At 69.7% G+C, this 57,671-nt stretch carries 45 protein-coding genes and 3 tRNA genes (1 of these 48 running past the window's edge); 29 read left to right on the forward strand and 19 right to left on the reverse strand.

Annotation, left to right across the window (positions count from 1 at the left end; translation table 11 throughout):
- Nucleotides 1-34 precede the first annotated feature (34 nt).
- A complete protein-coding gene (locus tag IZR01_RS12355; protein ID WP_194923888.1) occupies nt 35-1,501 on the reverse strand; it encodes an AAA family ATPase in 1,467 nt (488 codons plus the stop codon).
- A 106-nt stretch (nt 1,502-1,607) separates the two neighbouring features.
- Nucleotides 1,608-3,512, reverse strand: a complete 1,905-nt coding sequence (locus tag IZR01_RS12360) for a hypothetical protein (RefSeq protein ID WP_194923889.1) — start codon at nt 3,510-3,512, stop codon at nt 1,608-1,610.
- 99 nt (nt 3,513-3,611) lie between these two features.
- Between IZR01_RS12360 and IZR01_RS12365 the strand changes: the two genes are divergently transcribed.
- Together IZR01_RS12365 and IZR01_RS12370 are read left to right on the forward strand one after the other, a co-directional pair.
- Entirely contained in the window at nt 3,612-4,445 is an 834-nt protein-coding gene (locus tag IZR01_RS12365) for an ATP-grasp domain-containing protein (protein WP_194923890.1), read from the forward strand.
- Nucleotides 4,446-4,495: 50 nt separating this feature from the next.
- A complete protein-coding gene (locus tag IZR01_RS12370; protein WP_194898957.1) occupies nt 4,496-5,212 on the forward strand; it encodes a RibD family protein in 717 nt (238 codons plus the stop codon).
- An 11-nt stretch (nt 5,213-5,223) separates the two neighbouring features.
- Here IZR01_RS12370 and IZR01_RS12375 read toward each other — a convergent pair whose 3' ends face one another.
- Together IZR01_RS12375 and IZR01_RS12380 are read right to left on the reverse strand one after the other, a co-directional pair.
- Nucleotides 5,224-5,994 carry a YqjF family protein gene (locus tag IZR01_RS12375; protein WP_194923891.1) on the reverse strand — a complete coding sequence of 257 codons (771 nt, stop codon included), beginning with the start codon at nt 5,992-5,994 and terminating at the stop codon, nt 5,224-5,226.
- A 6-nt stretch (nt 5,995-6,000) separates the two neighbouring features.
- A complete protein-coding gene (locus IZR01_RS12380; protein WP_194898959.1) occupies nt 6,001-6,417 on the reverse strand; it encodes a PPOX class F420-dependent oxidoreductase in 417 nt (138 codons plus the stop codon).
- 90 nt (nt 6,418-6,507) lie between these two features.
- On the opposite strand from IZR01_RS12380, the gene IZR01_RS12385 reads away from it, so the two are divergent.
- From IZR01_RS12385 to IZR01_RS12405, 5 genes are all read left to right on the forward strand, one after another.
- On the forward strand, nt 6,508-8,103 hold the full coding sequence (locus tag IZR01_RS12385; protein WP_228559297.1) for an alpha/beta hydrolase: 1,596 nt from the start codon (nt 6,508-6,510) through the stop codon (nt 8,101-8,103).
- Between the two features lie 89 nt (nt 8,104-8,192).
- Nucleotides 8,193-8,864 (forward strand): hypothetical protein, encoded by a 672-nt coding sequence (locus IZR01_RS12390; RefSeq protein ID WP_194923893.1) that lies wholly within the window; start codon nt 8,193-8,195, stop codon nt 8,862-8,864.
- Nucleotides 8,865-9,233: 369 nt separating this feature from the next.
- Nucleotides 9,234-12,656, forward strand: coding sequence for a S8 family serine peptidase (locus IZR01_RS12395; protein ID WP_194923894.1), 3,423 nt, complete (start codon nt 9,234-9,236; stop codon nt 12,654-12,656).
- A 151-nt stretch (nt 12,657-12,807) separates the two neighbouring features.
- Nucleotides 12,808-14,328: an SDR family NAD(P)-dependent oxidoreductase gene (locus IZR01_RS12400; protein WP_323746203.1), complete on the forward strand. Its 1,521-nt coding sequence runs from the start codon at nt 12,808-12,810 to the stop codon at nt 14,326-14,328.
- Nucleotides 14,329-14,419: 91 nt separating this feature from the next.
- A complete protein-coding gene (locus IZR01_RS12405) occupies nt 14,420-14,659 on the forward strand; it encodes a hypothetical protein (protein WP_194923896.1) in 240 nt (79 codons plus the stop codon).
- An 80-nt stretch (nt 14,660-14,739) separates the two neighbouring features.
- Here IZR01_RS12405 and IZR01_RS12410 read toward each other — a convergent pair whose 3' ends face one another.
- The 7 genes from IZR01_RS12410 to IZR01_RS12440 all read right to left on the reverse strand — a co-directional run bounded on the left by IZR01_RS12410 (nt 14,740) and on the right by IZR01_RS12440 (nt 24,860).
- A complete protein-coding gene (locus IZR01_RS12410; protein WP_194923897.1) occupies nt 14,740-15,801 on the reverse strand; it encodes a WD40 repeat domain-containing protein in 1,062 nt (353 codons plus the stop codon).
- 154 nt (nt 15,802-15,955) lie between these two features.
- Nucleotides 15,956-17,530: a right-handed parallel beta-helix repeat-containing protein gene (locus IZR01_RS12415; protein ID WP_194923898.1), complete on the reverse strand. Its 1,575-nt coding sequence runs from the start codon at nt 17,528-17,530 to the stop codon at nt 15,956-15,958.
- 14 nt (nt 17,531-17,544) lie between these two features.
- Nucleotides 17,545-19,449: a DUF5107 domain-containing protein gene (locus IZR01_RS12420; RefSeq protein WP_194923899.1), complete on the reverse strand. Its 1,905-nt coding sequence runs from the start codon at nt 19,447-19,449 to the stop codon at nt 17,545-17,547.
- Nucleotides 19,446-20,291, reverse strand: coding sequence for a carbohydrate ABC transporter permease (locus tag IZR01_RS12425; RefSeq protein ID WP_228554187.1), 846 nt, complete (start codon nt 20,289-20,291; stop codon nt 19,446-19,448). Before IZR01_RS12425 ends, IZR01_RS12420 begins: the two co-directional genes overlap by 4 nt.
- A gap of 31 nt (nt 20,292-20,322) precedes the next feature.
- Complete coding sequence (locus IZR01_RS12430) at nt 20,323-21,291, reverse strand: carbohydrate ABC transporter permease (RefSeq protein WP_194892868.1); 969 nt, start codon at nt 21,289-21,291, stop codon at nt 20,323-20,325.
- Between the two features lie 3 nt (nt 21,292-21,294).
- Complete coding sequence (locus tag IZR01_RS12435; protein ID WP_194892869.1) at nt 21,295-22,608, reverse strand: ABC transporter substrate-binding protein; 1,314 nt, start codon at nt 22,606-22,608, stop codon at nt 21,295-21,297.
- A 257-nt stretch (nt 22,609-22,865) separates the two neighbouring features.
- Nucleotides 22,866-24,860: a DUF5107 domain-containing protein gene (locus tag IZR01_RS12440; RefSeq protein WP_194923900.1), complete on the reverse strand. Its 1,995-nt coding sequence runs from the start codon at nt 24,858-24,860 to the stop codon at nt 22,866-22,868.
- A 147-nt stretch (nt 24,861-25,007) separates the two neighbouring features.
- On the opposite strand from IZR01_RS12440, the gene IZR01_RS12445 reads away from it, so the two are divergent.
- A complete protein-coding gene (locus IZR01_RS12445; RefSeq protein WP_194892871.1) occupies nt 25,008-25,793 on the forward strand; it encodes a DeoR/GlpR family DNA-binding transcription regulator in 786 nt (261 codons plus the stop codon).
- A gap of 99 nt (nt 25,794-25,892) precedes the next feature.
- Nucleotides 25,893-26,702, forward strand: coding sequence for an SIMPL domain-containing protein (locus tag IZR01_RS12450; RefSeq protein WP_194923901.1), 810 nt, complete (start codon nt 25,893-25,895; stop codon nt 26,700-26,702).
- A 137-nt stretch (nt 26,703-26,839) separates the two neighbouring features.
- On the opposite strand, the gene IZR01_RS12455 is transcribed toward IZR01_RS12450, so the two are convergent.
- Nucleotides 26,840-27,463 (reverse strand): NUDIX hydrolase, encoded by a 624-nt coding sequence (locus IZR01_RS12455; RefSeq protein WP_228559292.1) that lies wholly within the window; start codon nt 27,461-27,463, stop codon nt 26,840-26,842.
- 91 nt (nt 27,464-27,554) lie between these two features.
- Between IZR01_RS12455 and IZR01_RS12460 the strand changes: the two genes are divergently transcribed.
- From IZR01_RS12460 to IZR01_RS12485, 6 genes are all read left to right on the forward strand, one after another.
- Nucleotides 27,555-27,627: transfer RNA gene (locus IZR01_RS12460), tRNA-Thr, on the forward strand.
- A 78-nt stretch (nt 27,628-27,705) separates the two neighbouring features.
- Nucleotides 27,706-27,779: transfer RNA gene (locus IZR01_RS12465), tRNA-Met, on the forward strand.
- Between the two features lie 127 nt (nt 27,780-27,906).
- Nucleotides 27,907-28,071 carry a 50S ribosomal protein L33 gene (gene rpmG, locus IZR01_RS12470; protein ID WP_194892873.1) on the forward strand — a complete coding sequence of 55 codons (165 nt, stop codon included), beginning with the start codon at nt 27,907-27,909 and terminating at the stop codon, nt 28,069-28,071.
- A 138-nt stretch (nt 28,072-28,209) separates the two neighbouring features.
- The gene (locus IZR01_RS12475) at nt 28,210-28,671 is read left to right on the forward strand and encodes a MaoC family dehydratase N-terminal domain-containing protein (protein ID WP_194892874.1); all 462 of its coding nucleotides are present in this window, start codon (nt 28,210-28,212) and stop codon (nt 28,669-28,671) included.
- Nucleotides 28,668-29,117 (forward strand): MaoC family dehydratase, encoded by a 450-nt coding sequence (locus tag IZR01_RS12480; RefSeq protein WP_194892875.1) that lies wholly within the window; start codon nt 28,668-28,670, stop codon nt 29,115-29,117. The genes IZR01_RS12475 and IZR01_RS12480 overlap by 4 nt, the downstream gene beginning before the upstream one ends.
- Nucleotides 29,118-29,330: 213 nt before the next feature.
- Entirely contained in the window at nt 29,331-30,395 is a 1,065-nt protein-coding gene (locus tag IZR01_RS12485) for a UDP-N-acetylmuramate dehydrogenase (RefSeq protein ID WP_194923902.1), read from the forward strand.
- Nucleotides 30,396-30,728: 333 nt separating this feature from the next.
- On the opposite strand, the gene IZR01_RS52305 is transcribed toward IZR01_RS12485, so the two are convergent.
- From IZR01_RS52305 to IZR01_RS12505, 4 genes are all read right to left on the reverse strand, one after another.
- Nucleotides 30,729-33,377, reverse strand: coding sequence for an ArnT family glycosyltransferase (locus tag IZR01_RS52305; RefSeq protein ID WP_194923903.1), 2,649 nt, complete (start codon nt 33,375-33,377; stop codon nt 30,729-30,731).
- Nucleotides 33,374-34,660, reverse strand: coding sequence for a bifunctional glycosyltransferase family 2/GtrA family protein (locus IZR01_RS12495; RefSeq protein ID WP_194892878.1), 1,287 nt, complete (start codon nt 34,658-34,660; stop codon nt 33,374-33,376). The genes IZR01_RS52305 and IZR01_RS12495 overlap by 4 nt, the downstream gene beginning before the upstream one ends.
- Before the next feature lie 240 nt (nt 34,661-34,900).
- On the reverse strand, nt 34,901-36,322 hold the full coding sequence (locus tag IZR01_RS12500) for a HAMP domain-containing sensor histidine kinase (protein ID WP_194892879.1): 1,422 nt from the start codon (nt 36,320-36,322) through the stop codon (nt 34,901-34,903).
- A gap of 8 nt (nt 36,323-36,330) precedes the next feature.
- On the reverse strand, nt 36,331-37,116 hold the full coding sequence (locus IZR01_RS12505; protein ID WP_438939696.1) for a response regulator transcription factor: 786 nt from the start codon (nt 37,114-37,116) through the stop codon (nt 36,331-36,333).
- A gap of 134 nt (nt 37,117-37,250) precedes the next feature.
- Here IZR01_RS12505 and IZR01_RS12510 point away from each other — a divergent pair, with 134 nt between their 5' ends.
- The 4 genes from IZR01_RS12510 (at nt 37,251) to IZR01_RS12525 (ending at nt 41,033) form a co-directional block, all read left to right on the forward strand.
- The gene (locus IZR01_RS12510) at nt 37,251-37,886 is read left to right on the forward strand and encodes a TetR/AcrR family transcriptional regulator (RefSeq protein WP_194923904.1); all 636 of its coding nucleotides are present in this window, start codon (nt 37,251-37,253) and stop codon (nt 37,884-37,886) included.
- A 202-nt stretch (nt 37,887-38,088) separates the two neighbouring features.
- On the forward strand, nt 38,089-38,316 hold the full coding sequence (locus tag IZR01_RS12515) for a hypothetical protein (protein ID WP_194923905.1): 228 nt from the start codon (nt 38,089-38,091) through the stop codon (nt 38,314-38,316).
- Between the two features lie 92 nt (nt 38,317-38,408).
- Nucleotides 38,409-39,275, forward strand: coding sequence for a TetR/AcrR family transcriptional regulator (locus IZR01_RS50415; protein WP_228559294.1), 867 nt, complete (start codon nt 38,409-38,411; stop codon nt 39,273-39,275).
- A 195-nt stretch (nt 39,276-39,470) separates the two neighbouring features.
- Nucleotides 39,471-41,033, forward strand: coding sequence for a DHA2 family efflux MFS transporter permease subunit (locus IZR01_RS12525; protein ID WP_194892884.1), 1,563 nt, complete (start codon nt 39,471-39,473; stop codon nt 41,031-41,033).
- Here IZR01_RS12525 and IZR01_RS12530 read toward each other — a convergent pair.
- From IZR01_RS12530 to IZR01_RS12540, 3 genes are all read right to left on the reverse strand, one after another.
- On the reverse strand, nt 40,920-41,687 hold the full coding sequence (locus tag IZR01_RS12530; protein WP_228554189.1) for a CPBP family intramembrane glutamic endopeptidase: 768 nt from the start codon (nt 41,685-41,687) through the stop codon (nt 40,920-40,922). The two genes, IZR01_RS12525 and IZR01_RS12530, sit on opposite strands and share 114 nt — an antisense overlap.
- Nucleotides 41,684-43,468 carry an alpha/beta hydrolase gene (locus IZR01_RS12535; RefSeq protein WP_194923906.1) on the reverse strand — a complete coding sequence of 595 codons (1,785 nt, stop codon included), beginning with the start codon at nt 43,466-43,468 and terminating at the stop codon, nt 41,684-41,686. Before IZR01_RS12535 ends, IZR01_RS12530 begins: the two co-directional genes overlap by 4 nt.
- Before the next feature lie 118 nt (nt 43,469-43,586).
- A complete protein-coding gene (locus IZR01_RS12540; RefSeq protein WP_194892886.1) occupies nt 43,587-44,819 on the reverse strand; it encodes a pyridoxal phosphate-dependent aminotransferase in 1,233 nt (410 codons plus the stop codon).
- Nucleotides 44,820-45,041: 222 nt separating this feature from the next.
- Here IZR01_RS12540 and IZR01_RS12545 point away from each other — a divergent pair.
- The 10 genes from IZR01_RS12545 to IZR01_RS12590 form a co-directional block, all read left to right on the forward strand.
- Nucleotides 45,042-45,114: transfer RNA gene (locus IZR01_RS12545), tRNA-Trp, on the forward strand.
- A 109-nt stretch (nt 45,115-45,223) separates the two neighbouring features.
- Entirely contained in the window at nt 45,224-45,493 is a 270-nt protein-coding gene (gene secE / locus IZR01_RS53185) for a preprotein translocase subunit SecE (protein ID WP_194892887.1), read from the forward strand.
- Between the two features lie 47 nt (nt 45,494-45,540).
- Nucleotides 45,541-46,347: a transcription termination/antitermination protein NusG gene (gene nusG / locus IZR01_RS12555; RefSeq protein ID WP_194923907.1), complete on the forward strand. Its 807-nt coding sequence runs from the start codon at nt 45,541-45,543 to the stop codon at nt 46,345-46,347.
- Nucleotides 46,348-46,497: 150 nt separating this feature from the next.
- The gene (locus IZR01_RS12560) at nt 46,498-48,621 is read left to right on the forward strand and encodes a cell wall-binding repeat-containing protein (protein ID WP_194892889.1); all 2,124 of its coding nucleotides are present in this window, start codon (nt 46,498-46,500) and stop codon (nt 48,619-48,621) included.
- A gap of 255 nt (nt 48,622-48,876) precedes the next feature.
- Nucleotides 48,877-49,311 carry a 50S ribosomal protein L11 gene (rplK, locus tag IZR01_RS12565; RefSeq protein WP_194892900.1) on the forward strand — a complete coding sequence of 145 codons (435 nt, stop codon included), beginning with the start codon at nt 48,877-48,879 and terminating at the stop codon, nt 49,309-49,311.
- 134 nt (nt 49,312-49,445) lie between these two features.
- On the forward strand, nt 49,446-50,159 hold the full coding sequence (gene rplA, locus IZR01_RS12570; RefSeq protein ID WP_194892890.1) for a 50S ribosomal protein L1: 714 nt from the start codon (nt 49,446-49,448) through the stop codon (nt 50,157-50,159).
- A 330-nt stretch (nt 50,160-50,489) separates the two neighbouring features.
- Nucleotides 50,490-51,014 (forward strand): 50S ribosomal protein L10, encoded by a 525-nt coding sequence (gene rplJ / locus IZR01_RS12575; RefSeq protein ID WP_194892891.1) that lies wholly within the window; start codon nt 50,490-50,492, stop codon nt 51,012-51,014.
- Between the two features lie 52 nt (nt 51,015-51,066).
- Nucleotides 51,067-51,450, forward strand: a complete 384-nt coding sequence (gene rplL, locus IZR01_RS12580) for a 50S ribosomal protein L7/L12 (protein WP_194892892.1) — start codon at nt 51,067-51,069, stop codon at nt 51,448-51,450.
- Nucleotides 51,451-52,069: 619 nt separating this feature from the next.
- Complete coding sequence (rpoB, locus tag IZR01_RS12585; RefSeq protein WP_194892893.1) at nt 52,070-55,546, forward strand: DNA-directed RNA polymerase subunit beta; 3,477 nt, start codon at nt 52,070-52,072, stop codon at nt 55,544-55,546.
- 32 nt (nt 55,547-55,578) lie between these two features.
- Nucleotides 55,579-57,671 carry the 5' portion of a DNA-directed RNA polymerase subunit beta' gene (locus IZR01_RS12590; RefSeq protein ID WP_194892894.1) on the forward strand. The gene runs 1,783 nt beyond the window's last position, so only the first 2,093 of its 3,876 coding nucleotides appear in the window; its start codon is at nt 55,579-55,581; the stop codon falls past the right edge of the window.

The following is a 57,671-nucleotide window of genomic DNA, read 5'->3' on the forward strand; positions in this document are numbered from 1 at the left end:
GGGCGGGTGGGCGGTTGGTGGTGCGCCGTTGCTGTTAGTCCGTCATGGTTTCGGGGGCGCCCAGGAGTCGTCGCGTCAGTGCGTGGCGGGAGCCGGTCAGGACGGCTAGGGCCGCGTCCAGGTGGTCGGCGCTGACTCGGAGTGCGGTGGTTGGGATCTCGGCGGAGCCTGTTGCCAGTTGGTCCTGCTTGTCCAGGGAGATCAGTGTGGCTCGGCGTATCAGTTCTTTGATGAAGGAGGCTGTGACTCCGGCTGTTCGCTCGATCAGGCTGTCGGCGGTGCTGAGGTCCAGGTCCAGGCCGCCTCGGTAGAGTTCCAGGAGGCGGGCGCGGCCGGTGGCGTCGGGGAGCGGGACCTCGACTGCGTGGTCGACGCGGCCCGGGCGCATTGCCAGCGCCGGTTCCAGGACGTCTACGCGGTTGGTGGTGAGTAGGAAGGTGACGTCAGCGTCGCCGTCGAGGCCGTCCATCTCGTTGAGTAGTTGGAACAGGAGCGGGGTGGCGTTCATGTGGTTCGAGCGGTCCTGGGCGATCAGGTCGACGTCCTCGACCACCACCAGTGCCGGCTGGAGGGCGCGGGCGATCTCGCAGGCCTGGCCGATCAGCCGCAGGGCGTTGGCGGTGAGGACCACGACTGTGGTCTCGGGGAGCCGGCTCATCAGGTACCTGACGGTGTGGGTCTTGCCGGTTCCGGGCGGGCCGAAGAGCAGGACGCCGCGCTTGAGGTGCTGGCCGTGGGCCAGGAGTGCGGCCCGGTGCCGGTTCACGCCCAGGATCTGCGCCTCGATGCCCTCCAGCATGCCGGGCGGCAGGATCAGCTCCTCGCGGGTCATCACCGGGCGCTCGTGGAAGGACAGGACGCTCTGGTGCGGGCCGAAGACCTCGGCGCCGAACTCGATGACGTGGCCGCGATAGACGCTGAACTCGACGGCCAGGCGGCGGATCTCGGCGGCGGCCTTCCGGGCCAGGGCGCGGTCGGAGCAGGCGATCTCCAGGCTGACGTCCGGCTGCGGGCCGCGCTGTTCGGTGCCGCGCAACAGCAGTACCAGCGGCGGGCGCGGGTCCTCGGTGCGGTCGCCGTCGTCGGGGCCGTCCACGCCGTCCACGAGATACAGCCCGGCCTGGACGCAGGTCCGGGTCTGCTCGCCGGGGCCGATGGGCTGGTCGGTCACCGACACGCCGCCGACCGCCATGCCCTGCGCGCCGGAGGCGTGGAAGAGGTCTGACAGACCGAACATGCGGTGCCGGAAGCCGGCGATGCCGACCAGGCGGAACGGCGCGCCGTTGCGGGCCAGCCAGCGGTCCACGGCGCCCTGGACGTTGACGTGCTCGTAGGGCGCCCAGGTCACCGTGGTGACGGGCATGAGCGCGGCCTCAGGACCGAGGTGCGCGGTGAGGACTTCGGTGAGTCCCGGGGCGGCGTCCGGATCGGCATCGGCGTCGGGCTTGCCGACGATGACTGTGGCGACCTGGGAGCCGGACGACATCGGCAGTGATGACATGGGATCCACCATGCCAGTGGATCAGGATGCTGAACCAGAGGCGGCGGGAGGCTTACGGCTGGTCGACGGCTGACGGGCGGTTGACGGTCTACGCGCGGTCGACCGCTTACGCGCGGTTGACAGCCCGCGCGACGCCGGCGGCGATGGTGGTGGCGAGGATCCAGCCCGCGGCGGTGAGGAGGTAGGCGAGCCACTGATAGCCGCCGGTGGCGGTGTAGGCGTGGCCCTGGCCGAAGTTGATGACCGGCAGCAGCAGGTCCAGGGAGTAGATCAGGGCATTGAAAGGCGGAGCCTTGTCCGGGCCGAGGGGTACCGGATGGTGCACGCCGAACACGACGCAGCCGGTGATCAGCAACGCGGCCAGCCAGCCGAGGGCACGTTCGGGACGGTAGCCGTAGCCGACCGTGGCGTCCTGCACGAAGCCCCACGGACGAGCCGCCAGCGAGAGGGTACGGCGCCGGGCCCGCTGCTTGGCGAGCAGGACGCGGCGCGCTTCGCCGTCCAGACCCTGGCGCCGATAGACGGTGGCGAGTTGCTCGTAAGGGCCGGGACGGTAGCCGCCGGACTCGCGGGCCAGCCAGGCGATGCGCGCCGTGACCGGGCCGGGCTCGGTGATGCGGTCGTAGACGAAGCCGTCGAGGCAGAAGTGCGGGGCCCAGGCGGCGGGGTCGTCGTTGAGGACGCCGACTTGGGCGTTGGCGAGATGGATGCCGCCGGCGGGCGGGGCGGCGAAGCGGAGGGAGAGTTCGCCGGCACGGAGGTTGCCGAGGAGGAGGAGATCGGCGGCGGCACCAGGACTACCAGAACCAGAACTAGCTATAGAGCCAGAGCCAGAGCCAGAACCAGCTATAGAGCCAGAACCAGGTACAGAGCCAGCGCTGCCGCCAGCAGCACCAGCCGTAATACCAGCAGCGCCGGAACCCGTGCCCGTGCCCGCGCCGCCACCCGGCAGCGTCACCACCGCCTCGCGAAAGTCCACATCGTTCGCCACCCGCGCGTTCGTGAACCGCACTTCACCGGCGGCGCGCATGCCCTGACAGCGCATCGAGCCGCCTATCTCGGCGTACTGCGCGTCCAGCGCGGCCTTGCCGTCGCCGTGCAGCGTCGCGGCGTCGAATCGTGCGTGGCCCTCGATGCGGGCGCCGGTGACGCGGACCAGCCCGTCGGCCTCGAAGCCGCGGTAGAACTGCACGTCGGCTCCGATCTTCGCCTGGTACGCCTCCAGTGCGGTGTCGCCGGGGTTGTTCAGTTTCGCGTTCGCCAGGCGTAGCAGGCCTTTGATGTCCGAGCCGGAGAAGCGGATCTTGCCCTCGGCGTGCAGGTCGTCGCCGATCAGGTCGCTGCCGACCTGTAAGCGGGCCGCGTCCAGGGCCATGCCGCCGGGGTTGCTGAGGGTGGCGCGCTCCAGGCTCATGATGCCGACCGCCTTGGCGTCGCGCAGGACCGCGGCGCCCTCGATCGTCGTGCCCCACAGCATCAGGTCGCCGCCGACGCGGACGCGCTCGGCGCGCAGGGCGACCTCGCCGGGGTTGCTCAGGACCGCGTCGGTGATCAGCAGCTCGCCGCCGATCTCGGCGTGGTCCAGTCGTACCCGGCCCTGGATCCGGGTCTTGTGCAGCACCATCGTGGCCTCGACGCGCGCCAGCGAGGCGTTCAGGCCGGCTAGTCGGGTGCCGCGCAGGTTGAGCCGGCGCAGCCGGGTGTCGTGCAGGTCGAGGTCGTCCTCGAAGTAGCAGCTCGCGAAGCTCAGGGAATAGCCCAGCTCCAGGTACTCCAGGTCCAGCGGCCCTGCCACCCGCGCGCCGACCACCCGCAGCGGCGCGCGCCGGTCGCCGGCCTCGTCGATCAGCCTTCTGATTAACTCGGCACGCAGCGTCCGCTCCGGGCCCCAGGTCGCCCCCGCCGCCGGATCATCGACTGCCGGGTCCCCGACAGCGAACGACGTGCGGCCGCCGGCCAGGAAGTCCGTCCGGACTTGCTTTTCGCTGGCGGTGAGTCCGGTGGGGCGCATGTGACGTTTCTATCGCGGCTCGGCCGGCTTGATCGAGTCCTGAGAGGCGTTCCCTTGTGTTTGACTCGCTGCTTCACCGGAAACGCCAGGGGGCCCACCATGTCTGTCGGCATCACGTCCGTCGACACCACGTCCGTCGAACTGCCGCGCACGCTCGTCTTCTCCCCACGCGCCAACGACACCTCGCACGTGCTGGCCTCGGTCGCGCAGCGTCGGGGACTGCTCACCGAGCACCTGACCGGCTGGCGCGTGCCGGAAGGGTTCCTGGTCGGTGGCCCCGCGCACTTGTACGCCGGCCCGCTGTTCGCCGACGCGGTCGCCGCCGAGCTCGGCATCGCGCTGCTGGAGCCGCCGGACGACTGGCTGACCCGGCTTCCGTACGAGGCGCTGCGCCGGGAGATCAGGATGCTGACGATGGCCCAGGCGTGGACGCTGCGCACGCCCGCGTTCCTGAAACCGCCTAACGACAAGAGTTTCCCGGCCCGTGTCTACCTCGATGGCACACAGCTGCCCGGGGCCGACGCCGTCGACGCAGACACCCCGGTGCTCGCCAGCGACCCGGTGACGTTCACGGTCGAGTTCCGGCTCTACGTCCTCGACGGCGAGATCGTCACCGGTGCGCAGTACGCGATCGACGGGGATCTGGACATCGAACCGCTGGACGGGCACGAGTCGGAGCAGCGGGTGCTCGGCTTCGCGAAGGACGTGTTGCGTGAGGCCGTCGACACGCTGCCCAGTGGTGTGGTGATGGATGTCGGGCTGATCGGCGGGGAGCCGGCGGTGATCGAGGCGAACGCGGCGTGGGCGTCCGGGCACTACGCGGCCGATCCCGAGCGGGTGCTGGACGTCGTGCTTCGCGCCGCGGGGCCGAGTGCCGAAGCCGGTGAGCGGGATCGACAGTTCGTCAGACCGGCCGCCGAGCGAGTTGATTGACCGCGCGTCGTACCCGGCGGCCGCCCCGCCCCCGATGCGACGATGACTGCATGCCCGAGCGCCCCCACGTCATCCTCAGCGCCGCCATGTCCCTGGACGGCCACCTCGACGACACCACCCCCGACCGGCTCATGCTCTCCGACGACGCGGACTTCGACCGGGTGGACGCGCTGCGGGCGGCGTCGGACGCGATCATGGTCGGCGCCGAGACCATCCGGCGCGACGACCCGCGGCTCCTGATCCGCGACCCGGAACGCCGGGCCGACCGGGTGCGGCGCGGCCTTGCGGAGCACCCGGTCAAGGTGACGGTGACCGGCGCCGGCGCGTTGGACCCCGCGGCACGCTTCTTCACGACCGGCGGCCACAAGCTGGTCTACTGCGCCGATGCCGCGGTGCCGGCGCAGGCCGATCGGCTGGCCGCCGTGGAAGATACCGAGGTCGTCGCGGCGGGGGCGCTCGTCGATTTCCCCGGCATCCTCGCGGATCTGAGGGAACGCGGCGTCGAGCGGCTGATGGTCGAGGGCGGCAGTTCACTGCACACCCGGTTCCTCGCCGAAGACCTCGCCGACGAGATCCACCTGGCGATCGCCCCGTTCTTCGTCGGCGACGACCGGGCCCCGCGCTTCGTCCGGGCCGCCGAGTTCCCGCAGAACGCGCGGCACCGCATGACGCTGGCGGAGACCCGGCCGATCGGCGATCTGGTCTTTGTGCGCTACCTGATCAGCCACGTCAGCCAGGTCGGTCAAGTCAGCCAGGTCGGCGACTGACGCCACCGCTGTCAGCCACGACTGACGGCGCGCGGCCGTCCGAACCGGACCGGAACGCCCGGTGAGAACAGCACGCTGTCCGGCGGCCGGGCGGCGACGCCCGGCAAGCCCGCAGCGGCGACCAGATCCTCCTCGCACGCCAGCAGTTCCGCCTCGTACAGCGGCCAGCGGGGATGCGCGTTCGGCATGTGCACCGTCCGGCCGCCGAGCGTGAAGTGCAGTCGCCAGCGGGCGGTCAGGAAGTGGTCCAGGGCGGTCGGTGCCTCGACGGCGGCACCGACCCGCACGCCGATCAGGCTCTTCGACGGCGGCAGGCCGGGCTCGCGGCGTCGGGAGGCGTACCAGTAGACGTCGTCGTGGTTGTAAGCGGACATGCGGGCCCAGCGGTACGGCAGGCGGAAGGCCGAGCGCGCGGTGGCGACCGGCAGCATCCGGGACGCTTCCAGCGAGCGGAAGACGACGCCGCGGCGGCCCGCCGAGTCGACGGTGTACAGGCGCACGTTGGTCTCGGGGAACGTGCCGAGATAGGGCATCCCGGGCAGCGGCCACCAGCCGATCCGGTGCATGCGGAAGGCGATGAGGCCGACGTAGGTGACGCCGTCGATGAGGTCGGGCAGCACGCCGGCCGGCAGCAACGGGGCCACGGCTTCCGGATCGACGGCCCAGTGGAGAAAGGTCGCGTCGAGCCAGGACTGGGTCATCAGCGGCCGGCCGGGCAGCGGGGGCGGATCCGGCGTGACCGGTTCGGGCTCGCCTATTGGTACCGCCCCCGCCTCAGCCATCCCGCCTCAGACCCCCATGCCGTAAGCGTGCGTGACCCGGATCCGCAGCACCAACCGCTTGTCGGCGACCATCGCGGCCCGGTACTCGTCCCAGTCCGGGTGCTCCTTGCCGGACGCCGCCCGGTACAGCGCCACCAACTCCTCGACCGCCGCGTCGTCCGGTGACTGCGCGACCGCGGACAGTTCCGCTTCGCCGTCGTACACCGCGTACTGGTAGGTGTCCGGCTGCACCATCAGCGACACGCGCGGGTCGCGGCGCAGATTGTGGGTCTTGGCCCGGCCGTCGGTGATCGAGACGCGGACCACCTGCTCGGCGGGGTCGTACGCGTAGTTGATCACCGACAGCTGGGGCCGCCCGTCCTTCTTGATAGTCGCGAGGGTGGCTTGGCCACGTTCCTTAAGGAGTTCCAAGAAGGCATCCATATCGTGATTCTAGGGTCAGGAAGAGGTGATACACATGAGCGCATGAAGTCACTCGGGGCACCTCGGGGCCGGACCATATCCGTCGTGGCGATGCTGCTCGGCGCCACCCTGGTGGCCGGATGTACTTCCAGCGGCTCGGTCGGCGGCAGCGGCGGCTCTTCCGGCGGTTCGGGCGGTTCGGGCAGCGCCGGCAAGGCGGGCGCGTTGCCCAGCGGCAAGTTCAGCACGGTGCAGGCCTTCGACGCCCAGCAGATCTCCTGGGGCAAGTGCACCAGCGAGCCGTCCGACGACCCGACCGCGGACCTGAGCGCCTTCCAGTGCGGCACCGTCGACGTCCCCTTGGACTACACCAAGCCGTCGGGCAAGTACGTGGCGCTCGCCCTGGTGAAGTGGCCGGCCGCGAACCCGGCGACCAAGGTCGGCTCGCTGCTCACCAACCCCGGCGGCCCCGGCGCCTCCGGCGTGGACTTCGTCGAGGAGTCCAAGCAGGAGTTCGACGGCGCGCTGCACGCGCACTACGACATCATCGGGTTCGACCCGCGCGGTCTGGGCCGCAGCGACCCGATCGTCTGTCAGAGCGACAAGACCCAGGACGCGCTCGCCGAGCAGGATCCGCCGAAGGACCCGACGCAGCGTGCCGCCAAGGCCGAGCAGGACAGCAAGAACCTGGCCGCGGCCTGCGAGAAGAACTCCGGCGACCTGCTGCCCTACGTCGGCTCCAACTACGTCGCGCAGGACATGGACCTGATGCGCCAGGTCCTCGGCGACAAGAAGCTGAACTACCTCGGCATCTCCTACGGCACCTACATCGGTTCCGTCTACGCCGAGGAGTTCCCGGCCAACGTCGGCCGCATGGTGCTGGACGGGGCCGTCGACCCGAACGCCGATCAGCTCCAGGCCAACGTCCAGCAGCAGCTCGGCTTCGAGCAGTCGCTGGAGAAGTTCGCCGGCGACTGCGTCACCAACTACGCCTCCTCGTGCCCGCTGTCCGGCACCCCGACGGCCGCCGCGCAGCAGCTCGGCCATTTCATCGACGGCCTTCAGGACCACCCGCTGCCGACCGACGACCCGAGCCGGCCGCTGGACCAGACGCTCGGCTGGACCGGCGTCATCATCGGGCTGTACGGCGACGTCGGCTCGGACTGGTGGAAGTACCTGCGCGAGGCGCTGACCAAGGCGATGAAGAGCGGCGACGGTTCGGACCTGTTGGCCGGGGCCGACCAGTACGACGGCCGGGACCAGTCAGGCCACTACAGCACCGAGCAGAACGGCTTGATAGCGGTGCGCTGCGCCGACTTCACCACCCCGACGCCCAGTGCCGCCGAAGTGCAGAGCGCGTACAACCAGCTCAAAACCGGGGCGTCGATCCTCAACTCCAATCTGGCCCCCGGGGACCTGGCGCAGCCGATGTGCGCGGACTGGCCCTTCCAGACCCAGGAGAAGCCCCACGTGATCAAGGCTCAGGGGTCGGACACGATCCTGGTCGTGGGCACCACCGCGGACCCGGCCACGCCCTACCAGAACGCTGTGAACCTGGCCAACGGCTTCGCCGACGCGCGGCTGCTGACCCGGGTCGGCACCGGGCACGCCGCGTTCGGCAGCGGCAACCAGTGCGCGCAGTCGGCGATGGAGGCGTACCTGGTGAGCGGTACGTTGCCGCCGGTGGGGGAGCGTTGCACGGCGTGAGCCGGTCGTGAGAGAGATCGCACGCGGGAACCCATTTTCGCCGTGACCCGTTTAGGATCGCGGAAGGTTCAACGATATGGGGGACACCCGTGATCTGCTTCTTCGATCCGGCGCACGGCCAGGCGTCAGTGAACGTCAGTTGGCAGCCACAGTGGGGCGTGGCGCGACCTGTCGAGGTCTGCCAGTACTGTGCGCAGCGCATCCAGACCACCCAGCCGCCGTACTACCAGCCGGTCCAACAGCAGGGGTATCCACAGCAGGGCTACCCCCAGGCCGGCTATCCGCAGCAGGGCTACCCAGCCCAACAGCCGGGCTACCCGCAGCAGGCGCAGTACCAGCAGCCGCAGTATCAGCAGCCGCCGCAGCGGCAGGGCCACAGCACCGGCGCGGTGATCGGTGCGGGGGCGGCCGGCCTGGTCGGCGGGATGCTGCTCGGCGAGATGCTCGAGGGCGATGAGAAAAAGCACGAGGAGCAGGCGTACGAGCGCGGCTTCGAGGAGCGCGGTCAGGACGACCAGCGCGGCGAGTACCAGCAGGAGCAGTTCCAGCAGGAGCAGTTCCAGCAGCAGGAGCAATACCAGCCGGAGCAGTATCAGCAGCCGGAGCAGTATCAGCAGCCGGACCAGTACCAGCAGCCGGACCAGTACCAGCAGCCGGACCAGTACCAGCAGAGCGATTTCAACAGCGGCGGCTTCGATGGCGGCGGCTTTGACGGCGGCGACTACAACAACGACGGCGGGAACGACGACGGTTTCTTCTAAACCGCGCAGCTCCGGCCCAACCGCCGCTTAATATAAAAGTGCTAATACGCCGTCGGGGTGGGGATCTCGGATCCCCGCCCCGACGGTATTTCTCCCCGCGCACCCCTTGCCCGCCCCTTACCGCGTAGACGGATTCCCGTCCGCATATCACGAGGTGAGCGCAAGTCCAGGCGTGTCGCAACGTAGAAGCGTCTACGTCTTTCTGAGGTTCCTGACACCCTCTACTGTGACGAGTATCGATCATCGCAATGCCGTAGATGTATTGCTATTCCCCGCAGCTCGTTGCACGACCCCGTAAGGCATCACCGGAGGTTTTATCTCAAAGGGGGCGCGTGGCGGCGTGGCCGCGCGCCGGGAGAAAGGCACACTATGCAGTTTGCCCGCAGGCACCGCATCGCGGTCGTCGCGGTCACGGCGCTGGGACTGGGAGTCGGCACCTCCGCCGCCGCCCTGGCCAGTCCGGCGCCCGCCCGGCCCAGTGCGGCCCAACAATTGGCCGCGCTGTCCACCGGCGCGAAGCACCCCGTGATCGTGCTCCTGAAGAACCAGCACCCCGAACTGTCGGTCAAGACCGCCAAGACCAAGCGCCTCGCGACCACCGCCGCCGACCAGGCCCCCCTGGTCAGCAGCGCCCAGGCGACCGGCGCCCAGGACATCAAGAAGTACTCGGTGATCAACGGCTTCTCGGCCAAGATGACCGACGCCGAGGCCGCGAACCTGCGGCAGAACCCGGACGTCGAGGCGGTCGTCAGCGACCAGCAGCGCGTCGTGGACAACCTGAACGACGCGCAGAAGGCGGCCATCGCCGACGCCGCCGGCGGTACCGCGGCGACCGGCGCCGACGGCCAGACCCCGGCGGACAAGGTGCTGCCGGGCACCTGCCCGACCGACCCCGGCAAGCCGCTGCTGGAGCCGGAGGCGTTGCAGACCACGAACACCGCCTTCCTGAACAAGAGCCAGCCGCAGGCCCAGAACCTGGTCGACGGCAAGGGCGTGAAGGTCGCGTGGATCGCCGACGGGTTGGACATCAACAACCCGGACTTCACCCGGGCCGACGGCACCCCGGTGTTCAGCGACTACCAGGACTTCTCCGGCACCGACCCGAACGGCAACGAGAGCGGTGACGAGGCCTACGGCGACGCCAGCGCGATCGCGGCGCAGGGTCTGCACAGCTACGACCTGTCCAAGTACGTCATGCCCGGCCACGCCCTGCCGGCCGGCTGCGACATCACCGTGCGCGGCATCGCCCCCGGCGCCTCGCTGGTCGGCCTGAACGTGTTCGGCGCGGCCAACCTGGTCTTCGACTCCACGATCGTGCAGGCCATCGACTACGCGGTGAACGTGGACAACGTCGACGTCATCAACGAGTCGCTGGGCAGCAACGCGCAGCCCACCGAGGGGCTGGACGTCACCAGCCTGGCCGACGACGCGGCGGTGGCCGCCGGTGTCACGGTCGTCACCTCCACCGGCGACGGCGGCGTGACCAACACCGAGGGCCAGCCGGCCGTGAACCCGGACGTGATCAGCGTCGGCGCCACGACCACCTTCCGGGACCAGGCGCAGACCGGCAGCGGCGGTGCCCGGAACCTGGCCAGCAGCTGGGCCTCGAACAACACCGCCGCGCTGTCCTCCTCCGGCACCAACGTCCGGGACCGGGTCCCGGATCTGGTCGCGCCGGGCCAGGGCGGCTGGGCGCTGTGCAGCCCCGAGGCGCGGTTCAGCGCCTGTGTGGACTACAACGGCAACCCGGCCTCGCTGGAGGACTTCGGCGGCACCAGCATGGCCTCGCCGCTGGTCGCCGGCGGCGCCGCGCTGGTCATCGAGGCGTATGAGAACACCCACGGCGGGGTGCGCCCGACGCCGGCCCTGGTGAAGCAGATCCTCACCTCCTCGGCCAGCGACCTGGGCCTGCCGGCCGACCAGCAGGGCGCCGGTGAGCTGAACACCTACCGCGCGGTCCGGATGGCGATGTCGGTCAAGGACGGCGACGGCTCGCCGAAGGCGCAGGGCGACGGCCTGCTGGCCACCACCGGCGCCGGCGACACCCAGGTCTCGCTGATCGGCAACGGCGGCTCGAAGCAGTCCGCGACGGTCACGCTGACCAACACCAGCCCGAACACCCAGACCGTGGCGGCGAACGTCCGCGAGCTGGACACCACGGTCGGGGACGTGCGCGGCACCAAGGCCGTGGACTTCACCGACCCGAACTCGCCCTGGTTCTACGAGGGCTACACCCTGGGCACCACCGGCCTGAAGCGGCACTGGTTCAGCACCACGTTCACCGTGCCGGCCGGCGCCGACCACCTGACCGGCACGGCCACCTGCGCCTGCGCCGGGACCAGCACGCTGCTGCGGCTGGTGCTGATCGGCCCGAACGGCGAGTACGAGAACTGGAACAGCCCGCAGGGCACGACCAACTACGCGCAGGTCGACCAGGCGAACCCGCCGGCCGGGAAGTGGACGGCGTACTTCTACGCCAACGCCAACGCCACCGGGTTCAAGGGCAACGTCAGCTACGACTTCGCGGCCACCAAGTACAAGGACGTCGGCTCGGTGAGCCCGGCGAACGCCGTACTGAAGCCGGGGCAGTCGCAGAAGTTCACGGTGAAGCAGACGCTGGGCCAGAACCCCGGCGACGTCTCGGCGGCGCTGGCGTTCACCACCGGGTTCCACCAGAGCACCACGGTGCCGGTGACCAAGCGGACGCTGATCTCCACCAACAACGACGGCGGTGCCTTCACCGGCACGCTGACCGGCGGCAACGGCCGGGCGAACACGCCGTCGCAGACCGAGTCGTACTACTTCGACGTGCCGCGTGGCAAGAAGAACCTGGCGATGAACCTGACGTTCACCGGCAGCCACGCGGTCTCGGCGTTCCTGGAGTCCCCGGACCACCAGGTGGTGTCGCTGAGCACGAACCTCGCGGTGGACGCGCAGGGCAACCAGAGCCTGCTGCCCTCGCTGACCGGCTACGTCAACACCCCGGCCGCCGGCCGCTGGGTGCTGTTCCTGGACGACAACAACCCGGCGATCCTGTCCGGCGACCTGGCTGACGCCTTCAATGGCCAGCTCCACTACAACACGGTGGACGCCAGCGCCAAGGGCCTGCCCGCGGGCTCGCTGGCGGCGGGCAAGGCGGTGACCGCCACGGTGACGATCAAGAACACCGGCGCGGCCCCGCTGACGGTGTTCGCCGACCCGCGGCTCGACAGCCGCGCCGACTACGACCTGCCGGCGCAGCAGCCGCTGGGTGCCACGGTGGCCCTGCCGTTCGCCACCACCGGCCCGCAGCCCTCGTTCCAGATCCCGACGCACACCACGGAGCTGCGCGCGTCGCAGTCCTCGACGATCCCGGCGGACTTCTCCACCAGCGGCCCGTCCGGCCAGCCCGAGGTCTACGGCGTCTCCAAGGGTCTGACCGCCGCGGTCACCGTGGACTCGCCGTGGCTCACCCAGGGTGTCTGGGGCCAGGACCCGACCCCGCTGGGCCCGACGAACGCCGCGGTCTCCGGCAGCGCGACCGAGGCCGAGAGCGTCACCACGCTGGCCTTCGACCGCACGGCCGTGGCCGGTACCGGCGACCTGTGGCTGGCCGGCGTCGACCCCACCGCCCCGGCGCTGGCGCCGGTGACCATCCAGCCCGGCCAGACCGGCACGGTCACCGTCACCTTCACGCCGACCGGCAAGAGCGGCAGCAAGGTGAGCGGCGAGCTGTACGTGGACACGTACAACGCGGCTTACGGCACCGCCGACGAGCTGACGGGGATCCCGTACAGCTACACGGTGAAGTAGCACTGCCGCACCACTGACGCGGGCGCCCGGACCTCGGCGGTTCGGGCGCCCGCTGGTTTTCCGGTGGCCGGAGCAGACCCGCACGCCAGGTAGATTTGTGCGGGTGATCGAGCAGGGCGATGTCGCGGGCAGGCTATCCAACGGGGCCACTGTGGCTGATGAATCAGATGAGGCTCCGGGACCCGGCATCGCGCCAGAGCGCCTGGCGCTGCTGCTCGACATCCTGGCCGAGGTGGAGCAGCTGCCGGTCGAGCATCCCGACGCGGTGACGGTGCGGCGCGCGACGGCCGGCGTCTACAAGAGCGTCAAGGTGCGTCGGCGGACTGAGCGGCAGGCCCGGGCACAGGCCGCGGACCGGGCCGTGACCGCCAAGACCGCCACCGGCGCGCCGAGCCGCCTCGACGACGAGACCCAGGGCCTGCCCCTGAGCTCGGAGACCGCCGAGTCCGGAAACATCGTGGCCGGAACGTTGCTCCGCGACCGCGGTTGCTACATCTGCAAGACGCGCTATCGCGAGGTGCACGCCTTCTACCACAACCTGTGCCCCGACTGCGCCGCCGAGAACTGGAAGCGCCGGGACGCCCACGCCGATCTGACTGGTAAACGTGCGCTGCTCACCGGCGGCCGCGCCAAGATCGGCATGTACATCGCCTTGCGCCTGTTGCGCGACGGTGCGCACCTGACCATCACCACCCGCTTCCCGAACGACGCCGCCCGCCGCTTCGCCGCCATGCCCGACAGCGACGAGTGGCTGCACCGCCTGCGGGTCGTCGGCATCGACTTGCGGGACGTGGCACAAGTCGTGGCGCTCGCCGACTCCGTCGCGGCCGAAGGCCCCCTCGACATCATGGTCAACAACGCGGCGCAGACCGTACGGCGCTCGCCCGCCGCATACGAGCCGCTGATCCGGGCCGAGGCACAGCCCCTGCCCGACGGGCCGCTGCCGGAACTGGTCTCCTTCGGACGCTTCACCGGCTCCGGCCTCATCGCCCTGCCGGGGCAGACCCGCTCATCGGAGTCGATCGCGGCCGACCTCGTCGGGGTCGGAGCCGGCGGCGTGGTCGGGGCCACGAGCGCCGGCGCCACCGACCTGGTGGCCCTGGCCCTCACCGCCGGCTCGGCCGCCCCGGACCGCATCGCGGCCGGCACCGCCATCGACGCCGGCGGCCTGGTCCCGGACCTGGCCGACACCAACTCATGGGTGCAGACGGTCCAGGACGTGGACCCGATCGAGCTGCTGGAAGTCCAGCTCTGCAACTCGACGGCACCGTTCATCCTCATCAGCAGGCTGCGAAACGCGATGAAGGCCTCCCCGGCCACGCGAAAGCACATCGTCAACGTCTCGGCCATGGAGGGCGTCTTCAGCCGCGGCTACAAGGGCGCCGGGCACCCGCACACCAACATGGCCAAGGCCGCTCTCAACATGCTGACCCGCACCAGCGCCAAGGAGATGTTCCAGAGCGACAGCATCCTGATGAACAGCGTCGACACCGGCTGGATCACCGACGAACGCCCCCACCCGGACCGCCTCCGCCTGGCCGACATCGGCTTCCACGCCCCGCTGGACCTCGTCGACGGCGCGGCTCGGGTGTATGACCCGATCGTGCGCGGCGAGCAGGGGGAGGATTTGTATGGCTGCTTCTTGAAGGACTACGCCAACGCGGGTTGGTAGGTCCCTACCGTCCCAGCCGCAGCGCCCGAGGCGAAGCCCCGAAAGCCCTCCGGCACGCCTTATTGAACGCCTGCAAGTCCGCACGTTCTACGTGTTCTGCTACGACCCGCCGCGCGACCCGGTGACCATCAAGGGCCTGACAAGCTGGGTCAAGCGGGTGACGGCCCTGGCCACCGGCGAGGAGCTGACGCACCGCCGGTACGGGGGCTTCGCCGAGATCCCAGGAGTACTGGCGATCGACGTGCCGAGTGTGGCCGATCCGGTGGTGACGGTGCTGGCGATCGAGCTGGATGGGGAGATCGAGTTGTACCGCGGGGAGGGGCGGAGCTGAGCTGAGCTACAGGGCGAGGCAGAGGCGGGGCTGTGTTGCGGCTGAGCAGCACACAGCAGGTGCAGCGGAGCAGGCGACTATCAGACACTCCATAGCTGGACACTGTTCGCGTCGGTGCTGAAGGCAGCCACAGTCCTACCGTTCGGGCTGAGCACCATTGGACGACCGATGGCAGTGAAAACGGAAGTGAGAGTGTTCTGTCTGGTGGCCACGTCCCACAGCGTGACCGTGTCGTACACGCTGCCAGCGGCCAGGGTCTTGCCATCTGGGCTGAATGCCACCGACGCGACGCCCTGGTGGGTGTCACCGATCAAGCCGGTGATGAACTGCCCGGTGGTCACATCCCACAGAAAGGCTCCGCCGTTGGCCACAGCCAGGGTTCTACCGTCCGGACTGAATGCCACCGAGCAGGCCGCCCGACTGCGGTCTCCGGCGAGGGTGACGGCCGTCTTCCCGGTGGCCACGTTCCATAGCGTGACTCCGCTGCTGCCGCCGACGGCCAAGGTCCTACCGTCCGGGCTGAATGCCACCGATTGGAGTGATGGGTAGACGTCGGCCAGGGGGAGTGTGGCGGTGCCGTGGCCAGTTGCCACATCCCAAAACTGGACCTGGGTGTCGCTGTCACCGGCAGCTAGAGTCTTGCCGTCCGGACTGAACGCCACCGACATGATGAGGGCGCCGTGGTTCGCGGCGGTGAAGGTGGCAACGCTGTGGCCGGTGCTCAGTTCCCACAACTGGACGGCGCCGTTTTCGCCGCCTGCGGCCAGGGTCTTGCCATCCGGGCCGAACGCGATCGAGTTGAGGCTGCGGGGCGTGTAGCCGATGAGGGTACTGACGGGACGGCCGGTGGCCGTATCCCACAGCCGAACGGTGCCGTCGTCGTTGTCGCTGGTGGTCGCCACGGTCTTGCCGTCCGGACTGAACGCGACCGACAGGATCTCGGCGGTACCGTCGAGGGTGGCGAGGAGCACTCCCTTTTTGATGTCGGCGGCCGGGCTCTTCCGGCTTGTCGAGGGTGTGCCGTGGGAGGTGTCCGATGCGAGGACCGCTGCGGGAACGCCGACCAAGACCGCTGCACCCAGACCGCCGAGGATGACAGTGCGGCGGTGGATGTCTCCTTGATCGGACCTCGGCGATTTCACAGTTCAGAGGCTAGGCGCCTGCGCTCAGGACCGGTCCTGGAAGGTTCCAGGATCGGCAGCGGCGGTGAGTCCCCACAGGACAGACGGAAACAGCGCGCAGCGGCTCCCCTCCGGATGCCGCTGCACGCTGTGTTCGGTCGCTCAGCCACTCAGCTCATGTGCCGCAGCCGTGAACTCCTGCTCCCGCATAAGCACCCCGATCCGGAGCGCCAGCCCGAATCGCATTCCCGAAGTAGTCCCGACCGCCGTTGCCCGCGACCGCGATCCCGCTGGCCAGTGCCGGCGACCCGGCGCACAGCCGGTAGCCGTTCGCGTGGGCCCCGATACCTGTCGCCGTCCCGCCGGCGGCCAGCAACGGGTTCGTGGTGAGCGTCCCGGTGCCCGGCGCCGTCGCCGTGTTGAAGAACGTGTTGTCCGTCAGCTGGTAGCTCGTCGTCGCCGACAGCCCGAACGTCGCGTCGCTCGGCGCGCCCGCGTTCACCACCACGTTGTTCGTGAACTGCACGTCGCGCGCCGTGCTGTCGTTGTTCTCCCGCAGCACCTGCATGCCGGCGCCGGGCTTCACGTAGATCGTGTTGTTGTAGACCTGGACCGGGCCGGAGGGGCCGGAGCAGTTCTCGACGCCGCGGTAGGAGTCGTCCTGGCTGATGTTGTAGCGGATCACCGAGTTGCGGACGTAGCCGTCGGCGGTGCCGCAGATCAGGGCGAAGCCGCCGTCGTTGTCGTGGCTGTAGTTGTACTGGTAGACGATGGTGTCGGTGAAGTCGTCGATGTCGTAGGCCATCGAGTCCATGTGGCCGTGGCCGCCGGAGACGTCGTTGTACTGGAACGTCACGTGGTCGGAGTCCCAGGGCCAGATGCCCGCGTTGTAGCCCTGCGAGGCGACGTTGAAGCCGGCCAGCGTGTTGTGGTCGACCAGGGCGCCGGAGACCTGCTCGACCACGATGCCGTCGCCGCCGGTGCGGGCCAGGTCGTTGCCCTGGATCAGGACGTGGGTGAAGGGGTGCTCCTGGAATCCGTTGTACTGGGCCCAGGAGGAGGCCGTGACGATCCCCTCGCGGTTCACCTGAGTCAGCGTGTTACCGGTGATCTGTACGTCGTCGAACCAGGTCGGGACGGTCGTGCCGTGCACGCTGACGTCGATCCCGTCGCTGCCGTCGGCGTCCTTGGTGTCATCGCCCAGGATGTCGTGCACGTTCACCCCGGAGATGACGATGTGCGACAGCTTGCCGACGTCCTGCGCGTCCACGTGGATGCCACGGTGCTTGGTGCCCGGGTCGGCGGCGTTGGTCACGTCGAGGTGGTGGATCTCGAAGTACTGCTGGTTGTGCAGGGAGACGGTCTCCAGCGCGCCGTTCCCGTCGATGCGCGGCAGGGGCAGCGCACCCGAGCCGTACGCGTCCACCACGATGTCCGCGCCCGCGACCCCCGAGCCCTGCGGCGCGAGCGTGCCGACGCACGTGGAGCCGCGGGCGAACAGGATGTGCGCGCCGGGGGCGAAGACCGGCTTGTTCACGTCGGCCAGTGAGTTCCAGGGCTGGGCGGCGGTGCCGTTGCCGTCGTGGGAGCGGGAGCAGTCGACGTAGTAGGCGGTGCTGGAGCGGTGGCCGGAGTCGTGCCCGGAGTCGTGCCCGGAGTCATGGGCATAGGCGGGTGCGGCGGTGCCGAGGGCCAAGCTGGCGGCCGCGGCGGTCCAGACGACGCCACGGCGGGCAGGGAGGTGTGCCATGCGTTCCTCTCGGATCAGCTTCCGGACATCCGGAAGTCGTATTCGGGCGGGACTGGCTGATCGGGATGCGCGGCGTGCCACAGCAGGTCCAGGGAGGCCTCGCCTTCCCGGAGGTTGTCGACCGTGATGCCCTCGTCGAGGAGCAGGCGGACCTGGTCGATGTCGCCGGCCGCGAGGGCGGCCTGCGCGTTGTGGAGGCGGATGCGGCCGTGCGCGCGGTCCTCGGGTGACAGGGTGCTGATGACGTCCAGCGCGTCGGCCGCGCGGTCGGCGGCGAGCAGGACCTTGAGTGTCTCGATGGTCAGCTCGCGCAGGCCGGGGAGAAGACGGTGCGCGGCCAGGGTCAGGTCGGCGGCCTCGGAGGAGGAGTCCGCGAGGTGGGCCAAGGCGCGCTGGGCCCACGCGTTCGGCTGCTCGGCGAGCGAGCGGGTCCACGCTTCGCGGGCTCCGGCTCGGTCATCCTCGGCGAGCCGGAGGAGGCCGAGGTGGTAGAGCGCGTGCCAGTCGTCGGCCGACGCTTCGAGGAGCGCGCGCCACTTCGGGCCGGTGACCGGGGACGCCGGCGGGTCGCTGATCGGCAAGCGGTTGGTCCGCAGAAGATCAAGCCACGGCTGCTGCTCGACATCGCAGGACCCGAATGGATGAAGCGCGTCGGCGGGCAGAGAACCAGCAGCTACTTCAAGCGCGCCCCAACCAGAGCCCTGATGGAGGTGTTCCGCCTCCTCGGCAGCGGCCCCGAATTGCCGCGTCTGGACGAGCGCCGCTTCCAGCGCTGTCCGCGGCAGCAACCGCTCCAGCGCACCCGCCACCGCGTCGCGCGCCTCGTCCCACGTCCCGTGCACCGCCGCCGGATCCGCTTCCAGCAGCCCGTACGCCTCGACCCACTCCCACGTGGTCTCGCCGGGCAGCTCCAGGTGCTCCAGCTGCGTTCGCGCCAGCCCGGCCTGGATCTCGATGTACTCCGAGTCCGGCCCGGACAGCCACTCCTGCCACCGCTGTCCGCCCGCGGCCACGCCCCACTGGAACAGCTTCCGGCCGATCAGCCGGTCGGTCGAGGTCTGCACCAGACCCGATCCGTTCTTGTCCAGGGCACTGATCCAGTGGCGCTCGCCGACCGGGATGTCCATGAAGAAGTCCGCCGCCGCCGGGAAACGCGCGGGGTAGCTGTGGTCGCCGTCGGTCCGGTTGCGGTCCCCGAAGTCGACCAGCTTGAGCTGTGCGCTGTAGTCGAAGTGGAACGCCCGCTCGGCCGGGGTCACCACGCGCACATCAGGGCTCTGCGGTACCGCGATGTTGGACCACCAGTAGACCGGGATCGGGGTCTGGGCCGGATTGTGCAGCGCGACGTGGATCATCAGCGTCGGCGAGCCCGGCGGCAGCCAGGCGTCGACGGTGGTCACCACCCGGCGCAGCCGCTCGAACTCGTACATGCGCAGCACCGGCGTGCCGTCCGGTGCGCTCAGGCGCACCGCGTGCAGCGGTTCGCAGGTGAGCGGCCAGTGGCCGGTGGCGCCGAAGTTCCACTCCACACCGCCGGCCAGCCAGGCGTCGCGCAGCGCGAGGTTCGCCGGTTGCAGGATCGGGTTGCGGTGCAGGAGTTCGCGGTTGGTCGGCTTGTGCACCAGCGACCACAGCCGGCCGCCCTGGTCCGGCAGGAACGTGGCGGTCAGCACCTCGTTCTCCAGCACCAGGGTCGCAAGCTCTCGCGAAGAGCGCTCCCGCGTGTAAGAGTCCTGCATCGTGTACGGCAGCAGCGTGGTGGGCCGGCCGTACTCCAGGTTCCGGGCCATGTCCGGGTAGGGGGCCACGGCCGAGTCGAAGGCGGGCCGGGTGATCCCGTGCAGGATCGGGAGCCGGCCCGAGGCCGGGTCGGCGACGCCCTCGATGGGCAGGACGTCGCGTCGCAGTTCCGTGCTCACTTGCCAATCCCCACTGTCATACCTTGGATGATGCGGCTGCCGAGCCAGCTGAACAACGCGATCATCGGGGCCAGCACCACGCACACCCCGGCGAACATCGCGCCCCAGTCCAGGCCGTTCAGCTGGGCCTCCTGGACGAAGTCGGACAGCGCCACCGGCAGTGTCACCTTGTCCTGGCTGTGGGTCAGCACGATCGCGAACAGCGTCTCGTTCCAGGCCGAGATGAACTGGAGCAGGAACGCGGTGACCAGGCCGCCGCGCGCCACCGGCAGGATGACGCGGGTGAAGGTGCGCACCGCTCCGGCGCCGTCCAGCACCGCCGCCTCCTCCAAGACCTGCGGGATGCCGGAGAAGAAGCCGGTCAGCAGGTAGACGGTGAAAGGCATCGCCAGACCCAGATACACCAGGATCAGGCCGGGCTGGGAGTCGTCGAGGTTCACCTTGGCCATGCCGATGAACAGCGGCACCACCATGACCTGCCCCGGCACTCCCAGGCCCATGGCGAAGGTCATGCTCATCGCGCCGGAGACCCGGTTGCGGCGGCGGGCCAGCGCGTAGGCGCACGGCGCCGCGACCGCGACGGCCAGCACCGAGGACAGGACGGCGACCAGCACGCTGTTCAGCGCGGCCTGGCCGAAGCCGCCGTCGGAGAACACCTTGCTGTAGTTGGAGAACTTCGGGTGCGTGGGCACGCCGAAGGGATGGTTCAAGATGTCGGTGCCGCTGCGCAGCGAGGTGAGCAGGATCCAGCCGACCAGCACGATGTCGGCGGCCACCACCACCCACACCACGCCGGTGGCGATCCGCATCGGCAGGCTCCGGGCCTTGCGCCTGGGCGTCATGGGCTCGTCTTCCTTTCCCGGGGCGCCCGGATCAGTACTCGATGGGGTCGCGGCGCAGCAGCCGGCGCAGCACGACGGTGAAGATGATGACCATGAACAGGCTCACCAGCGCGGCGGCCGTGGCCAGGCCCAGCTGCGGGGTCGAGGCGGTCGGGAAGGCCTCGGTGTAGACGTACATGGCGGTGTTCCAGGAACCGGCCGGCGGCTGGGAGCCGCTGCTGCCGCCGTACATCAGGATCAGCTCGAAGATCTTCACCGAGCTCACCGTCCACAGCACCGCGCAGACCGAGATGACGTCCCAGCACATCGGCAGCGTGACGTGCCGGAAGCGCTGGAAGGCGTTGGCGCCGTCGAGCTCGGCCGCCTCGTAGAGGTATTCGGGGATCTGGTCCACCGCGGCCATCAGGATCGCGCTGTAGTAGCCGGTGGCCGTCCAGATCAGCGTGCCCAGGATCATCGTCGACAGGTGCTGGGTGGCCAGCCACTGCGGCGGATGGCTCCAGCCGAGCGCTTCGAGGATCTTGTCCACCGGGCCGGTGGGGGAGAACAGGATGCCCGCGGCGATGCCGAAGACCATCGCGTTCACCAGGCACGGGAAGAACAGGACCGAGCGGGCGAACAGCTTGCGGTTCATCTCGCGCAGGATCAGCATCAGCGCGAAGGCGAACGCGAAGGTGAGCACGCCGCCGACGACCAGGATCTTCAGCGTGTTGGTCAGCGAGTGCCGGAAGGTCGGGTCCTGCCACAGGGTCTGGTAGTTCTTCAGGCCCTTCCACTTCTTCGGGCCGATGCCGTCCCACTTGTACAGGCTGGTCCAGGCCGCGTAACCGACCGGAACCAGGAACAGCACGAAATAGACCAGGACGGCCGGGGCGGTGAAGGCCCAGAACATGCGGCGCCGCGAGCGTTCCAGCGGCGCGGCGCCGACCGGCGGGCGCGGGGCGGACCCGCCCCGGGAGCGGCGCGCCCGAGACGAGTCCTGGATGGTTGCGGTGCTCATGCCTTAGCTCTGGCTCTTCCAGAACGAGACCTGCGCGCTCTTCATCTTCGAGATGAACGTCGCGGCGTCGATCTGGCCGTGCCAGAAGTCCAGGTAGTTCTGGTTCCAGACCTTGGTGGTCCAGTCACCGGCCACGCCGTCGAAGGTGAGGCGCAGCTTGGGCGCGTCCAGGGTCTTCTGCACGGTGGCCAACTCCGGCGGCGCCGGGATGTCGGTGCGCGGGGTGATGTTGTCGGCCTGGGTGGAGATCCCCGACAGCGTCTTCTTCTGCAGGAAGTAGGCCATGAACTGCTCGGCCTGGCTGACGTGCTTCGCGTTCTTGGTCAGCGCGAAGCCGAAGATCATCGAGTCCGGCTGGGTGGCGCCCGGCGGGAGCATGAAGCCGTACTTCCAGGTCGACGGGATCTGCTTGGCGACCTCGGCGGTGACCCAGTTGCCGTTCATCAGGAAGCCGGCCTTGCCGCCGGCCCAGTTGGTCTGCTGCGCCGGGTACTTCGTCTGGGTGTAGGTCGGGATGATGTAGCCGCCCTTGACCAGCTGCTCGACCTGCTGCGCGGCCTTCAGCACGGCCGGGTTGTCCCAGGCGGCGCCGGTCTTGTCACTGGCCAGGTCGTTGAAATTCACGCCCGCGGCGTTGAGCAGGTAGTCGAACCACAGGCCGTTGGTCCAGGAGTCCTCGCCCTCGGAGGCCAGACAGGGCTCGTTCTTCGCCTTCAGCGCCTGGCAGACGTTGATGAAGTCGTCCCAGGTGGCCGGCTGCGACGCCATCGCGGCCGAGACGCCGGGGTCGGCGGTGTTGTAGAAGATGCCCGCGGTGCTGGCCTCGTACGGCACGATCCAGTGCTGGCCGCCGCTGGGGTCCTTCGGCAGCGAGTCCCAGTACTTCGACGGGATCGCGTCGGAGACCTTCTCGTTGTCGTTCGGGATGGTCATGTCCAGGACCGCCGAGAGGTCCTTGGCGTTGCCGTTCTGCGCGGCGGCGCCGTAGACGACGTCCTCGCCCTCGTCCCACATGTCCGGCGCCTTGCCGGCCGCCATCGCCGGGCCGATCTTCTTGGCCACGTCCCGGCCGGTCCACTGGACGTCGACCTTGATGCCGGTGTCCGCGGTGAACTGGGTGATCGCCGCCTGGATCACCTTGGCCTGCGGCTCGTCCTGACGCCACATCGACCAGTAGGTGAAGCTGCCGCCGGACTTGCCGGAGCCGCCGGACGCGGACGAGCTCTTGCTGCTGGAACACGCGCTGACGCCGACCGCGAGGACGGCGGCGGTGGCTATCGCGAGAAGCCGGGGGCCCCGGCCGGTGCTGCTGCCCATATTCGATTCCTTCCGAAGGCTGTTTCGCCAAAGAGCCGGAACAGATGACGATCACTCGGGGTGCTGGGAGCAGACAGTAGGACGCCCGTCAGGTGAACTACAAGCATTCTTTGCAAGATTTCTTTCACCGATGCGATATTGAGATCTCTGATAGCATTGGCTCGCATTAAGTTGCAGAACTTGCAAGAAGCGCTGGCATGAGCCGACCACGGCCCTGTGAGCTGCGGTGGAGCCGGGTGTTGTGAGGAAGGAGGCTGTTACAGCTGTCGGATGCTGTAGTCGTAGCTGCACGGAAGCGGGTGCTCTTCGCGCAGCCGCTGTGACACGACCGGACCGAGCCCGCCGGCCTGCCGGGAGTGGAACTCCCACCACATGTCCGACAGCGGGTCCTCGCCCTCGCGGATGTCCTCCACGACCAGTCCGGTCTCCAGGATCCGCCGGGCCCGCACCAGATCGCCGGTGTCCAGCGCGGCGCGGCATTCGAGCATCAGGATCCGGCCGGCGAAGCGGTCGGGTTCCTTGAGCCGGTCGACGATGTCCAGGGCCGCCTGTGGCCGCTCGGCGGTGATCAGGGCACGCAGGGTCTCGATGGTGAGCGGCCGCAGCCGTGGTGAGAGCTGCCAGGCCCGCAGGTAGCGGTCGGCGGCCTCGCCGGGCCGGCCCTCGGACTCATCGAGGATCGCCAGATTCCGGTGCGCCCACGCGGTTTCGGCCTGCGCTATCGACCGCTCCCAGGCTTCGCGGGCACCGACCAGGTCGCCGCCGTGGTAGCGGTTCACGCCCAGGTGCAGCCAGGTGAACCAGGTCGCGTGCGCGGGATCGGCGGTCGCCTTCTCCAGCAGCGCGGTCCAGACCGGGCCGACCGCGTAGGACGACGGCGGCAGCGCCGGGGCCGGGGTCGGCATCTGGCCCTTGCGGACCAGCGAGAGCCAGGACTGCTGGTCGCGGCCGATCGTGGCGTCCGGAAAAGGCGTGCCGGGCAGGTTCAGGGCGCGGTTGCGGCCCAGCGCGCGGCGTTCCAGGGCGCCCCAGCCGGTGCCGGCGTGCAGGACCTCCTCCGGCGGCTTCTCGGCCAGCGCGGTCATCGTCGCCAGCTCTTCGTCCAGGCGCCGCGCCGGGATCAGCTCGGCGAGCGCGGCGGCCCCGGCGTCGGTGGCGTCCGGCCATTTCGCGCCGTGCACGTTTGCGGGATCGGTCTGGAGCAGGCCGTACGCCTCGACCCAGGACCAGCTCTGCCGCCCGGGAAGCCGCAGGTGTTCCAGCTGGGTGCGGGCCAGACCGGCCTGGATCTCGAAGTACTCCTGGCGCGGGCCGGACAGCCAGTCCTGCCAGTTCCGGCCGCCGGAGCCGGTGCCCCAGTGGAAGAGCTTGCGGCCGCGCATCCGGTCGGTCGAGGTCTGGAACAGGCCCGCCCCGGCGGCGTCCACGGCGGCGATCCAGCGGCGCTCGCCGTCCGGGATCTCGGCGAAGTAGTCGGCGCCGTAGTCGACGCGGCCGGGGTAGGAAGTATCGGCGTCGCGCCAGCGGGGGAACGGGATGCGGCGCATCTTGCCGGTGTAGGAGAAGTGGTACGCCGAGGTCGCGGGCATCAGCGCACGGGTATCAGGGGTCTGCGGTACCGCGGCGCTGCTCCACCAGTAGACCGGTGCGTCCTGCGGGAACGGGTTGTGGATCCGGACGTGGACGAACAGGGCCGGGGAGCCGTCGGGCAGGTAGCAGTCCAGCTGGTAGACCAGGCGGCGCTGGCGTTCGTACTCGTACATCCGCAGCACCGGGGTGCCGTCGTCACGGGTGAGGCGCACGGCGTGCATCGGGGAGCAGCTCAGGGCGGTGTGGCCGAAGGTGCCCAGGTTCCATTCGACGCCGCCGGCGAACCAGGCGTTGCGCAGGGCCAGGTTGGCGAGCTGGAGCTTCGGCGGGAAGTGCAGCAGCTCGCGGCCGGTGGCCTGGTGGCGCAGGGACATCAGGCGGCCGCCGTAGCCGAGCAGGAACTCGGCGCGCAGGACGTCGTTCTCCAGGACCGCGGTGGTCAGCTCGCGGTCGGGGGTCTCGCGGGTGTAGCCGTCCTGGAAGGTGTACGGGAGCAGGGATTCGACGTGGCCGTAGCCGAGGTTCGCGACCATCTCGGCGTCGGCCTCGGAGACGTCCAGGTCGCCGCGCGGGTCCGCGAGCTTGCGCAGCGGCGGGAGCGGGTTCTCCGGGCCCAGCGCGGCCACGGGCAGGAATGCGGTGGCCAGGCGGCAAGTGCTCAACCGACGGCCCCCTAGGGTTTGACTGCTGTCTTTCGACAGTGCGGCGATGCTGACACCTTGCAGGATCGCTTCAGTGTGCCAGAAAATCTTGCAAACAAGGTCACGATCCCATCATGGGATGAGTGAAACGCGAGTGGAAGGTCCGACGTGAACCGCTACGAGCGCTGGAGCGTCCTGCTGGAGATGCTGGCCGAACTCGGCAAGCTGGAGATCGAGGAGACGGCGGAGAAGCTGGGGGTGTCGGCGGCCACCGTGCGCCGGGACTTCGACGAGCTCGCCGCGCAGCAGCTGCTGTCCCGCACCCGCGGCGGGGCCACGGCGCACAGCGTCTCCTACGACCTGCCGCTGCGCTTCAAGGTCGCCCGGCACGCCCCGGAGAAGCAGCGCATCGCCTCGGTGGCGGCGGGCATGGTCGCGGTCGGCTCGACGGTCGGCATCAACGGCGGCACCACCGCCACCGAGGTGGCGCGGGCCCTGGCCACCCGCGCGGACCTGGCCGGCGAGCAGCGGGGCCCGGCGGTGACGGTGGTCACCAACGCGCTGAACATCGCGCAGGAACTGGTGGTGCGGCCGTATCTGCACGTGGTCGCGACCGGTGGCGTCGGCTCCCCGAAGTCCTACGAGCTGGTCGGCCCGGTCGCCGCGGCGATGCTGGAGCGGGTGGCGCTGGACCTGGCGATCCTCGGCGTGGACGCGCTGGACGCCGAGCACGGCGCCAGCGCGCACAACGAGGCCGAGGCGACGGTGAACCAGACCCTGGCCTCCCGGGCCCGGCACGTGGTGGTGGTCGCGGACTCCTCGAAGCTGGGGCGGCGGGCGTTCGCGCGGATCTGCCCGATCTCGGAGGTGACGACGCTGGTGACCGACGGGGACGCGCCGGAGGAGATGGTGGCCCGGTTCACCGAGCTGGGGGTGCGGGTGGTGCGGGCTTAGCGCGTGCCACCGATCTGAGCACCCTCTCATCTGGGCAGCCCCTCATCTGGACAGCCCCTTAGGGGGAACCAAAGCTAGATCGGCCGCATCCAAGGCCGCATGGAACTCAATCTGAGCATCACCCGCCGGACCGCGGTGATCGGCGTCGCGACGTTGCTCGCCGCCGGTGGCGCGGTCGCCATCGGCTTGTCCGGCGGCACCTCGGCGCCGAACGCGAACGCCGCGCCCTTCAGCTCCTCCGCGCTGGCCGGGGACGGTACCGCCGTCGCGCCGGACGCGTTCCCGGGCATCACCGTGCAGGGCACCGGGAAGGTGACCGGGACGCCCGACACGCTGATCCTCAGCCTGGCCGTGAGCAAGACCGCCGGTGATGTCAGCACCGCGATGAACGACCTGTCGGCGACGGTGGGCGCGGTGCAGAGCTCGTTGACCGGCAACCACGTGGCAGCCGCGGACCAGAAGACCTCCGGGCTGAATGTCGGTCCACAGTATGACAATTCTGGTGGTAAGCAGACGGTCACCGGGTATCAGGCCTCGGAGAACATGACCGTGACGCTGCGCGATACCAAGTCCGCCGGGGCGGTCATCGCCGCGGCGTCGACCGCCGGCGGGAACGCCACCCAGATCTCCGGATTGTCGACCGATCTGCAGAACGATGCGGGACCGCTGAACCAGGCCCGGGACGCCGCGTTCAACGACGCCAAGGCGAAGGCCGCGCAGTACGCGAAGTCCGCGGGCCGGACGCTCGGCCAGGTGGTGCGCGTCGAGGAGAGCGACGGCAACACCCAGATCCCGGTCAACTACGGGTCCCCGGCCGCCGCCGGGGGGTCCGCGGTGAACCCGGTGCCGATCCAGGTGGGCAGCACGGACGTGACGGTTCAGGTGACCGTGGTGTTCAGCTTCGCGTGAGCGGTGCAGGGCATTGCTGATCTCTGCCGATCTCTGCCGATCTCTGCCGATCCCCGCTGATCACGGCCGATCACGCGCGGCGGTTCAGCGGCGGTTCAGTCGTTCAGCCGAGTGCGGGGCTCGGCCTCACTTCCGCCTCACTTCCGCTCGGCCAGCACCCGCAGCAACCCGACCAGCGAGGACGATGTCGCGATCTGCCCGGCGTCGATCAGCCCGAGTACTTCGTCCAGCGGTACCCAAGCCACCTTCTCCGCCTCGTTCTCCTCGGTCGGCTCCCCGATGTACTCCGCCCCGTGCGCGCGGAACAGCCGGTACTGAGTACGCAGCATCCCGCCGACCGGGTGAAAGCCGAGCAGCGGTGTGACTTCGCTCACCCGCCAGCCGGTCTCCTCCTCGACCTCGCGGCGTGCGGTGTCGGCGGGGTCCTCGCCCTCCTCGATCAGGCCGGAGGGGATCTCCCATACCCACTTGTCGATCGCAAAGCGGTGCCGCCAGATCAGCAGCACTTCCTCGCGTCCGGCGGCGGTCCTGGTCACCACGCAGCTGGCGGCCTCGCGGGTGCGCACGACGTGGTGTTCGAAGCGGGTTCCGTCGCCGAGTTCGACGTCGGCCATCAGGACGTCCACCCACGGGTTCTCATACACCGGCCACTCGCGGTGCACAGTCCACTGGCTTCGGCTTCGGCTGCGGGGCGCGGGCGGGGGCGCGGGCGTGCTCTGTCCGGCCGCCTGTTGAGACGGCCCCGACTCAGGCTCTGACATGCGGCCGAGCGTAGTGGACCCGGGGGGCGACACGGCTTGCGCAAACCCGATTTCGCACGGGGCCCAAGACCGTGTAACTTATTCCCTGCTCGCCCCTTTAGCTCAGTCGGCAGAGCGTCTCCATGGTAAGGAGAAGGTCTACGGTTCGATTCCGTAAAGGGGCTCAGATCACACCGGGGGTCCGGTGGACACGAAAGGGTTAAAGCCCGTGTCCGCCGGACCACTCCGATCGTTGATCGAGTGGCGGTGTAGCTCAGCCTGGTAGAGCAAGCGGCTCATAATCGCTGTGTCGCCGGTTCAAGTCCGGCCACCGCTACGCATCTGTGTTTGTGTAAGACGTGGCGTAACACCCCTAGCCCTGCAAGGTATCCTTGCAGGGTTGTCCATCGTGAGGGCCGACCTGGGAAGGTCCGGAGCCCTCGAAGAAAGAAAGAGGCACCCCAGTGGCTGCTGTCGACGTCCGCCCGAAGATCACCCTGGCCTGCACCGAGTGCAAGCGGCGTAACTACATCACCAAGAAGAACCGCCGCAACGACCCGGACCGCCTGGAGCTGAAGAAGCACTGCCGCTGGTGCAACAAGCACACCCCGCACCGCGAGACCCGCTAGTCCGCTCCTGCCCGGCCCGCACTGCCGGGCCGTGCCGCGCGGCCTGTAGTTTTGGACCGCCCCGCCGACTCCCTCCCGGGAGCAGGCGCGGGCGGTTTCTTCGTATCCAAGCTCCATATCCAAGGAGGCGCAGGGACGATGGCGCTGGACCCCGGTTTCGCCGGCCGCACCTATCCGCCCACCGCGGTGTATGAGGTGGGCCGGGAGAAGATCCGCGAGTTCGCCGACGCGATCGGCGACCCGAACCCGGTCTACCGCGACCCGGCGGTGGCGCAGGATCTCGGGCACCGCGACGTCCTGGCCCCGCCGACGTTCCCGATCGCCATCACCTGGCCGGCCGCCCTGGTCATCATCGACGACCCGGAGCTGGGCCTGGACTTCAGCCGGGTGCTGCACGCCGAGCAGCGCTTCGTCTACGCCCGGCCGATCTACGCCGACGACCAGCTGACCGCGACGGTGGTCATCGAGGACGTCAGCGAGCGTATGGGCCAGGGTTTCCTGAGCACCCGCACCGACCTGGTCACCGTGGACGGCGAGCACGTGGTGTCGGGCTACTCCAAGCTGGTCGTCGTCGGGGCCGCCGAGGAGGCGCAGTCATGATCAAGTTCGCCGACGTCGCCAAGGGCGACGTGCTGCCCGCCCAGACCTTCCCGATCCGGCGCGTGGACCTGGTCAAGTACGCCGGCGCCTCCGGCGACTTCAACCCGATCCACTGGAACGAGCGCTTCGCGCAGTCCGTGGGGCTGCCGGACGTGATCGCGCACGGCATGTTCACCATGGCCGAGGCGGTCCGCGTGGTCACCGACTGGTGCGGCGACCCGGGCATGATCGTGGAGTACCAGGTGCGGTTCACCAAGCCGGTCGTGGTGCCGGACGGGGTGGCCGAGGACTCCGGCGCCCGGCTGACCGTCACCGGCAAGGTCAGCGCGGTGAACGAGGACGGCACGGTGCGCGTCGACCTGACCGCGATGAGCGGTGGGGACGGGGACGGTGGCGGCGGCGAGAAGGTGCTGGGGCTGGCGCGGGCCCTGGTCCGGCTGCCCTGATTCGGGCTGCACATTGATTCGGGCGGCACAGATTCCGGCGTCCAGCGGCGCTGATTCGGGCGTCGGGCGGCGCTGATTCCGGCGTCCGGCGGCCCTGATCCACGGGTCCGGCGGCCCTGACCTGCGGGGCCCGAACCTTTCGGATCCCGTGATGATCGTTCGGAGACTGAGATGACATGCCCGCCGGGCCCGGCACCCGGTAGCGTGTCCTCCATGCTCGAACAGGCCTCGGCACCCCTCGCGCCCCTGACCACCCTGCGTGTGGGCGGACCGGCGCGGCGCATGGTGACCGCGACCACGGAGCAGGAGATCGTCGACACCGTCAAGGACTGCGACGGCCGCGGCGAACCGCTGCTGATCCTGGCCGGCGGCTCCAACCTGGTGATCGGCGACGAGGGCTTCGACGGCACCGTCCTGAAGATCGCCAGCACCGGCGTCACGAAGCAGAAGACCTGCTCGGGCCTGCGCCTCGGAGTGGCCGCGGGCCACGACTGGGACGCCTTCGTCGCCGAAGCGGTGGACCTGGGCGCCGTCGGCGTCGAGGCGCTGAGCGGCATCCCCGGCTCGGCCGGCGCGACCCCGATCCAGAACGTCGGCGCCTACGGCCAGGAAGTCCGCCACAGCATCGCCTGGATCCGCGCCCTGGACCGCGAGACCGGCGAGATCCGCGGCATGCAGTCCCGCTGTCTGGACTTCGGCTACCGCGACTCGATCTTCAAGCAGAACCCGGGCAAGTACGTGGTCCTCACCGTCTGGTTCGGCTTCGAGCCGCCGGCGCCCTCCGAAGCAGACCGCCTGTCCGCCCCCATCCGCTACGCGGAACTGGCGCGGGCCCTCGGCGTCGCGGAAGGCGATCGCGCACCCCTGAGCCAAGTCCGCGAGGCCGTGCTCAAACTGCGCGCGTCGAAGGGCATGTTGCTCAACGCGGACGACCACGACACCTGGTCCGCGGGCTCGTTCTTCACAAATCCGGTCCTGGACACAGCGGCTTTCGAAGCACTCGCCGCCCGCGCCACGGCCGAACCCCCGTGCTTCCCGGCCCCGGACGACCACGTGAAGACCTCGGCCGCCTGGCTGATCGAGCAGGCCGGCTACCCGAAGGGCTACGGCGCGGGCCCGGCGACCCTGTCGACGAAGCACACCCTGGCCCTGACGAACCGCGGCGACGCCATCGCGGCCGACGTCCTGGGCCTGGCGCGGGAGATCCGCGACGGGGTGCGGGACCGGTTCGGGGTGGAGCTGGTGCCCGAGCCGGTTTTCGTGGGCGCCGCTCTGTAGCTTGATTAGTAGGGGCGAATCGCAAGTAAGCTATCGATCACTGCATATCGGGCGATATCAGGCATATGGCCAGCAAAAGCCAAGCAGCTCGCGCCGAACCGCTAACCAAGCTCTGCGATAGGGCCAAGCACCTGCGCGGCTGATGTTCCCCCGGCGGCAGGCAGCGAGTGCGGGCAACTCGCCGCGAACCACTCGCTGGGCTTTGCGACAGGGCCGACTGCCTGCGCGGCTGATGCTCCTCAGAATCCGTTCGCGCCGGCACACAAGTCGGCGGGTGAGTGGGCCGTACCCCACTCACCCGCCGAGTCTGTGTTGTTCCTCCTTAGGCGACCGTCACGACGTGGGGGAAGTCAGGTCGTAGATGGTCACGTTGTCGATGGTCTGCGCCTTGTAGTGGGCCTCGACCCAGCTGGTGATGGCGCTGCCCTCGTCGGCGCCGCCGTTGGCGCGCATGCCGATGCCGCCGCCGATGAAGTAGTGGATCTTGTGGTTGGCGACGTCCTTCTGGAACTGGGCGAGGGTCGGGGAGGGGTCGGAGCCGTTGAAGCCGCCGATGGCCATGACGGCGTCGCCGGTGCCCAGCTGGTAGCCGGAGGCGTTTTGGGCGCCGATGGCCGCCGCGACCCAGGTGTAGCTGGACGCGTCCTGCTTCACCAGGGCCAGGATCTGGGCGCCGGGCTTGCTGCCGTCGAGGAAGTTGTTCATGCCGCCGCCTCCGGAGAACGGGCTGGTCGTGTCGCCGGTGCCGGTGCCGGTGCCGGTGCCGCCGCCGAGTCGGCCCGTGCCGCCGCCGGTCGTGCCGGTGCCACCCGTGCCACCCGTGCCGCCGCCGAAGCCGCCCTGGCCGCCGGTGCCACCTGTCCCGCCGGTGCCGCCAGTCCCGCCGCCGAACCCGCCACGACCGCCGAAGCCGCCTTGGCCGGTCTGGCCGCCGCCCTGGCCGGTCGTGCCGCCCTGGCCGCCGCCGAAGCCCTGGCCGCCGTTCGGCATTGTGAAGTGCCGGCCGCCCTTGCCGCCGCCGAACCCGCCGCCGGGGCCGCCGAAGCCCGCGCCGGCCGGACCGGCCGACGGGATCGAGCCGCTGTGTCCCTGGCTGGTCGTGGCCACGGCGTACGCCGCCGGCCCGAGTAGCGCCGAGCCCACGCCGATCGCCACGGCGGCGATCCGCAGAGCCCTGTTACGCGAGTTGGCGGCACGATCCGCAGCCTGGGCCTCCGCATTGGCAGCGGTACCGGCACCAGCGCCAGCGACCGTGGCCGCCGCATCAGTACCCTGCTCAGCTCCGGCCGGCACCCAACCCGGCTGCTCGATCGCAGCCGCGCCCGCAGCGCCGGCCTCAGCACCCGCACCAACACCCGCCGCACTGCCGGCGCCAGCCTCAGCACCAGCTCCCGCCCCAGTCCGAAGCCACCCAGGCCCGGCCAACAACAGCGCCGTCCCGACAACTCCAGCGACCAGGACCAGATACCGCACCCACGAGTACCAATTCGGCGTCTCGCCCAGCAGGTGGAACGACCACCAGGCAGTGACCCCGACCGCGCCCGCGAGCCCGATCCGGGCCAGCGGCTCCTTCCGCCGGGCCCACACCAGCCCACCGCCGATGCCGAGGGTCACCGCGATGAGCGGAGCCAGCGCGATCGTGTAGTACGGGTGGAAGATCCCCTGCATGTAGCTGAAGACCGCAGCCGTGCTCAGCAGCGAGAGCCCCCAAGCCAGCAGCGCGGAGCGCGCGTGGTCGGTGCGCCGGGCCCGGCCCGCGGCCCACAGCCCGAAGACGAACAGCACCAGTGCGGCCGGGATCAGCCAGCTGATCTGGCTGCCGAGCTCGGAGTCGAACATCCGCCCGACGCCGGTGCCCGAGCTGAAGCCGCCGATGCCGCCGCCGCCCCGTCGGCCGCCGAAGCCCTCGGCACCGCCGGGGAAGGCCAGCCCGCCGCGACCGGTCGCGCCGGTGCCGGTGGCACCCGCCGCGCCGGTCAAGCCGGTCCCGCCGGTCAGCCCGGCGCCGCCCGCGCCGCCCGCGCCACCCGCCGCGCCGCCGCCGGGTCCGCCGACGCTCCCGGTCTCATTGCCGGTCAGCCGGCCGAAGCCGTTGTAGCCGAAGGTCAGGTTCCAGAAGCTGTTGTCCTGCGAGCCGCCGACGTAAGGACGCGAACCCGCCGGCGTCAGCTGCATGATCGCCACCCACCAGCCGGCGCTGACCACGATGGCCAGCCCGGCCGCCCCGATCTGCCACAGCCGGCGCAGGAACTTGCCCGGCCCGACGGCCAGGTAGACCGCGGTCAGCGCGGGCAGGATCAGGAACGCCTGCAACGTCTTGGTCAGGAACGCGAAGCCGATCAGCGTTCCGGCCAGCAGCAACCAGCGGGTGCTGCCGTTCTCCTGCGCGCGCACCACCGAGTAGACGGACAGCGTCATCAGCAGGACCAGCAGCGCGTCCGGGTTGTTGAACTTGAACATCAGCACCGCGACCGGGGTGAGCATCAGCGCGGCCGCCGCGATCAGCCCGAAGGCCGCGCCGGTGGCGGCGCCCCGGGTCCGGGTCAGCACCCGCTTGACCGCCGTGTAGACCACGCCGCACGTCGCGACGCCCATCAGCGCCTGCGGGACCAGCATGGACCAGGAGCTGAAGCCGAAGATCCGCCCGGAGATCTCCATGATCCACAACGAGGCCGGCGGCTTGTCCACGGTGATCGAGTTGCCGGCGTCCAGCGACCCGAACAGCATCGCCTTCCAGCTCTTGGTGCCGGCCTGGACCGCCGCGGCGTAGAAGGAGTTGGCCCAGCCGGAGGCCGACAGGTCCCACAGGTACAGGACCGCCGCGGCCACCAGCAGACCGAGCAGGCCGGGCCGGGCCCAGCGCGGGTCGGAATCCGGGCCGCGCCAGTAGCGCGTGAAGCGGCCGGTGCCGCCGGCCACCGTCGAGTCCGACGGCGGTCCGATCTCATAAACGACGTCTGACGTCGGGGACAGGGTGCTCATGACAGCTCTCCAGAGGTCTGAGCCGCCGGGACCTGGATCTCGTGATCGGCGGAGGGGGAAGGGTGATGCCTGGGGTGGAAGACCCAGGCGCGGAGCAACACGAACCGGGCCAGTGTCGACAGCCCGTTGGCGACGATCAGCGCGGCCAGTTCCGTGGTGCGGGAGGGATGCTGCACGGCGGCGTGCACCCCGGCCAGCGTCCCGGTGGACAACACCAGGCCGATGCCGAAGGCGACCAGGCCGCCGATCTGGTCGCGCAGCGCGTTCCGGCTGCCGGTGACGCCGAACGTGAAGCGCCGGTTGGCGGCCGTGTTCGCGACCGCGGTGACGGCCAGCGCGACGGCGTTCGCCGCGAAGGCCCCCATCGGCGCGCGCAGCAGCACGTAGAGGACCAGATACGCCAGCGTGGACAGCACCCCGATGGTCGCGAAGACCGGGATCTGCCACTTCAGTCCGGGCGGCGGGTCGGCGGCCAGCACCCGGGCCCGGACCGGCGCGCCGGAGGAGGACCGCAGCGACGCCTTCGCGACCCGCCACATCCCGCGCAGATCGGCCTTGGCGGTCTTCACGATGTCCACCCGGGAGTCCGGGTCGTCGATCCAGTCCACCGGCACTTCGTGGATCCGCAGCCCCGAGCGCTCGGCGAGCAGCAGCAGTTCGGTGTCGAAGAACCACTCCTCGTCCTGCACCCGCGGCAGCAGCGCCTGCACCACCTCGGTCTTGGCCGCCTTGAACCCGCACTGCGCGTCGGAGAAGCGGGCCGCCATCGTGGTGCGCAGCAGGAAGTTGTAGGTGCGCGAGATGAACTCCCGCTTGGGACCGCGCGCCACCGCGCTGCCGCGGGCCAGCCGCGAGCCGATGGCCAGGTCCGAGTGGCCGCTGAGCAGTGGGGCCACCAGCGGCAGGAAGGCGTTCAGGTCGGTGGACAGGTCGACGTCCATGTAGGACACGACGTCGGCGTCGGAGGTGGACCACACGGCGCGCAGCGCGCGGCCGCGCCCCTTCAGATCCAGATGCACGGCCCGCACCCCGCTCAGCTCCCGCGACAGCCGCGCCGCGACCGCCCAGGTGCCGTCGGTCGAGGCGTTGTCGGCCACGGTGATCCGGAAGGGGTAGGGCAGGTTCTCGACGAGGTAGCGGTGCAGTCTGCGCACGCTGGCCTCCAGGACGTGCTGCTCGTTGTAGACGGGCACCACGACCTCGACCAGCCGTCTGCGCGGCCCACCCGCCGCCCCGGTGCCGGCGTCCGGCGGTTCGCGGTCGGTGAGAGCGGTTGCGTTCATGACCCTGACGCTCTCGGGGCGGAGTGGGAGGGGAATGAGGCTTCGATGAAACGGACATGAGAATGGGCGCGGCGCTGGTGGAACATATGAGCGCTTGTTGACAAAGCTGAGATCTTGAGGCGGACGCGGGACGAGCAGATCCCCGCCGCGCGGCCGGGATCTGCTCGTGGTGATCACGGAATCAGGCCTACTCGACAACGGTCTGTGATCACAAGAGGCTGATGTGATCCGCGCACGCTCTCAGGCCTCGGCGGTCCCGGGCAGGAACAGCCGGGCGATCGTCCCCGGGCCGTCGTGCGGCCGCTCGAACATGATCGCGCCGCCGGACTCGCGGGCGGCCCGCGCCGCGATCGCCAGCCCCAGCCCGCTGCCCGGCATCGCCCGGGCCGTGGGGGAGCGCCAGAAGCGCTCGAAGACGTGCGGCAGTTCCTCCGGCGCGATGCCGGGGCCGCGGTCGCGGACGGTCAGCGCGCCGTTGGCCAGCCGCACCTCCACGTTCGATCCCGGCGGCGCGAACTTCACCGCGTTGTCCAGCAGGTTCACCACCGCGCGCTCCAGCGCGGCGCCGTCGCCGTGGGTGGTCCACGGCCGCAGGTCCTCGGTGATCGTCACCGGGGTCTGGCGGGCCACCCCGCGCGGCCGGACGCGCTCGACGGCGCGCGCCGTCACCTCGTGCAGCGCCACCGGGGCGGTCACCGGCGAGGACTGCTCCGGCCGCGACAGCTCCAGCAGGTCGGCGATCAGCATCGTCAGCTCCCGCATCTGGGTGCGCGCGCCGGTGAGCAGTTCGGGGCGCTTGCCGGGCGGCAACGGCCGGCCGGACTCCTCGGAGCGGATCAGCAGGTCTATGGTCGTGCGCAGCGAGGTCAGGGGGGTGCGCAACTCGTGGCCGGCGTCGTCGACCAGGCGTTTCTGCTCGTCCCGGGACGATTGCAGGGCCGCGGTCATGGCGTTGAACGACTCCGAGAGCCGGGCGATCTCGTCGTCGCCGGCCACCGGCATCCGGACCGACAGGTCCTCGGTGCGGGCCACGTGCTCGACCGCCTCGGTCAGCACGTCCACCGGACGCAGCGCGGCGCGCGCGACCAGCAGGCCGGCGGTGGCCGCGCCGCCGATCCCGATCAGCGACACCACGAACAGCAGCCAGGCCAGGCTGCTCAGCGAGTCGTCGATGGGCTGGTAGGGCTGGGATTTCAGGAACACCCCGGAGCCGGTGGGGGCCGGCACGACCTCGATCCGCACCTTCTCGCCGGTCTCCGTGGTGATCCCGTCGCGCCAGATCCCCGCGGTGTCCGGTTGCTGACCGGCGACCTGCAGGTCGCTCGGCGCGCCGTTCACCTGGGTGGATCCGGGCAGGGCGCAGGTGCTGGCACCGTCGTAGTAGGTGATGCTGACCAGCGCCGGCGAGTGGTACTCGTTATTGGTGTTCGGCGGCGGGTTCGGCGGGTGCTGGGGGCCACAGGGCGAAGCGGCCCCGGCCCGGTCGCCGCGCAGGTCGCGCCAGTACTGGCCGCCGGCCGGCCCGCCGGTGCCGGCGATCGACTTGTCCATCTGCTCGTGGAGCCGGTCCCGCACGGCGACGTACGAGACCAGCGCCACCGCGCCTATCGCGATCGCGACGGCCAGCGCGCTCATGATCGCCAGCCGGGACCGCAGGGGCATCCGCCGTCTCATCGCCGCCCGCCGGAGGCGGTGCGCAGCGCGTAGCCGACGCCGCGCACGGTCTGGATCAGCCTGGGCAGGCCGTCGAACTCCGTCTTCTTGCGCACGTACATGACATACACGTCGAGGGAGTTCGAGGCGGGTTCGAAGTCGAAGCCCCACACCGCGCGCAGGATCTGCTCGCGGGTCAGCGCCTGCCGCGGGTGCGCCAGGAACATCTCCAGCAGCAGGTACTCCGTCCGGGTGAGTTCTATGAGCTGGCCGGCCCGGGTGACCTCGCGGGTCAGGGTGTCCATGCGCAGGTCCTCGTACTCCAGGACGTGCTCTTCGTGGGCGGCCGCGGCGCCGCCGGGCTCGGTGCCCTCGGTGCTCAGCGCGCCGCGCCGGAGCAGGGCCCGGACCCGGGCCAGCAGTTCGTCCAGTTCGAAGGGCTTGGCCAGGTAGTCGTCGGCGCCGGCGTCCAGGCCGGCCACCCGGTCCCCGGTCAGGTCGCGCGCGGTGAGCATCAGCACCGGCAGGGTCGGGTCGGCCGAGCGCAGCCGGCGGCAGGCGGTGAGCCCGTCCATGCCGGGCATCAGCACGTCGAGCACGACCAGGTCCGGCCGGGTCCGCTCGACCTCGGTCAGCGCGGTCCGGCCGTCGGCCGCGGTGCGGACGGCGTACCCCTCGAACTCCAGGCTGGACGCGAGCACCGCGCGGATGCCGGGCTCGTCGTCGACGACCAGGATCTCCGAGGTGGCCGCAGCGCCCGCGGACGTGGCGGGACCTGCGAGAAAAGGCGTGGGAGAGCTCACGGCGACCACTATCCGTGGGGCTGATGAGGAACGGCTGAGAATCCGTCAGGAGAAATCTTAGAGCTTGCCGTGAGATTGACCTGTGAGTGAGTAGTCACATAGTTTGTGACTGGTCAATCACAACGGAGGCGGCCATGACGAACCCCGGACCCAGCCCGTTCCGCTCCACCGCGGAGGCGCGGCGGGCGTTCATCACCACGCAGGCGGTGAAGGTCTTCGCCCGCGGCGGGTACCACGCCACCCCGGTCGCCGACGTGGCCGAGGCGGCGGGCATCTCGCCGGCGTACGTGTTCCGGCTCTTCGACGGGAAGCTCGGCCTGTTCCTGGCCGCGCTGGAGCACTGCCACGAGCGGATCCTGACCACGGTGGGCGCGGTCGCCGACGCCATGCCCGGCGAGGACCCCGAGGCCGTGCTCGCGGCGATGGGCGACGCCTACGCGCAGCTGATCTCCGACCGCGATCTGCTGATGCTGCAAGTGCACGCGCTCAGCGCCGTCGACGTCCCGGAGATCGCCGCCACCACCCGGCGCGGACTGGAGCGGATGATCAGCCTCCTGCAGGACCGCGCCGGGGCCTCGGACCAGGCCGCGCAGCAGTTCGTGGCCTACGGCCAGCTCTGCCACCTCATCGTCGCCACCGGTCTGACCGACGCCGCCGGCGACGGCACGCCGGCCCCGCGCTGGGCGAGAGTCCTGACCGACGGGATGGCCCACCCGCAAGCCGTCGCCGAGGCCGACGACGTCGAGGCCGACGCCGTGGACGGCACCTGACCGAACTCAGACCACTCATCTCTTCAGGCTGCTGACTCCAGCGGTCTTCCAACCATGCCAGTGCACTGCCATCCCTGGGAGGGAACCATGTCCATCTCCGTCATCCGTCGCGCCGTCGCCGGTCGGCTACGTCGAGTCCGGCGGCGACCTGCTGATCGGCACCGCCGCCAAATGGCGCCGCAACCTGGTCCCCGGGGAACCGGTGCCGATCACCTGGCGCGGCCGCGACACCGTCGCGGACTGGGAGGTGATCACCGACGAGGAGGAGATCGCCGAGCCGTACCGGGTCATCATCGCGGGCAATCCCAGTCACCGTAAGCGCTCCGGGGTCAGCCTGGACGCCGACGGCAACGTCGACCGGGACCGGCTGCGCGGCGCGTTGGCGCGGGGAACGGCCGTGGTGCGCCTGCGGCCGGTGCCGACGGCCTAGTTCCCGATGCCCCGCAACCGGTCCTGACCTGGCGGCATCGCTCTTCGGCGGTGGGGTTGCCGTCGTGGTTAGTGAGTGCTAACTTACTTCACATGAGCCCCCGCATGAGCGCCGACGAGCGACGCGACCAAGTGGTCCGGGCCGCGGTCACCGAGTTCTCGGTCCGCGGGCTGGAAGGCACCTCGACCAGCGACATCGCCAAGCGGGTCGGGGTGTCGCAGCCCTACCTGTTCCGGCTGTTCCCGACCAAGCGCGACCTGTTCATCGCCGCCCTGGAGGACTCCGCGCGGCAGGTGCAGGAAGTGTTCACCAAGGCGGCCGACGGCAAGTACGGGCACGCGGCGCTGGCCGCGATGGGCCAGGCCTACCAGGACCTGCTCTTGGCGGACCGCGACCTGCTGAACCTGCAACTCCAGCAGTTCGCCGCGTGCCACGACCCCGAGGTGCAGAAGGCGGTCCGCGGCGTGATGCGCCGGCTGTGGCAGCACGCGGAGAACATCTCCGGTGCCCCGGTCGAGGCGCGCGTGGAGTTCTTCGCCAGGGGCATGCTCTGCAACACGATCGCCGCGATGGGGTGGGACACGGAGCGCGACCAGGAGTGGCAGCCCGTGCTGGAGGTGCTGCGGCACGAGGCCGCCGAGACGGCCGACTCCGCCGCGGAGCTGGACGCCCAAGCGGCGGCGGGCTGCGTGCCGCCTGCCGACAGTGCCTCCAACTCCGCATACGCCGCTTACGTCGAGAGGGTGCTGGGTGGTGTGGCGACCCCGAGCACCGCAGCCTCGACCGAAACAGCCTCGACCGAAACAGCCTCGACCAACGCCGTCCCGACCAACGCAGCCTCGACCAACGCCGTCCCGACCAACGCAGCCTCGACCAACGCCGTCCCGACCAACGCAGCCTCGGCCAACGCAATCCCGACCGACACGGCCTCGACCACCACAGTCCCGACCGACAACTGAACACCGCGGCGACCAGCCGCGATCGCCATCGCCATCGGCGCCGACCCGAGACGCCACCGCCGCTATACCAAGTCCATCCGGTCATCCCAGCTTGCCCGCCGGGCAGAACTCTGCCCGGTGAAGTTAGTGACCAATCACTGCCTTGAATAGTTAGTGACTGCTAACTATCTGAAATCTGATCAGGGGAGTATCAGCATGAGCACCGAGACCGCCGGCCCCGTCCGCGGCCGCCCGACCGACAGTCTCCGGGCCGCCACCATCGGCCACCCGGTCCGCACCTTCCTCATCACCGGCGCCGCCATGTTCATGGCGCAGCTGGACAACCTGGTCGTCAGCATCGCGCTGCCCTCGATCCGGCAATCCCTGCACGCCGGCCTGTCCGGCCTGCAATGGACGGTCTCCGCCTACACCCTCACCTTCGCGGTGTTCCTGCTGACCGGCTCGACGCTCGGCGACCGGTTCGGCCGCCGGAATCTGTTCGTCGCCGGGCTCGCGGTCTTCACCGCCGCCTCGGTGGCCTCGGCGCTGGCCCCGAACATCGCGGTGCTGATCACGGCGCGCGCCGTGCAGGGCCTGGGCGGTGCGGTCCTCGTGCCGCTGAGCCTGACGTTGTTGTCGGCGAGTGTGCGTCCGGAGAAGCGCGGTGCGGCCGTCGGCGCGTGGGGTGCCATCGCGGGACTCGCGGTGGCGCTCGGGCCGGTGATCGGCGGTGCCGTGGTGGAGGCCGCCTCGTGGCAGTGGATCTTCTGGGTGAACGTGCCGCTGGGTGTGGTGCTGCTGCCGCTGGCGTGGTTCGGCCTGACCGAGAGCCGCGGCCCGGCGCGGCGGCTGGACGTGCTCGGGACCCTGCTGGCCACCGGCGGGCTGCTGGGCGTGGTGCTGGGCCTGATCCGCGGCGGGGACGTCGGCTGGACCAACTCGCTGGTGCTGACCGGGTTCATCGCCGGTGCTGCGCTGCTGGTCGCCTTCGTGGTCTGGGAACTGCGGACCGACGCGCCGATGCTCCCGATGCACCTGTTCCGCGGCCGGAGCTTCCCCCTGATCAACCTCAGCGCCCTGCTGATGTCCTTCGGGATGTTCGGCGCGGTCTTCTTCCTGTCGCAGCTGTTCCAGACCGTCTTCGGCGACTCGCCGCTGGCCTCCGGGGTGCGGGTGCTGCCGTGGACCGGGATGCCGATGCTGGTGGCGCCGATCGCCGGGATCCTGTCGGACAAGATCGGCGGCAAGTGGATCGTCACCGTCGGTCTGGGTCTGCAAGCCGTGGCGCTGGCCTGGGTCGCCTCGGCTGTCTCGACCACGGCGAGCTACACCGCGCTGCTCCCGGCCTTCATCATCGGCGGCATCGGCATGGCGATGTTCTTCGCGCCGATCGCCAACCTGGTCCTGGGCTCGGTCCGGCGGGATCAGGAAGGGATCGCCTCCGGCGTCAACAACGCGATGCGCGAGCTCGGCGGTGTGCTGGGCATCGCGGTGATGGGCGTGGTGTTCGCCGCCCACGGCGGCTACAACCCGACCGCCACCCAGTCCGCGCCCCAGCACTTCATCAGTGGCCTGATCCCGGCGTCCTACACCGGGGCGGGGGTCCTGGCGGTGGCGACGCTGGCGATGTGGCTGGTGCCCGGTCGGCGCCCGGCCGTCGGCGCCTCACAGGGCGGGGATGACGCCGACCCGCACCAGGAAGCCGAAGACGTAGCCCAGGGCGTTGGTGGCCCAGTGGAAGGACATCGGTACCAGGAGGCTGCCACTACGTCGGCGTAGCTCGCAGAACACCGCGCCGCCCAGGCCGGTGAACACGACCGTCCCGAGATCGGCCAGCGCCGCCCCCAGCTCCGTGGGTCCCAGGAGCGAGGTGAGCGCTGGCTTCTCGGTGTTCAGGTGCAGCGAGGACAGGATGTGCCAGCAACCGAACATCAGGGAGCTGAAGGCGGTGGCGCCGAGCGGCGGCCAGCGGCGGGAGGCCAGGCCGAACAGGACGCCGCGGAATGCCACCTCCTCGGCCAGCACCGTGGCGAACGGCACGTCGAGGAACACCCGGACCACGACCTGCCAGGCGGTCAGCGAGGCGTAGCGCTGGTCGGTGAACAGCGAGCGGGTGGCCGGCAGCAGGGCCCCGCCGAGGTAGACCACCGCCACCCCGGCGATGATGACCCCGGACCACTTCAGGCCCAGCGGCCAGGATTTGCGGTCCAGGCCCAGCTCCTCCAGCGCGTGCCCGGACCACCAGGCCAGCCCGGCGAACAGCCCGGTGACGACGGCCGCGATCGCCAGGTCCGGCAGGCTGTCGAACCAGTGGACCCGGTGCTCCAGCCAGTTCAGCGCGGCCAGCAGCAGTACCGCGAAGACCAGCGCCTGGCCGTTGCCCAGCGGGCGCCGCAGGTGGTCGGCCAGCCAGCGGCCGGCTCGGGCCGTCAACTCCAGTTCCGGTTGATCGCGGCCATGACGTTCTCCAGGTTCTCGGTGTCGGCCGCGGTCCAGCCCGGCGGCGGCAGGACGGCGGCCCAGCCCACGCAGGCGCCGGTGCCGTAGCTGTGGCCGTGCTGGGGCGGCATGCCGAAGGACACCACCAGATCGACCGTGGTCTGCCAGAACGAGACGATCGGGTAGTAGCGGAGCTGGGGGCTGACATCCGGCCCGAGCGGCGGCGAGGCCCAGGCCGGCTTGTCGGTCAGCAGGTCCGGCGTCCACCACACCACCGGGTCCGAGGCGTTCTGCAGAAAGACCACGCGCGGGTGATCCCAGGGTGCGGACGAGGGGTACTTCAGGTCCGACCTCGGCCACTGCCCGAACCGGATGCTCTTCCCGTCCTGGTAGATCGGCCGCCAGATCGGCGAGCCCCGGTCCCGGTGGCCGACGATCTGCTGCCAGACCTGGCTGGCGGCCGGCGGGCCCTCGAAGAAGACCCCGTCCGCGCCGTCGATCAGGGCCTGCGGGCTGGTGAAGACCGAGTCCACGGCGTAGGCGCCCAGGGACTCGCCGGAGAGCACCAGCCTGGGCCGGCGGTCGGCCGGGATGGTGAGCAGTCGGGTGTGGACCGCTTGGTAGAGCGCGCGGGCGGCGTGCCCGGCGCGTTCCTTGTCGACCAGGAACGAGATCCAGCTCGGCAGATACGAGTACTGAAGCGCCACGGTCGCGGTGTCGCCGTTGTACATGTACTCCAACGGGGTCGGGATGTTCCGGTCCACCCAGCCGCTGCCGGTGGTGCCGACCAGGTTGATCACCTTGCGGTTCCAGGCCCCGGTCCGGTCCATCTCGCGCACCGCAAGGGCCGCGGCCGCGGTGAAGTCCGCGGCCTCCACCTGCTCGCCGACGTACACCCGGACCGGCGGGAGCGAGGGCTGCCCGGAGAACGCCGTCAGCTCCTGGGTCGTCGGCGCGGTGGCCACGAAGGTGCGGCCCTTCGTGCCCAGGCTGGACCAGGAGACCAGCGACTGCGGGCTCCCGGAGACCCGCGGCGAGACCGGCTGGTGGATCCCCGGCTCGGTGCCCTCGTTGGCCTGCCGGGAGACGTGGTCGATGAATCCGATGAACCCGCGGTCCCAGAGCACGTTCTTGGTCCCGACCACGACCAGCGTGGCGCAGACCATCAGCCCGGCCGCGTAGGCCAGCGGCAGCGGCACCAGACGCCCGAACCAGGCCACGAGTTTGCGTGCGAGCAGCCGCACCGCGCGGCACAGGACGAGCAGGAACAGGAACGTGCCCAGCGACAGGCCGATGATGAGCCCGGCGTTCCAGGTCGAGGACTGGCTCAGGCCCATCAGCAGCTGGAGTCCGCGCTGGGCCCGCGCACCCCAGACCACCACCGCGATGCTCACCACGAGCAGCACCAGCGGGATGAACTGCCAGCCGCGCTTGCGCAGGTGCGCGCTGAACGGCCGGTCGAGCCGCCGGGCCAGCGCGCGGGCCGCGGTGCTCAGCAGCGAGCCGACGCCGTACCCGGCGATGCCGGTGATCCCGCCGAGCAGCCCCTGCATGATCCACGGCCGGGGGAGCAGCGAGGGGGTCAGCGACAGCCAGAAGAAGAGGGTCGCGAAGCAGTAGCCGGTCAGGTCCGGCCAGCGGCGCACCACCCAGGTGTCGTCCGGCGGATCCCAGTGCGGGCGGCGGATGAAGGCGGAGACGCGGCCTGTGAAGGAGCCCGGGGACGGGGAGTGCTCGGTCGCGGCGGAGAAGTCCGTCACCTCCGATTTCTCCATCCCGCCATTATCAACGCTCGAATGGCGAAATCGGGGGAATCAAGAGGAGTAGCGCCGCGGATCACGACGCGGGGCCCCGGCTCGCGCCAGGGCCCTGCCATCGGTGAACGCAGGCGCCTCAGCGCGCCTCGCTGAGCAGCTTCTGCAACCGGGACGCGCCCTCGGCCAGGTCGGCGTCGCTGAGCGCATAGGACAGCCGCAGGTAACCCGGGGTGCCGAAGGCCTCGCCGGGCACCACCGCGACCTCGGCCTCGTCCAGGATCAGCCCGGCCAGCTCGGCCGAGTCGGCCGGCCGCTGGCCGCGGATCTCCTTGCCGAGCAGCCCCTTGATCGAGGGGTACACGTAGAAGGCGCCCTTGGGCTCCGGGCACACCACGCCGGGGATCTCGTTCAGCATCCGGACGATGGTCTGCCGGCGGCGGTCGAAGGCCAGCTTCATCTCGTTCACCGCCGCCAGATCGCCGGAGACCGCGGCCAGCGCCGCGACCTGCGCCACGTTGGAGACGTTGGACGTGGCGTGCGACTGCAGGTTGGTCGCGGCCTTGACCACGTCGGCCGGGCCGATCAGCCACCCGACCCGCCAGCCGGTCATCGCGTAGGTCTTGGCCACCCCGTTGACGATCACGGTCTGCCCGGCCAGCTCCGGAACCGCCTTCAGGATCGAGGTGAAGCGGGCGTCTCCGTAGACCAGGTGCTCGTAGATCTCGTCGGTGAGGATCCACAGGCCGTGCTCCAGCGCCCACCTGCCGATCGCCTTGACCTGCTCGGGGCTGTAGACCGCGCCGGTCGGGTTGGACGGCGAGACGAACAGCAGGACCTTGGTGCGCTCGGTCCGGGCCGCCTCCAGCTGCGCCACGGTGGCCAGGTAGCCGCTGTCCTCATCGGTGACCACCGGCACCGGCACGCCGCCGGCCAGGCTGATCGACTCCGGGTAGGTGGTCCAGTACGGGGCCGGCACGATGACCTCGTCGCCCGGGTCCAGCAGGGTCGCGAAGGCGTTGTAAATGGCCTGCTTGCCGCCGTTGGTGACCAGTACCTGGTTCGCCGACACCGACACCCCGGAATCGCGCAGCGTCTTGTGCGCGATCGCCTCCCGCAGCTCCGGCAGCCCGCCGGCCGGCGTGTACTTGTGGTACTTCGGGTTCTGAGCCGCCTTCACGGCCGCCTCGACGATGTACGCCGGGGTCGGGAAGTCGGGCTCTCCGGCGCCGAAGCCGACCACCGGCCGGCCGGCCGCCTTGAGCGCCTTGGCCTTGGCGTCCACGGCCAGGGTCGCGGACTCGGCGATGGCGCCGACCCGCCGGGAGATCCGGCTGGTCGGGGCGGGAACGTCTGCTGCGGAGGCTGTCATGCCCCCATGGTCCCATCACCGCCGGGCCGACCGGGGTGACGTTCCACGAAAGGAGACACCGGCTCCACCGGTGCGACGCGGTGCGACAAGGCGCGACACGGCGGCCGCGGCGCCGGCGGGCGAACCCGTTCGCAATCCGGCACGCGTGTCCCGTACACTCTCGATCGGCGGATTCCCCTTCCCCACCTCGGCGAGGTAGGTTTGTGGAGCACGCTTAGGCAAAGGGTCGTAGCTCAATTGGTAGAGCACCGGTCTCCAAAACCGGGGGTTGGGGGTTCAAGTCCCTCCGGCCCTGCTTAGGCGCCCAGGAAAGCCCGGAAACGGGCTCACCTGGGCGCGAAGCGTGTTCGCGGAAAGCCTTTCCGCGCCAACCCGCCACTTTCGCCGATAGTGATGAGGACCAGGTGACCGAGACGAGCTCGACCTCCGCGATGTCGAAGCCGGACCGCGGCCGCGGCGGCGACCGCCGCCCCGAGCGCCGTCGGTCCCCGCTGGGCCGCATGGGCCTGTTCTACCGGCAGATCATCGCCGAACTGCGCAAGGTGGTCTGGCCGACCCGCAACGAACTGGTCACCTACACCACGGTGGTCATCGTGTTCGTCGCGATCATGGTCGGGATCGTGGCTACGCTGGACTACGGGTTCAGCAAACTGGTGATGTGGGTGTTCGGCTGAGCCGTCGTACCGACCCAACACCCCGAGCGAAGGAAGTATGAGCGACCGTGTCTGAGACGTACGGAGACCTCGAAGAGGCGACTGTTCTCGTGGAGAGCGAGAACGACGACGAGGCCGTCGAGGCGGAGGTCGCTGCCGGTGCCCCCGAGGACGCCGAGCAGGACGGCGCCGAGCAGGCCACTGAGGAAGGCGCCGAGGAGACCGCTGAGGAAGGCGCTGAGGAGGCCGCCGAGGCCGGCAGCGAGCACGCGCCCGGCAGCCCGGAGGCCATCGAGGAGTTCCGCGAGGCACTGCGCCGCGCGCCCGGCGAGTGGTACGTGATCCACAGCTACGCCGGCTACGAGAACCGGGTGAAGCAGAACCTCGAGACCCGCATGACCACCTTGAACATGGAGGACTTCATCTTCCAGGTCGAGGTGCCCATGGAGGAGGTCGTCGAGATCAAGGGCGGCCAGCGCAAGCGGGTCAAGCGCAACAAGTTCCCCGGCTACGTGCTGGTGCGGATGGACCTGACCAACGAGTCCTGGGGCGTGGTGCGCAACACCCCCGGCGTCACCGGCTTCGTCGGCAACGCCCACGAGCCGTACCCGCTGACCCTGGACGAGGTCGTGAAGATCCTGCTGGAGGAGCAGCCCGAGGAGGTCAGCGGCAAGCAGAAGGCGCCGGCCGAGGTCAAGGTGCTGGACTTCGAGGTCGGCGACTCGGTCACCGTCATCGACGGCCCGTTCGCCACGCTGCAGGCCACGATCAACGAGATCAACGCCGACTCGCAGAAGGTCAAGGGCCTGGTGGAGATCTTCGGCCGGGAGACCCCGGTGGAGCTGAGCTTCAACCAGATCCAGAAGAACAGTTGATCTGCTGCTGACAAGGGGTTGCGGCTCCACCAAAAGCATCACTCGAAGATACGACCGATCTTCAGGTGATTCTCATAGGCACGTGATAGGGCGCTCCACTAGCCTGGGGCGCCCTTGATGTTTCCCAATGATTCCGTGGGGGGATCACACGTGTCTGTCCGCATGTCTCGGCGGTTGTCCGCCGCCGCGGTCGTATCGGCCTCACTGGCCGGTCTGGCCCTCGCGCCGCAGGCCAACGCCACTGTTCCCGGCGTCCCTTCGAGCAGCCCGCTCACCATCAGCCACACCGACGGCTCCCTGGAGACCGTCGGAGGGGGCCTCACCCACGTCCCGTGGGCCGGCACCGACATCTCCTGGTCGCCCGACGGCAGCAAGTACGCCTTCTCGGCGAACGGCCAGGTCTTCACCGCGAACGCCGACGGCTCCGGCCTCAAGGCGGTCGCCCGGGGCGCGGCCAACGGCGCGCACCCGGTCTGGTCCTACGCCGGCGAGCTGCTGGTCTTCGCCGGCTACGACCTCAGCCAGGGCGCCCCGGCCTCCGGTCCGACCCAGCTGATGGCCACCTGGTCCAACGGTTCGGCCACCGACGACGGCACGCCGGAGTCCTGGCCGCTGCCGAAGACCTCGGTGGCCGGGACCTCGGACTCCAGCCCGGACTACGGGGTCGGCACGCTGGCCTTCGCCCGGGCGAAGGTCGCCGGCGGCCAGAACAGCTCGGACGGGATCTGGGTCCGCACCGCGGCCGGGAACTACGTGCCCTACCAGGTCGCGGCCACCGGTACCGCGCCGTCGGTGTCCCCGGACGGGGCCACGGTCGCGTTCGTGCAGGCCGACAAGAACAACGTGCCGCAGATCTGGACCGTGCCGACCACGGTGCCGGCCGGCGGGCTCGCCACGCCGGTCCAGCAGACCTTCGTCGCCGCGCCGGCCACCGGTGCCGACGCCACGCCGACCGTCACGGTCGCCAACCCGGCGTTCTCCCCGGACGGCAAGACCATCGCCTTCGACGAGAACTCGGTCCCGGCCGGCGCCACCCAGGGCACCGCCCAGGTCCACTCGGTCGCGGTGAACACCGACCCGAAGGCCACGGCCAACGCCGAGACCACGCTCACCGTCCACGGCGCGCTCACCGGCGGGGAGCAGCTTTCCTACCGCACCGAGTTCCCGAAGCAGGTGCTGCGGCTGGCCGGCGCGGACCGGCTGGGCACCGCGGCGTCGGTGTCGCAGTCGCAGTGGCGGAACAACGGCGACGCCAACGACACCTACCGGACACAGGCCGACGTGGCCGTGCTGTCCCGGGACGACGTGCCGGCCGACGCGCTGGCCGGCTCGACGCTGGCCGCCCGCGAGAACGGCCCGCTGCTGCTGACCGGGACCAAGGCGCTGTCCCCGCAGGCCGCCGCCGAACTCAAGCGGATCCTGCGTCCCGGCGCCACGGTCTACCTGCTGGGCGGCGTCCAGGCGCTGTCCCCGGCGGTCGCGAACTCGGTGCACGCGTTGGGCTTCGGCGTCGACCGGATCGCCGGCACGGACCGCTACGACACCGCGGTGCGCATCGCCGAGGTGGTCGCCCCCCACCCGAGCCAGATCCTGGTGGCCACCGGCAACGACTTCGCCGACGCGCTGTCCGCCGGGGCGGCGGCCGGGGCCCAGGCCGGTTCGGTGGTGGTGCTCAGCAACGACACCAAGATGCCGGCCGCGACGCAGGCGTACCTGCACCGCTTCGGCACCGACTTCGACCCGAGCTCGGGGATCCTGCTGGCCGCGGTCGGCGGGCAGGCGCTGAAGGCGGTCGACTCCCAGCACCAGGGGTACTGGCGGCTGCCGCTGGTCGGCGCCGACCGGTATCAGACCTCGTACCTGGTGGCCGCGGCGTTCTTCCCGACCATGCAGGCCGCCGGGGTGGCCACCGGCCTGGCGTGGCCGGACGCGCTGTCCGGCGGCGCGGCCATGGGGACCATGAACGGGCCGCTGCTCCTGGTCAACCCGAAGACCGGGCTGTCCGGTCAGGACACCGCGCTGCTGGACGCGAACCGGGGCGAGTTGTACGGCGGCTTCGTGTTCGGCGGACCGGCCGCGGTGCCGGGCGGGATCGACCAGCAGCTGGCGCAGGCCATCGCAGGTCCCGCGGGAGTGACGGACGCCGGCGGGAAGAAGCTGGCCGCGACGCGGGCCGCTGGTGCCGGGATGTCGGCCGCCGACGCCGCGGGTCTGGCTTCGGCGCTGCCGGGCGGTTCGGTGGCGAAGGCGCTGCCCAAGCCGGTGCAGCCGTAGCGGTTGGCGGCACGGTAATGCCGTACACGGCTTCTCCTTCTTAGAGCGACCGATGATTGGTGGCTCTTAGGAGCGGTGTTGCCGGTGAGGTTGTAGTGAGGCCCCCGGACCGGTTCTGACCGGTGCGGGGGCCTCACCTCGTCCGGGGCACGGCCGTCGGTCCGGTAAGCTAGACAGCTGTTGCCTTGTGGCGACCCTCATCCGTCGTGCCCTTGGTAGGGGTTATCGGCGACGTCTACAGAAACGAGTATGGGAATGCCTCCCAAGAAGAAGCTCACCGCGGTCATCAAGCTCCAGATCAAGGCCGGTATGGCGAACCCGGCCCCGCCCGTCGGCCCGGCTCTGGGTCAGCACGGCGTGAACATCATGGAGTTCTGCAAGCAGTACAACGCGGCGACCGAGGCGCAGCGCGGGCAGGTCGTGCCCGTCGAGATCTCGGTGTTCGAGGACCGCTCGTTCACGTTCATCACCAAGACCCCGCCGGCGGCCAAGCTGATCCTGAAGGCCGCGGGGATCGAGAAGGGTTCGGGCGTCCCGCAGAAGGACAAGGTCGCGACGCTGACCCAGGCCCAGGTCCGGGAGATCGCCGAGACCAAGATGCCGGACCTGAACGCGAACGACGTCGAGGCCGCGATGAAGATCATCGCCGGGACCGCGCGGTCCATGGGCGTGATCGTGGCGGACCGCTGAGCCCTGGCTCGGTGGCGACACAGCAGTGACCTCACCGGGCTTCGCGCCCGGTGGGCAGCAGTACCGGCGACACCAGTGGCAGAGCCGCGCGCGGCTCGTGAAGACCACATCTCACCATCACTAGGAGAGCAGTAATGAAGCGCAGCAAGGGCTACCGCAACGCCGCGGCGAAGATCGACGCCGACGAGTTCTACCCGCCGCTGACGGCGATCCGCCTGGCCAAGGAGACCTCGGTCACCAAGTTCGACAGCTCGGTCGAGGTCTCGATGCGGCTGGGCATCGACCCCCGCAAGGCCGACCAGATGGTCCGCTCCACCGTCGTGCTCCCGCACGGCACCGGCAAGACCGCCCGCGTCCTGGTCTTCGCCCAGGGCGACAAGGCCGAGGCGGCCCGCGAGGCCGGCGCCGACATCGTGGGCTCCGACGAGCTGATCGACGAGGTCGCCAAGGGCCGGCTGGACTTCGACGCGGTCGTGGCCACCCCGGACCTGATGGGCAAGGTCGGCCGCCTGGGCCGGGTGCTGGGCCCGCGTTCGCTGATGCCGAACCCGAAGACCGGCACCGTCACCGCCGACGTGGCCAAGGCCGTCAACGACATCAAGGGCGGCAAGATCGAGTTCCGGGCCGACCGGCACTCGAACCTGAACTTCATCATCGGCAAGGTGTCCTTCTCCGAGCAGCAGCTCGCCGAGAACTACGCCGCCGCGCTGGAGGAGGTGCTGCGGGTGAAGCCCAGCGCCGCCAAGGGCCGGTACCTGCGCAAGATCACCTTCGCCACGACGATGGGCCCGGGCATCCAGGTCGACGCCAACCGGGTGCGCAACGTCGCCGGCGAGGACGAGGCGTGAGCTGACGCCCCGCGCACAGCAGAGCATTGATACGTTGAGCCCCCGTCCCGGGTCGGGACGGGGGCTCGATGCCTTATCGGTGGTCAGAACCACCCCCGGCCCCGTGCTAATCTTGACGCAGCCGAAGACCGCTGGTCGCTGATCCGAGCCGAACGGCCCGGACCAGTCGAAGGCCTCCTCCCACGGAGCGACCCGCCGAGGCGCGATAAGTGAAGCAGTCTGATCGTCCGCCAGGACGGTCCTCCTGACCTGTGACGCCCGCGCTGACGCGCCGGGCGTTTTTTCGTGTCGAGGCTGGAGTCGGCTCTGACACCCCGGAAGGAGGCCCGTATGGCGAGGCCTGACAAGGCGGCCGCGGTCGCCGAGATCGCGGATCACTTCCGCGACTCGAACGCCGCCGTGCTGACCGAGTACCGCGGGCTCACTGTCGCGCAGCTGAAGGAACTTCGGCGCGCGCTCGGTGCGACCACGGACTACGCCGTGGTGAAGAACACGCTGACCAAGGTCGCAGCTCGTGAGGCCGGGGTCACCGGCCTGGACGTGGCGGCGCTGAAGGGTCCTTCGGCCATCGCCTTCATCAAGGGCGACCCGGTCGAGGCGGCCAAGGGTCTTCGTGACTTCGCCAAGGCGAACCCCCTTCTGGTGATCAAGGGCGGGGTGATGGAGGGCAAGACCCTCACCCCCGAGGAGATCACCAAGCTCGCGGACCTGGAGTCCCGCGAGGTTCTGCTGGCCAAGGCGGCCGGCGCGATGAAGGCGTCCCTCGCGAACGCGGCGGCGCTCTTCCAGGCTCCTTTGGCCAAGGCCGTCCGCACCGTGGACGCGCTGTCGGCCAAGAAGTCCGCCGACGCCTGATAGGCACCCGGCAAAACCAAGCTAGACCTCACTTAGAGAAAGGACGCCTATCATGGCGAAGCTCAGCAAGGACGAGCTGCTCGAGGCTTTCAAGGAGATGACTCTGATCGAGCTCTCCGAGTTCGTGAAGCTGTTCGAGGACACCTTCGACGTCAAGGCCGCCGCCCCGGTCGCCGCGGCCGGTCCGGCCGGTCCGGCCGCCGCCGCCGAGGCCCCGGCCGAGCAGGAGGAGTTCGACGTCATCCTGGAGTCGGCCGGCGACAAGAAGATCCAGGTCATCAAGGTCGTGCGCGAGCTGACCTCGCTGGGTCTGAAGGAAGCCAAGGACCTCGTCGACGGCGCGCCGAAGGCCGTGCTGGAGAAGGCCACCAAGGAGGCCGCCGAGAAGGCCAAGGCTTCCCTGGAAGAGGCCGGCGCCGGCGTCTCCGTGAAGTAGTTCTGCTTCACGGCGCGAGCCATTCGAAGGACCCCCGGGGTTTCCCGGGGGTCCTTCGCGCTGTCCGCCGTGACCAGTGTGATGACCATGTGCGGCCGATGCGCGCGGGATGCGCGAGGGCAATGATCGGCGCCCGCCTCTTGACGTCGGCCCAGCTACGCGGGATTCTGCGGTACGTCAGCTCCGTACGTCAGCTCCATAAGACGCACCCGCCAGGGCCGAGGCAGCGCGAGGCACGGCCCGGGAAGAAAAAAGGTGCGAAGGACGGACGTCCCGCCCGTGTCGGCGGCGACAACTGTCGGTCGATCCGGCTAGTCTGTCCGTCTGTTGCCCGACGCGTCGGTGGCCCGCCAATACCGGGCCGGCCGGCCCGCGTCAGGCCTATTAAGGCACGGGCTGGACAGGCGTGGCCGAGATGGCTACACTGTTCGTTTGCGCTGCCTTTCTGCATGCCCTGTACGTTTAACGGCCTCGCGAAACCTTCGAACCAATCGGCTCCCACGCGGTGAATACCGCAGCCGACCTGGGGTTTCGCCGGATCCGTCGGCGGGTAGGGATACAGGTTCATCCGGTAGCGCTAAGGACAGCCAGTCCAGTCCGAGCCCCGGAAGGACCCCTCTTGGCCGCCTCGCGCACCGCCCAGAACATCACCAAGAACGCCGCCCGCCGCATCTCCTTCGCGAAGATCAAAGAGCCGCTCGAGGTTCCGAACCTGCTCGCGCTGCAGACGGAGTCCTTCGACTGGCTGGTCGGCAACGCCACCTGGAAGGGTCGCGTATCCGAGCAGCAGGCCGCCGGCCTCGATGTGCCCACCACCTCCGGTCTGGAGGAGATCTTCGAGGAGATCTCCCCGATCGAGGACTTCCAGGGCACCATGTCGCTGACGTTCCGCGACCACCGCTTCGAGCCGGCGAAGTACTCCATCGACGAGTGCAAGGACCGCGACTTCACCTTCGCCGCCCCGCTGTTCGTGACCGCCGAGTTCACGAACAACGAGACCGGTGAGATCAAGAGCCAGACCGTGTTCATGGGCGACTTCCCGCTCATGACCAACAAGGGCACCTTCATCATCAACGGCACCGAGCGTGTCGTGGTGACCCAGTTGGTGCGCTCCCCGGGTCTGTACTTCTCGCAGGACATCGACAAGACCTCCGACAAGGACGTCTTCAACGCCAAGATCATCCCGAGCCGGGGTGCCTGGCTGGAGTTCGAGATCGACAAGCGCGACATGGTCGGCGTGCGCGTCGACCGCAAGCGCAAGCAGCACGTCACCGTGCTCCTGAAGGCCCTGGGCTGGGACGACGCCCGGATCCTGGAGGAGTTCGGCGAGTACGAGTCCATGCGCCAGACGCTGGAGAAGGACCACACCGCCGGCCAGGACGAGGCGCTGCTGGACATCTACCGCAAGCTGCGCCCGGGCGAGCCGCCGACGCGCGAGGCGGCCCAGACCCTGCTGGACAACCTGTACTTCAACCCCAAGCGCTACGACCTGGCCAAGGTCGGCCGCTACAAGATCGACAAGAAGCTGGGGCAGGCCAGCGGCATCGACAACACGGTGCTCACCGAGGACGACATCGTCAACGCGATCCGCTTCCTGGTGAAGCTGCACGCCGGTGAGACCGAGATGCCGCCGCAGGTCCAGGGCGCGCCGAACGTGGTCGTCGAGGAGGACGACATCGACCACTTCGGCAACCGCCGGCTGCGCAGCGTCGGGGAGCTGATCCAGAACCAGGTCCGCACCGGTCTGGCCCGCATGGAGCGCGTGGTGCGCGAGCGCATGACCACGCAGGACGTCGAGGCCATCACCCCGCAGACGCTGATCAACATCCGGCCGGTCGTGGCCTCCATCAAGGAGTTCTTCGGCACCAGCCAGCTCTCGCAGTTCATGGACCAGACCAACCCGCTGTCCGGTCTGACCCACAAGCGCCGCCTGAACGCGCTGGGCCCCGGCGGTCTGTCCCGGGAGCGGGCCGGCTTCGAGGTCCGCGACGTGCACCCGTCCCACTACGGCCGGATGTGCCCGATCGAGACCCCGGAAGGCCCGAACATCGGCCTGATCGGCTCGCTGGCCTCCTACGGCCGGATCAACGCCTTCGGCTTCATCGAGACCCCCTACCGCAAGGTGGTCGACGGCCGGGTCACCGACCAGATCGACTACCTGACCGCGGACGAGGAGGACCGGTACGTCGTGGCGCAGGCCAACGCGCCGGTCACCGACGACGGCGGCTACGTGGACGAGCGCGTGCTGTGCCGCCGCAAGGGCGGCGAGATCGAGATGATGCTGCCGGGCGACATCGACTACATGGACGTCTCCCCGCGCCAGATGGTGTCGGTCGCCACGGCGATGATCCCGTTCCTGGAGCACGACGACGCCAACCGCGCCCTGATGGGCGCGAACATGATGCGCCAGGCCGTGCCGCTGCTTCAGTCGGACTCGCCGTACGTCGGCACCGGCATGGAGTACCGGTGCGCGGTCGACGCCGCCGACGTGGTGACCGCCGACAAGGCCGGCGTCATCACCGAGGTCTCCGCCGACCTGGTGAGCGTCGCCAACGACGACGCCACCACCAGCGTCTACCGGATCGCCAAGTTCCGCCGCTCCAACCAGGGCACCTCCTTCAACCAGAAGGTGATCGTCGCCGAGGGCGAGCGGGTGGAGATCGGCTCGGTGCTGGCCGACGGCCCGTGCACCCAGGACGGCGAGATGGCCCTGGGCAAGAACCTGCTCGTGGCGTTCATGCCGTGGGAGGGCCACAACTACGAGGACGCGATCATCTTGTCGCAGCGCCTCGTGCAGGACGACGTCCTGTCCTCGATCCACATCGAGGAGCACGAGGTCGACGCCCGGGACACCAAGCTGGGCCCGGAGGAGATCACCCGGGACATCCCGAACGTCTCCGAGGAGGTCCTGGCCGACCTCGACGAGCGCGGCATCATCCGGATCGGCGCCGACGTCGTCCCCGGCGACATCCTGGTCGGCAAGGTCACGCCCAAGGGCGAGACCGAGCTCACCCCGGAGGAGCGGCTGCTGCGCGCGATCTTCGGTGAGAAGGCCCGCGAAGTCCGCGACACCTCGCTGAAGGTGCCGCACGGCGAGCAGGGCAAGATCATCGGTGTCCGGATCTTCGACCGGGACAGCGGCGATGAGCTGCCCCCGGGCGTGAACCAGCTGGTCCGGGTGTACGTGGCGCAGAAGCGCAAGATCACCCACGGTGACAAGCTGGCCGGCCGGCACGGCAACAAGGGCGTCATCGCCAAGATCCTCCCGGTGGAGGACATGCCGTTCCTGGACGACGGCACCCCGGTCGACATCGTGCTGAACCCGCTCGGCGTGCCCTCCCGGATGAACCCGGGGCAGGTGCTGGAGACCCACCTGGGGTGGATCGCGGCCACCGGCTGGGACATCGGCGACGGCGACGGGGAGTGGCAGGAGCGCCTGCGCTCCATCGGCGCGGACAAGGCCGAGCCGAAGACCAAGGTCGCGACCCCGGTCTTCGACGGCGCCCGCGAGGACGAGATCACCGGTCTGCTGGGCAACACCCTCAAGACCCGCGACGGCGTCCGGCTGGTCAACGAGTCCGGCAAGGCCCGGCTGTTCGACGGCCGCTCCGGCGAGCCGTTCCCGTACCCGATCTCGGTCGGCTACATGTACATCCTGAAGCTGCACCACCTGGTGGACGACAAGCTGCACGCGCGCAGCACCGGCCCCTACTCGATGATCACGCAGCAGCCGCTGGGCGGTAAGGCCCAGTTCGGCGGCCAGCGGTTCGGCGAGATGGAGGTGTGGGCCCTGGAGGCCTACGGCGCCGCCTACGCGCTGCAGGAACTGCTCACCATCAAGTCCGACGACGTGCTCGGCCGCGTGAAGGTCTACGAGGCCATCGTCAAGGGCGACAACATCCCCGAGCCCGGCATCCCGGAGTCCTTCAAGGTGTTGATCAAGGAAATGCAGTCGCTGTGCCTCAACGTCGAGGTGCTGAGCAAGGACGGCACCATGATCGAGCTGCGCGACACCGACGAGGACGTCTTCCGGGCGGCCGAGGAACTGGGTATCGACCTGAGTCGGCGTGAGCCGTCCAGTGTCGAAGAGGTCTGATCGAACGAGTCATCGAGGAGGATAGAAACCACATGCTTGACGTCAATTTCTTCGACGAGCTCCGTATCGGTCTGGCGACTGCCGACGACATCCGCACCTGGTCCTACGGCGAGGTGAAGAAGCCGGAGACCATCAACTACCGCACCCTGAAGCCGGAGAAGGACGGACTCTTCTGCGAGAAGATCTTCGGCCCGACCCGGGACTGGGAGTGCTACTGCGGCAAGTACAAGCGGGTGCGCTTCAAGGGCATCATCTGCGAGCGCTGCGGTGTCGAGGTCACGCGGGCCAAGGTGCGCCGTGAGCGGATGGGCCACATCGAGCTCGCCGCGCCGGTGACCCACATCTGGTACTTCAAGGGTGTGCCGTCCCGGCTGGGCTACCTGCTGGACCTGGCGCCGAAGGACCTGGAGAAGGTCATCTACTTCGCCGCCTACATGATCACCGAGGTCGACGACGAGCGGCGCACCCGGGACCTGCCCTCGCTGGAGGCCAAGGTCTCCGTCGAGCGCCAGCAGGTCGAGAACCGGCGCGACTCCGATGTCGAGGCCCGGCAGAAGAAGCTGGAGGAGGACCTGGCGGCCCTGGAGGCCGAGGGTGCCAAGGCCGACCAGCGCCGCAAGGTCCGCGAAGGCGGCGAGCGGGAGATGAAGCAGCTGCGCGACCGCGCGCAGCGCGAGATCGACCGCCTGGACGAGGTCTGGAGCCGGTTCAAGTCGCTGAAGGTCCAGGACCTGGAGGGCGACGAGATCCTGTACCGGGAGATGCGTGACCGTTACGGCACGTACTTCTCGGGGTCGATGGGCGCCGCCGCCTTGCAGAAGCGGCTGGAGACCTTCGACCTGGACGCCGAGGCGGAGTCGCTGCGCGACACCATCCGCAACGGCAAGGGCCAGAAGAAGACCCGTGCCCTGAAGCGGCTGAAGGTCGTGGAGGCCTTCCGCGCGACCAACAACTCGCCCTCGGGCATGGTGCTGGACTGCGTGCCCGTGATCCCGCCGGACCTGCGTCCGATGGTGCAGCTGGACGGTGGCCGCTTCGCCACCTCCGACCTGAACGACCTGTACCGCCGGGTGATCAACCGGAACAACCGGCTCAAGCGGCTGCTGGACCTGGGCGCGCCGGAGATCATCGTCAACAACGAGAAGCGGATGCTGCAGGAGGCCGTGGACTCGCTGTTCGACAACGGCCGCCGCGGCCGTCCGGTCACCGGTCCGGGCAACCGTCCGCTGAAGTCCCTGAGCGACATGCTCAAGGGCAAGCAGGGCCGGTTCCGCCAGAACCTGCTGGGTAAGCGCGTCGACTACTCGGCCCGTTCGGTCATCGTCGTCGGCCCGCAGCTCAAGCTGCACCAGTGCGGTCTGCCCAAGCAGATGGCGCTGGAGCTGTTCAAGCCCTTCGTGATGAAGCGGCTGGTGGACCTGAACCACGCGCAGAACATCAAGTCCGCCAAGCGGATGGTGGAGCGCGCGCGGCCGGTGGTGTGGGACGTGCTGGAGGAGGTCATCGGGGAGCACCCGGTGCTGCTCAACCGCGCCCCCACGCTGCACCGCCTGGGCATCCAGGCCTTCGAGCCGCAGCTGGTCGAGGGCAAGGCGATCCAGATCCACCCGCTGGTGTGCACCGCGTTCAACGCGGACTTCGACGGCGACCAGATGGCGGTGCACCTGCCGCTGTCCGCCGAGGCACAGGCCGAGGCCCGCATCCTGATGCTGTCCTCGAACAACATCCTGTCCCCGGCGCACGGCCGGCCGATCACCTCCCCGACGCAGGACATGGTCCTGGGCATCTTCTTCCTCACGATGGACCGTGACGGGATGAAGGGCGAGGGCCGGGCGTTCGGCTCGATCTCCGAGGGCATGATGGCCTTCGACAACCGCGAGCTGGACCTGCAGGCGCCGATCGAGCTGCGGATCTCCGAGGCGGTGCCGCCGCGCGGCTGGGTGGCGCCGGAGGGCTGGGAGACCGGCCAGCCGTTCCGCCTGAAGACCACGCTGGGCCGGGCGCTGTTCAACGAGCTGCTGCCGCTGGACTACCCGTACGAGAACCGCGAGGTGGCCAAGAAGCAGCTCTCGGCGATCGTCAACGACCTGGCCGAGCGCTACCCGAAGGTGACCGTCGCGGCCAC

This window comes from Catenulispora pinisilvae (assembly GCF_015356865.1).
In the GTDB taxonomy this organism is placed as follows: Bacteria; Actinomycetota; Actinomycetes; order Streptomycetales; family Catenulisporaceae; genus Catenulispora; species Catenulispora pinisilvae.

What these genes read in the sequence shown, in the direction of transcription:
- IZR01_RS12355 (WP_194923888.1), bottom strand. Translation starts at nt 1,501, where the DNA reads ATGTCATCACTGCCGATGTCGTCCGGCTCCCAGGTCGCCACAGTCATC.
- IZR01_RS12360 (WP_194923889.1), bottom strand. Translation starts at nt 3,512, where the DNA reads ATGCGCCCCACCGGACTCACCGCCAGCGAAAAGCAAGTCCGGACGGAC.
- IZR01_RS12365 (WP_194923890.1), top strand. Translation starts at nt 3,612, where the DNA reads ATGTCTGTCGGCATCACGTCCGTCGACACCACGTCCGTCGAACTGCCG.
- IZR01_RS12370 (WP_194898957.1), top strand. Translation starts at nt 4,496, where the DNA reads ATGCCCGAGCGCCCCCACGTCATCCTCAGCGCCGCCATGTCCCTGGAC.
- IZR01_RS12375 (WP_194923891.1), bottom strand. Translation starts at nt 5,994, where the DNA reads ATGGCTGAGGCGGGGGCGGTACCAATAGGCGAGCCCGAACCGGTCACG.
- IZR01_RS12380 (WP_194898959.1), bottom strand. Translation starts at nt 6,417, where the DNA reads ATGGATGCCTTCTTGGAACTCCTTAAGGAACGTGGCCAAGCCACCCTC.
- IZR01_RS12385 (WP_228559297.1), top strand. Translation starts at nt 6,508, where the DNA reads ATGCTGCTCGGCGCCACCCTGGTGGCCGGATGTACTTCCAGCGGCTCG.
- IZR01_RS12395 (WP_194923894.1), top strand. Translation starts at nt 9,234, where the DNA reads ATGCAGTTTGCCCGCAGGCACCGCATCGCGGTCGTCGCGGTCACGGCG.
- IZR01_RS12415 (WP_194923898.1), bottom strand. Translation starts at nt 17,530, where the DNA reads ATGGCACACCTCCCTGCCCGCCGTGGCGTCGTCTGGACCGCCGCGGCC.
- IZR01_RS12425 (WP_228554187.1), bottom strand. Translation starts at nt 20,291, where the DNA reads ATGACGCCCAGGCGCAAGGCCCGGAGCCTGCCGATGCGGATCGCCACC.
- IZR01_RS12430 (WP_194892868.1), bottom strand. Translation starts at nt 21,291, where the DNA reads ATGAGCACCGCAACCATCCAGGACTCGTCTCGGGCGCGCCGCTCCCGG.
- IZR01_RS12435 (WP_194892869.1), bottom strand. Translation starts at nt 22,608, where the DNA reads ATGGGCAGCAGCACCGGCCGGGGCCCCCGGCTTCTCGCGATAGCCACC.
- IZR01_RS12450 (WP_194923901.1), top strand. Translation starts at nt 25,893, where the DNA reads ATGGAACTCAATCTGAGCATCACCCGCCGGACCGCGGTGATCGGCGTC.
- IZR01_RS12455 (WP_228559292.1), bottom strand. Translation starts at nt 27,463, where the DNA reads ATGTCAGAGCCTGAGTCGGGGCCGTCTCAACAGGCGGCCGGACAGAGC.
- IZR01_RS12475 (WP_194892874.1), top strand. Translation starts at nt 28,210, where the DNA reads ATGGCGCTGGACCCCGGTTTCGCCGGCCGCACCTATCCGCCCACCGCG.
- IZR01_RS12480 (WP_194892875.1), top strand. Translation starts at nt 28,668, where the DNA reads ATGATCAAGTTCGCCGACGTCGCCAAGGGCGACGTGCTGCCCGCCCAG.
- IZR01_RS12485 (WP_194923902.1), top strand. Translation starts at nt 29,331, where the DNA reads ATGCTCGAACAGGCCTCGGCACCCCTCGCGCCCCTGACCACCCTGCGT.
- IZR01_RS52305 (WP_194923903.1), bottom strand. Translation starts at nt 33,377, where the DNA reads ATGAGCACCCTGTCCCCGACGTCAGACGTCGTTTATGAGATCGGACCG.
- IZR01_RS12495 (WP_194892878.1), bottom strand. Translation starts at nt 34,660, where the DNA reads ATGAACGCAACCGCTCTCACCGACCGCGAACCGCCGGACGCCGGCACC.
- IZR01_RS12500 (WP_194892879.1), bottom strand. Translation starts at nt 36,322, where the DNA reads ATGCCCCTGCGGTCCCGGCTGGCGATCATGAGCGCGCTGGCCGTCGCG.
- IZR01_RS12510 (WP_194923904.1), top strand. Translation starts at nt 37,251, where the DNA reads ATGACGAACCCCGGACCCAGCCCGTTCCGCTCCACCGCGGAGGCGCGG.
- IZR01_RS50415 (WP_228559294.1), top strand. Translation starts at nt 38,409, where the DNA reads ATGAGCCCCCGCATGAGCGCCGACGAGCGACGCGACCAAGTGGTCCGG.
- IZR01_RS12525 (WP_194892884.1), top strand. Translation starts at nt 39,471, where the DNA reads ATGAGCACCGAGACCGCCGGCCCCGTCCGCGGCCGCCCGACCGACAGT.
- IZR01_RS12535 (WP_194923906.1), bottom strand. Translation starts at nt 43,468, where the DNA reads ATGGAGAAATCGGAGGTGACGGACTTCTCCGCCGCGACCGAGCACTCC.
- IZR01_RS12540 (WP_194892886.1), bottom strand. Translation starts at nt 44,819, where the DNA reads ATGACAGCCTCCGCAGCAGACGTTCCCGCCCCGACCAGCCGGATCTCC.
- rplK (WP_194892900.1), top strand. Translation starts at nt 48,877, where the DNA reads ATGCCTCCCAAGAAGAAGCTCACCGCGGTCATCAAGCTCCAGATCAAG.
- rplA (WP_194892890.1), top strand. Translation starts at nt 49,446, where the DNA reads ATGAAGCGCAGCAAGGGCTACCGCAACGCCGCGGCGAAGATCGACGCC.
- rplJ (WP_194892891.1), top strand. Translation starts at nt 50,490, where the DNA reads ATGGCGAGGCCTGACAAGGCGGCCGCGGTCGCCGAGATCGCGGATCAC.
- rplL (WP_194892892.1), top strand. Translation starts at nt 51,067, where the DNA reads ATGGCGAAGCTCAGCAAGGACGAGCTGCTCGAGGCTTTCAAGGAGATG.